At 70.0% G+C, this 57,551-nt stretch carries 48 protein-coding genes and 6 pseudogenes (1 of these 54 only partly in view); 22 read left to right on the forward strand and 32 right to left on the reverse strand.

Annotated features, from left to right (window positions below):
- From ACFIF2_RS26080 to ACFIF2_RS26105, 6 genes and pseudogenes are all read right to left on the reverse strand, one after another.
- Positions 1-150 carry the 5' end (the start) of an amino acid adenylation domain-containing protein gene (locus ACFIF2_RS26080; protein ID WP_395575671.1) on the reverse strand. Its footprint begins 2,325 nt before the window's first position, so only the first 150 of its 2,475 coding nucleotides appear in the window; it begins with the start codon at positions 148-150; the stop codon falls past the left edge of the window.
- Entirely contained in the window at positions 150-2,666 is a 2,517-nt protein-coding gene (locus tag ACFIF2_RS26085) for a Pls/PosA family non-ribosomal peptide synthetase (protein WP_395575672.1), read from the reverse strand. Before ACFIF2_RS26085 ends, ACFIF2_RS26080 begins: the two co-directional genes overlap by 1 nt.
- A 185-nt stretch (positions 2,667-2,851) precedes the next feature.
- A pseudogene (locus ACFIF2_RS26090) lies at positions 2,852-3,067 on the reverse strand (FAD-dependent oxidoreductase); the annotation flags it as partial.
- Between the two features lie 87 nt (positions 3,068-3,154).
- The gene (locus ACFIF2_RS26095; protein WP_395575673.1) at positions 3,155-3,898 is read right to left on the reverse strand and encodes an anti-sigma factor domain-containing protein; all 744 of its coding nucleotides are present in this window, start codon (positions 3,896-3,898) and stop codon (positions 3,155-3,157) included.
- Complete coding sequence (gene sigK, locus ACFIF2_RS26100) at positions 3,895-4,488, reverse strand: ECF RNA polymerase sigma factor SigK (RefSeq protein WP_395575674.1); 594 nt, start codon at positions 4,486-4,488, stop codon at positions 3,895-3,897. The genes ACFIF2_RS26095 and sigK overlap by 4 nt, the downstream gene beginning before the upstream one ends.
- A 332-nt stretch (positions 4,489-4,820) precedes the next feature.
- Complete coding sequence (locus ACFIF2_RS26105) at positions 4,821-5,231, reverse strand: ATP-binding protein (protein ID WP_395575675.1); 411 nt, start codon at positions 5,229-5,231, stop codon at positions 4,821-4,823.
- Between the two features lie 366 nt (positions 5,232-5,597).
- Here ACFIF2_RS26105 and ACFIF2_RS26110 point away from each other — a divergent pair, with 366 nt between their 5' ends.
- From ACFIF2_RS26110 to ACFIF2_RS26120, 3 genes are all read left to right on the forward strand, one after another.
- Positions 5,598-5,798 (forward strand): MMPL family transporter, encoded by a 201-nt coding sequence (locus ACFIF2_RS26110; protein ID WP_395575726.1) that lies wholly within the window; start codon positions 5,598-5,600, stop codon positions 5,796-5,798.
- A complete protein-coding gene (locus ACFIF2_RS26115; protein WP_395575676.1) occupies positions 5,786-7,378 on the forward strand; it encodes a molybdopterin-dependent oxidoreductase in 1,593 nt (530 codons plus the stop codon). Before ACFIF2_RS26110 ends, ACFIF2_RS26115 begins: the two co-directional genes overlap by 13 nt.
- A gap of 91 nt (positions 7,379-7,469) precedes the next feature.
- Positions 7,470-8,117, forward strand: a complete 648-nt coding sequence (locus ACFIF2_RS26120) for a fasciclin domain-containing protein (protein WP_395575677.1) — start codon at positions 7,470-7,472, stop codon at positions 8,115-8,117.
- Between the two features lie 103 nt (positions 8,118-8,220).
- Here the strand turns inward: ACFIF2_RS26120 and ACFIF2_RS26125 are convergent, their stop codons facing one another.
- From ACFIF2_RS26125 to ACFIF2_RS26140, 4 genes are all read right to left on the reverse strand, one after another.
- Positions 8,221-9,516: an MFS transporter gene (locus tag ACFIF2_RS26125; protein ID WP_395575678.1), complete on the reverse strand. Its 1,296-nt coding sequence runs from the start codon at positions 9,514-9,516 to the stop codon at positions 8,221-8,223.
- A gap of 226 nt (positions 9,517-9,742) precedes the next feature.
- A complete protein-coding gene (locus ACFIF2_RS26130; RefSeq protein ID WP_395575679.1) occupies positions 9,743-11,509 on the reverse strand; it encodes an MFS transporter in 1,767 nt (588 codons plus the stop codon).
- Between the two features lie 4 nt (positions 11,510-11,513).
- Positions 11,514-12,782: an MFS transporter gene (locus ACFIF2_RS26135; RefSeq protein ID WP_395575680.1), complete on the reverse strand. Its 1,269-nt coding sequence runs from the start codon at positions 12,780-12,782 to the stop codon at positions 11,514-11,516.
- Positions 12,783-13,182: 400 nt separating this feature from the next.
- Positions 13,183-15,582, reverse strand: coding sequence for a beta-L-arabinofuranosidase domain-containing protein (locus tag ACFIF2_RS26140; protein ID WP_395575681.1), 2,400 nt, complete (start codon positions 15,580-15,582; stop codon positions 13,183-13,185).
- Positions 15,583-15,942: 360 nt separating this feature from the next.
- Here ACFIF2_RS26140 and ACFIF2_RS26145 point away from each other — a divergent pair, with 360 nt between their 5' ends.
- Positions 15,943-16,680, forward strand: a complete 738-nt coding sequence (locus ACFIF2_RS26145) for a nitroreductase family protein (protein ID WP_395575682.1) — start codon at positions 15,943-15,945, stop codon at positions 16,678-16,680.
- 264 nt (positions 16,681-16,944) lie between these two features.
- On the opposite strand, the gene ACFIF2_RS26150 is transcribed toward ACFIF2_RS26145, so the two are convergent.
- Both ACFIF2_RS26150 and ACFIF2_RS26155 read right to left on the reverse strand, forming a co-directional pair.
- Entirely contained in the window at positions 16,945-18,618 is a 1,674-nt protein-coding gene (locus ACFIF2_RS26150) for a glycoside hydrolase family 10 protein (protein WP_395575683.1), read from the reverse strand.
- Between the two features lie 459 nt (positions 18,619-19,077).
- Positions 19,078-22,170: a helix-turn-helix domain-containing protein gene (locus ACFIF2_RS26155; RefSeq protein WP_395575684.1), complete on the reverse strand. Its 3,093-nt coding sequence runs from the start codon at positions 22,168-22,170 to the stop codon at positions 19,078-19,080.
- Between ACFIF2_RS26155 and ACFIF2_RS26160 the strand changes: the two genes are divergently transcribed.
- The 5 genes from ACFIF2_RS26160 to ACFIF2_RS26180 all read left to right on the forward strand — a co-directional run bounded on the left by ACFIF2_RS26160 (position 22,142) and on the right by ACFIF2_RS26180 (position 27,043).
- Positions 22,142-22,648 (forward strand): peptidase inhibitor family I36 protein, encoded by a 507-nt coding sequence (locus ACFIF2_RS26160; RefSeq protein WP_395575685.1) that lies wholly within the window; start codon positions 22,142-22,144, stop codon positions 22,646-22,648. The genes ACFIF2_RS26155 and ACFIF2_RS26160 overlap by 29 nt on opposite strands.
- A 191-nt stretch (positions 22,649-22,839) precedes the next feature.
- Positions 22,840-23,967 carry a DUF4185 domain-containing protein gene (locus tag ACFIF2_RS26165; RefSeq protein WP_395575686.1) on the forward strand — a complete coding sequence of 376 codons (1,128 nt, stop codon included), beginning with the start codon at positions 22,840-22,842 and terminating at the stop codon, positions 23,965-23,967.
- Between the two features lie 82 nt (positions 23,968-24,049).
- On the forward strand, positions 24,050-24,241 hold the full coding sequence (locus tag ACFIF2_RS26170) for a hypothetical protein (protein WP_395575687.1): 192 nt from the start codon (positions 24,050-24,052) through the stop codon (positions 24,239-24,241).
- A gap of 137 nt (positions 24,242-24,378) precedes the next feature.
- Positions 24,379-25,734, forward strand: a complete 1,356-nt coding sequence (locus ACFIF2_RS26175; protein ID WP_395575688.1) for an alpha/beta hydrolase family protein — start codon at positions 24,379-24,381, stop codon at positions 25,732-25,734.
- A 169-nt stretch (positions 25,735-25,903) separates the two neighbouring features.
- Positions 25,904-27,043 (forward strand): GDSL-type esterase/lipase family protein, encoded by a 1,140-nt coding sequence (locus tag ACFIF2_RS26180; protein WP_395575689.1) that lies wholly within the window; start codon positions 25,904-25,906, stop codon positions 27,041-27,043.
- On the opposite strand, the pseudogene ACFIF2_RS26185 reads toward ACFIF2_RS26180, so the two are convergent.
- The 4 genes and pseudogenes from ACFIF2_RS26185 to ACFIF2_RS26200 all read right to left on the reverse strand — a co-directional run.
- A pseudogene (locus ACFIF2_RS26185) lies at positions 26,980-27,159 on the reverse strand (hypothetical protein); the annotation flags it as partial. The gene ACFIF2_RS26180 and the pseudogene ACFIF2_RS26185 overlap by 64 nt on opposite strands.
- A gap of 78 nt (positions 27,160-27,237) precedes the next feature.
- Positions 27,238-27,462: pseudogene (locus ACFIF2_RS26190) on the reverse strand (HAD family hydrolase); the annotation flags it as partial.
- A gap of 89 nt (positions 27,463-27,551) precedes the next feature.
- A pseudogene (locus ACFIF2_RS26195) lies at positions 27,552-27,686 on the reverse strand (IS5/IS1182 family transposase); the annotation flags it as partial.
- Positions 27,687-27,729: 43 nt separating this feature from the next.
- Positions 27,730-28,074, reverse strand: a complete 345-nt coding sequence (locus ACFIF2_RS26200; RefSeq protein ID WP_395575690.1) for a DoxX family protein — start codon at positions 28,072-28,074, stop codon at positions 27,730-27,732.
- A gap of 216 nt (positions 28,075-28,290) precedes the next feature.
- Between ACFIF2_RS26200 and ACFIF2_RS26205 the strand changes: the two genes are divergently transcribed.
- Positions 28,291-28,935, forward strand: coding sequence for a LysE family translocator (locus ACFIF2_RS26205; protein WP_395575691.1), 645 nt, complete (start codon positions 28,291-28,293; stop codon positions 28,933-28,935).
- A gap of 158 nt (positions 28,936-29,093) precedes the next feature.
- Here the strand turns inward: ACFIF2_RS26205 and ACFIF2_RS26210 are convergent, their stop codons facing one another.
- From ACFIF2_RS26210 to ACFIF2_RS26235, 6 genes are all read right to left on the reverse strand, one after another.
- On the reverse strand, positions 29,094-30,518 hold the full coding sequence (locus ACFIF2_RS26210) for an LLM class flavin-dependent oxidoreductase (protein WP_395575692.1): 1,425 nt from the start codon (positions 30,516-30,518) through the stop codon (positions 29,094-29,096).
- Positions 30,439-31,362, reverse strand: coding sequence for a carbohydrate ABC transporter permease (locus tag ACFIF2_RS26215; protein ID WP_395575693.1), 924 nt, complete (start codon positions 31,360-31,362; stop codon positions 30,439-30,441). Before ACFIF2_RS26215 ends, ACFIF2_RS26210 begins: the two co-directional genes overlap by 80 nt.
- A gap of 2 nt (positions 31,363-31,364) precedes the next feature.
- On the reverse strand, positions 31,365-32,258 hold the full coding sequence (locus tag ACFIF2_RS26220) for a carbohydrate ABC transporter permease (protein WP_395575694.1): 894 nt from the start codon (positions 32,256-32,258) through the stop codon (positions 31,365-31,367).
- 105 nt (positions 32,259-32,363) lie between these two features.
- Positions 32,364-33,680, reverse strand: coding sequence for an ABC transporter substrate-binding protein (locus ACFIF2_RS26225; protein WP_395575695.1), 1,317 nt, complete (start codon positions 33,678-33,680; stop codon positions 32,364-32,366).
- Positions 33,681-33,723: 43 nt separating this feature from the next.
- A complete protein-coding gene (locus ACFIF2_RS26230; protein ID WP_395575696.1) occupies positions 33,724-35,460 on the reverse strand; it encodes an alpha-glucosidase in 1,737 nt (578 codons plus the stop codon).
- An 87-nt stretch (positions 35,461-35,547) separates the two neighbouring features.
- Positions 35,548-36,732, reverse strand: a complete 1,185-nt coding sequence (locus ACFIF2_RS26235; RefSeq protein ID WP_395575697.1) for an ROK family protein — start codon at positions 36,730-36,732, stop codon at positions 35,548-35,550.
- 868 nt (positions 36,733-37,600) lie between these two features.
- On the opposite strand from ACFIF2_RS26235, the gene ACFIF2_RS26240 reads away from it, so the two are divergent.
- The 3 genes from ACFIF2_RS26240 to ACFIF2_RS26250 all read left to right on the forward strand — a co-directional run bounded on the left by ACFIF2_RS26240 (position 37,601) and on the right by ACFIF2_RS26250 (position 41,238).
- A complete protein-coding gene (locus ACFIF2_RS26240; RefSeq protein WP_395575698.1) occupies positions 37,601-39,937 on the forward strand; it encodes a family 49 glycosyl hydrolase in 2,337 nt (778 codons plus the stop codon).
- A 113-nt stretch (positions 39,938-40,050) separates the two neighbouring features.
- Positions 40,051-40,497 carry a DoxX family protein gene (locus ACFIF2_RS26245; protein WP_395575699.1) on the forward strand — a complete coding sequence of 149 codons (447 nt, stop codon included), beginning with the start codon at positions 40,051-40,053 and terminating at the stop codon, positions 40,495-40,497.
- An 84-nt stretch (positions 40,498-40,581) separates the two neighbouring features.
- Positions 40,582-41,238, forward strand: coding sequence for a lytic polysaccharide monooxygenase (locus ACFIF2_RS26250; RefSeq protein WP_395575700.1), 657 nt, complete (start codon positions 40,582-40,584; stop codon positions 41,236-41,238).
- A 365-nt stretch (positions 41,239-41,603) separates the two neighbouring features.
- Here ACFIF2_RS26250 and ACFIF2_RS26255 read toward each other — a convergent pair whose 3' ends face one another.
- From ACFIF2_RS26255 to ACFIF2_RS26275, 5 genes are all read right to left on the reverse strand, one after another.
- Positions 41,604-43,316, reverse strand: a complete 1,713-nt coding sequence (locus ACFIF2_RS26255; RefSeq protein ID WP_395575701.1) for an aldehyde dehydrogenase family protein — start codon at positions 43,314-43,316, stop codon at positions 41,604-41,606.
- Between the two features lie 28 nt (positions 43,317-43,344).
- The gene (locus tag ACFIF2_RS26260; RefSeq protein WP_395575702.1) at positions 43,345-44,643 is read right to left on the reverse strand and encodes an MFS transporter; all 1,299 of its coding nucleotides are present in this window, start codon (positions 44,641-44,643) and stop codon (positions 43,345-43,347) included.
- A gap of 29 nt (positions 44,644-44,672) precedes the next feature.
- Complete coding sequence (locus tag ACFIF2_RS26265) at positions 44,673-45,608, reverse strand: TauD/TfdA dioxygenase family protein (protein ID WP_395575703.1); 936 nt, start codon at positions 45,606-45,608, stop codon at positions 44,673-44,675.
- 184 nt (positions 45,609-45,792) lie between these two features.
- Positions 45,793-46,395 (reverse strand): TetR/AcrR family transcriptional regulator, encoded by a 603-nt coding sequence (locus ACFIF2_RS26270; protein ID WP_395575704.1) that lies wholly within the window; start codon positions 46,393-46,395, stop codon positions 45,793-45,795.
- 454 nt (positions 46,396-46,849) lie between these two features.
- Complete coding sequence (locus ACFIF2_RS26275) at positions 46,850-47,116, reverse strand: hypothetical protein (protein WP_395575705.1); 267 nt, start codon at positions 47,114-47,116, stop codon at positions 46,850-46,852.
- Positions 47,117-47,730: 614 nt separating this feature from the next.
- On the opposite strand from ACFIF2_RS26275, the pseudogene ACFIF2_RS26280 reads away from it, so the two are divergent.
- From ACFIF2_RS26280 to ACFIF2_RS26300, 5 genes and pseudogenes are all read left to right on the forward strand, one after another.
- Positions 47,731-47,889: pseudogene (locus ACFIF2_RS26280) on the forward strand (helix-turn-helix domain-containing protein); the annotation flags it as partial.
- A 65-nt stretch (positions 47,890-47,954) separates the two neighbouring features.
- A complete protein-coding gene (locus ACFIF2_RS26285) occupies positions 47,955-48,629 on the forward strand; it encodes a DJ-1/PfpI family protein (protein ID WP_395575706.1) in 675 nt (224 codons plus the stop codon).
- Positions 48,630-48,938: 309 nt separating this feature from the next.
- Positions 48,939-49,181, forward strand: coding sequence for a transposase domain-containing protein (locus ACFIF2_RS26290; RefSeq protein ID WP_395575707.1), 243 nt, complete (start codon positions 48,939-48,941; stop codon positions 49,179-49,181).
- On the forward strand, positions 49,174-49,368 hold the full coding sequence (locus tag ACFIF2_RS26295; protein WP_395575708.1) for a hypothetical protein: 195 nt from the start codon (positions 49,174-49,176) through the stop codon (positions 49,366-49,368). The genes ACFIF2_RS26290 and ACFIF2_RS26295 overlap by 8 nt, the downstream gene beginning before the upstream one ends.
- A 191-nt stretch (positions 49,369-49,559) precedes the next feature.
- On the forward strand, positions 49,560-51,245 hold the full coding sequence (locus ACFIF2_RS26300; protein WP_219186089.1) for a ribonuclease J: 1,686 nt from the start codon (positions 49,560-49,562) through the stop codon (positions 51,243-51,245).
- Between the two features lie 393 nt (positions 51,246-51,638).
- Here ACFIF2_RS26300 and ACFIF2_RS26305 read toward each other — a convergent pair whose 3' ends face one another.
- Both ACFIF2_RS26305 and ACFIF2_RS26310 read right to left on the reverse strand, forming a co-directional pair.
- Complete coding sequence (locus ACFIF2_RS26305; protein ID WP_395575709.1) at positions 51,639-52,757, reverse strand: fatty acid desaturase family protein; 1,119 nt, start codon at positions 52,755-52,757, stop codon at positions 51,639-51,641.
- Positions 52,758-52,764: 7 nt separating this feature from the next.
- Positions 52,765-53,820, reverse strand: coding sequence for a ferredoxin reductase (locus tag ACFIF2_RS26310; protein ID WP_395575710.1), 1,056 nt, complete (start codon positions 53,818-53,820; stop codon positions 52,765-52,767).
- 87 nt (positions 53,821-53,907) lie between these two features.
- Between ACFIF2_RS26310 and ACFIF2_RS26315 the strand changes: the two genes are divergently transcribed.
- Positions 53,908-55,047, forward strand: a complete 1,140-nt coding sequence (locus ACFIF2_RS26315; RefSeq protein ID WP_395575711.1) for a PucR family transcriptional regulator — start codon at positions 53,908-53,910, stop codon at positions 55,045-55,047.
- Positions 55,044-55,172 carry a hypothetical protein gene (locus ACFIF2_RS26320; protein WP_395575712.1) on the forward strand — a complete coding sequence of 43 codons (129 nt, stop codon included), beginning with the start codon at positions 55,044-55,046 and terminating at the stop codon, positions 55,170-55,172. Before ACFIF2_RS26315 ends, ACFIF2_RS26320 begins: the two co-directional genes overlap by 4 nt.
- 75 nt (positions 55,173-55,247) lie before the next feature.
- Here ACFIF2_RS26320 and ACFIF2_RS26325 read toward each other — a convergent pair whose 3' ends face one another.
- The gene (locus tag ACFIF2_RS26325; protein WP_395575713.1) at positions 55,248-55,574 is read right to left on the reverse strand and encodes a hypothetical protein; all 327 of its coding nucleotides are present in this window, start codon (positions 55,572-55,574) and stop codon (positions 55,248-55,250) included.
- Between the two features lie 337 nt (positions 55,575-55,911).
- On the opposite strand from ACFIF2_RS26325, the pseudogene ACFIF2_RS26330 reads away from it, so the two are divergent.
- Positions 55,912-56,064 (forward strand): annotated as a pseudogene (locus ACFIF2_RS26330) (XdhC family protein); the annotation flags it as partial.
- A gap of 112 nt (positions 56,065-56,176) precedes the next feature.
- Complete coding sequence (locus tag ACFIF2_RS26335; RefSeq protein WP_395575714.1) at positions 56,177-56,662, forward strand: hypothetical protein; 486 nt, start codon at positions 56,177-56,179, stop codon at positions 56,660-56,662.
- A 117-nt stretch (positions 56,663-56,779) separates the two neighbouring features.
- Here ACFIF2_RS26335 and ACFIF2_RS26340 read toward each other — a convergent pair whose 3' ends face one another.
- Positions 56,780-57,076: a hypothetical protein gene (locus ACFIF2_RS26340; protein ID WP_395575715.1), complete on the reverse strand. Its 297-nt coding sequence runs from the start codon at positions 57,074-57,076 to the stop codon at positions 56,780-56,782.
- A gap of 261 nt (positions 57,077-57,337) precedes the next feature.
- Positions 57,338-57,484 carry a hypothetical protein gene (locus ACFIF2_RS26345; protein WP_395575716.1) on the reverse strand — a complete coding sequence of 49 codons (147 nt, stop codon included), beginning with the start codon at positions 57,482-57,484 and terminating at the stop codon, positions 57,338-57,340.
- Positions 57,485-57,551 lie beyond the last annotated feature (67 nt).

The raw sequence follows: 57,551 nt of genomic DNA on the forward strand, positions 1-57,551 counted from the left end.
GTTCGCGGCCACGTGGTCGGGGACGAGCACGGCGTGCTCCGCGGTGCCGGGCACGGGCGTGAGCGTCCAGCGCGGGACGGTCGTACGGCCGCCTGCGGTCTCCTGGTTCTCTCTCACCGGGGTGTGTCCGCCGGTCGCTGCCGTCGTCATCACAGCCCACTTCCGTCGCTTGCGTCGGTGTCGTCGGGCGCTGGGTGGGCTGGATTGCCCGCCCAGCGGGTGTGCGGGGGCACGGTTTCGCCCTTCATCAGGAAGACGTCCGTGGCCAGTACGGCCCCGTCGCCGACCGTCACGCCGTAGTGCACGAACGCGCCGACCCCGAGGGTGCAGCCGGCGCCGATCATGCTGCGGTCCGACTTGAACGTGCCGTCCTCCTGGGAGTGGCACTGCACGGCGCTGCCCGCGTTGAGCGTGCAGCCGTCCCCGATGGTGACCATCGGACGCTCGGTCAGGCTGCAGCCGTCGTCGAACACCCGGGCCCCGATGCGGACGCCGAGCAGGCGCCACATGAGGGGCTTGAACGGTGTGCCGTTGAGGACCTGGAGATACGTCTCCGACGGAACCTTCCAGTACCGCTCGCGGTGCCAGAAGCGGCGGTCGTAAATCGAGCAGAACAGCGGTCCCGGGGGGCGCACGGCGGTGACGGCCCGCTCCACGAGGACGAAGTAGAGGAGAGTGAAGGGCAGCAGCACCGCGTTGGCCAGGGCGAGCGCCATCGTGCCCCACTGCGGGTACAGGCTCGCGGCGCACGCGTAGAGCACGGTGACGCAGAAGAAGAACAGCCAGCCCGTGAACAGGTGGCAGACCATCGTCACCGCGTTGTGCCGGTTCTTGGCCGCCAGACGGCGGCGCAGTCCGTCCCCTTCCTTGAGTTCGTCGAAGGTGCTGTCCCGCAGTACGGATCGCGGTATCTCGAAAGAGGGGGAGCCCAGCAGTCCGACGCCGTGGCGGACGGGGCCGTCGACGGGGATCATCACCTTGGTCGCCAGGAGGCAGTCGTCGCCGGTCCTGCCGCCCGGCGGGCAGGCGATCCGGTTGCCCAGGAAGTTGTGCGCCCCGATGGCGGTGCGCGACAGGCGGAAGGAGGTGCTGGAGTACTCGGCGTTCATCATCGACAGGCCGTCCGCGACCATGGTGCCGGTGCCGACCGCGCTCATCAGAGGGCTCTCGTGCTTGACGCGGGTGCCGAAGTTCGAACCGGTCTGCTCCACGCGGGAGAGGTCGTAGCCGATCCACCGCAGGTAGTGCACGATGCAGGTGCTGTCGCCGAACAGCCTGGTCAGAGAAGCCCGGTTGCTGATCAGAAGGGTCGCCCGGTGCAGGGCGTGGTGGAGGCCGTAGAGCGGGTAGGTCCGGCCCGGGGTGACGCACCGGCCCAGCAGGCGCGGGACGGTGCCCACGACGACGAGGGCGGCGAGCAGGCCGCCGGAGAAGGCCACAGCCGTGATCACCAGTACGTCGGCGTAGAGCACCCAGCCGGCCGGCGCAGCCCGTCCGCGGCTCAGCACCGTGGAGCCTTCCAGGACCGGCGAGAGCAGCGCGTCCAGCAGGCCCACCGTCAGCGGTACGTAGCCCAGCACCGCTGTGAGCAACAGGAGGACCCCGTTGACGGCCCGCCGCAAGGTGCCGCAGCGGGCGGGCGCCAAGGGCTGGAAGTCGGCGTCAGCGGGCTGGGCCGGTGACCCGTGCCAGTGCTCGCCGTCCGGGACGGTCTGGCCGGTGTGCAGCGAGGAAGCGTGGCCGAGCTGGGAGCCGTCGCCGAGACCGGAGCCGATGTCCAGTACGGTCGCCTCACTGACGACCGCGTCGCGGCCCAGGGTGACCGGCCCGGTCTCGATCACCCCGTCGTGGGCGCGGTAGCAGCTGATGAGCGAGTCCTTGCGGACGACGGTGCCCGCGCCGATCGTCAGCAGGTCGGTGCAGACCGGCACACCGCGCGACAGGAACGTCACCCCTCGTCCCACGCGCGCGCCCAGCGCCCTGAGGTAGAGCGGGTACAGGGGCGAACCGGCGAACAGTACGAGGGGACTCGACCGGATCAGCGCCTTGACCAGCCAGAAGCGGGCGTAGGCCAGGCTCCAGACGCGGAACCGCCGTGGCGTCCACCGGCCGATCAGCAGCCACTTCGCGACCACCGGAAGGGCACACAGGACCACGAGCAGCACGGCGCCGAAGGCCACGGACCGCAGATAGGTGTCGAGCAGGCCTGTTCCGGCGGAGATCCAATCGTAGCCACGGGCGCCGACGAGAGCGAGGACGAGCGCGTAGCCGAGGTAGCCCAGGAGTTGCAGGGCTCCGCAGAGCAGGTGGTGGGGGCTGCCGGTGGGCGCGGGCGCCCGTTGCCCGGGCCTCCGCGGGCGGGCGGTCGCCCCGGGGGCGGGAGCGGGCGGGGCCGCGTCCGCGAAGGCCGCGGTCAGGTCGCGGATGGTCGGGTGCCGGTAGATGTCGCGCATCGACACCGACGGCAGGTCCGGCCGCTTCCTGACCCGGGCGCAGAAGTGCGCCATGACCAGGGAGTCCGCGCCCAGGTCGTGGAAGAAGTGACTGTCGAGCGGCACCTCGTCCACATGGGCGACGTCCGCGAGCAGCCGGGCGAGTGTCGTGCCCGTGTCGAGTACGGGACCGGTGTCCCTGGCCTCCGACACCTCTGACTGCTGAACCGTCATGAGAACCCCCTGGGCTGCTCTGGCCGAACGTCGTGCTGTCCTGCCGGGTATTCGTCACGGGGCAGCGGGGGTATGAGCGAGCTCCGGATTTTCTCGCCTGCTGAACAGCCGTCTCAACGGGTGGCCGCCGGCAGGACGGACCTGGAAAGCAGCCGGTGGGCGAGACGGTGGGCGAGCCGGTGGGCAACGGGAACCGCCCGGCCACCGGGCACGGCCGGTTCGCGGGTGTGGGCGTGGCCGCCGAGCCGTCCGTCCGCCTCGTACAGGGTGACCTGGCTTGTGGCCGCGAGGACGCAGGCGACGGTCAGTCCGGCGACCCCGGCGCCGACCACAACCACTCGCCGGTCTTCCACCACAAGCGCTCCCGCCACTCGACACGCCGCTCGGCTGCCGCGTTTCACCCGTACTTCGCAGCAGCCGGGCGGCCATCGGAATGGGCGCGATGTGAAGCGGCGGGGGAGAGATGAACAACGACCGGTGCGGGCCGGTCAAAGAGTCATCAGCAGCAGGGGGTCGGTGGTGGGCCGAGGGGAGCCTCCGGCGGGTTCGAGGGTGAGGCCGACGGCGCCGGCGTCGGCGGGGTTGCCGGACAGGACGACGGTGCCGTCGGCGTGGACGAGTCCGGCCGGACGCATGGTGCCGTCGTGGTCGAGCCACAGCTGGTAGGTCTTGCCCGTTCCGGGTGCGGGCAGGTTGGCTGCGATGAAGACGGCCTCGTTCTGCCGCTCGGAGGCGACGACGGTGGCCAAGGCTCCGTTGGCAGCCCGTCCGTGGACCGTGCGGGCGTCCGGAGCTGCCAGCACGGCGCTGACCGCGTCGAGCTGCTGCTGCGCCTGGCGGGCTTGCTGTTCGAGGTCCTGTCCGTTCCGTGTCTGCCACACCGCGACTCCGCCCAGTGCGGCCGCGGCCACGCCGGCGGCCAGCGCCAGGGGCACGGCCCGGCGGCGCACAATGCCGGCGAGTGCGGGCGCCGCGCTGCGGACGGGGACACGCGGGGGCAGCTGGCGCTCCCCGTCGATGGCCGTCATGACCTGCGCCTTGGCCGCAGAAGGCGGCGGCTGGGCGACCGCTGCCGCCAGACGTGCCGCCGTCGCGTGAAACTCGGCGGCTTCCTGCCAGCATGCCTCACATGCTCGCAGGTGGGCGTCGAAGTCCTCGCGTTCATCATCGTCGAGTGCACCCAGCGCGTAGGCGGCACCCAGGGTGTGGGCGTCGGTGGCATGGCGTTTCATGTGGTCACCCCCATGCAGTCGCGGAGCCGGATGAGCCCGTCGCGCATGCGTGTCTTGATCGTGGGAAGCGGTGTGCGCAGGGATTCGGCAACCTCGCGGTAGGTGAGCCCTCGGTAGTAGGCCAGGGTGACGGCCTGCCGCTGGAGCTCTGTCAGGCCGCGCAGGCAGCGGCGGACCTGTTCGGACTCCAGGCGGGTCTCGACCTGTTCGGTGACCTCGTCGAAGGCGGTGGTGTGCTCGCGGGCGGCCTGGGCCTTTTCGCGCTCGGCGGATGCCTGGGCGGATCGGACTCGGTCCACGGCACGCCGGTGGGCGATCGTCGCCGCCCACGCCGTCACCGCGCCGGTCTCGGGCCGGTAGCGTGCCGCCTGCCGCCACAAGTCGATCATCACCTCCTGGGTGACCTCCTCGGACTGTGCCCGGTCGCGCACCACTTTGAGCACGATGCCGAACACCAGCGGTGCGACGGCGTCGTACAGGGCGGAGAAGGCTTGCTTGTCGCCGTGCGCCACCTTGTCCATGATCTCGGCGAGGTCGCTGGGGGCGGGGTGGCCGTGGCGGCCGGCGCCGAAGGGAAGCGGTTGGTTCACCTGTGCCGCCCCGGCCGTGGTGAGAAGGCGAAGGGACGGCCTGGGCAGACCGTCGGGGGGCGGGGCGTCCATCGCATGCCGGTCCTTTGTCGTCGCTCGGTTCAGGCCGGAGCGCCCGGGGGCGGTCCGGCCACCGAAACCTGTAGGTGCGTCGTCCATTCTTCGTAGCGGACGGTCGCGTGGATTGGCGCTTCCAGCGGCCAAGCCAGAGGGCGTACGGCGGCGAAGACCGGGCGTGAGGAGAGCGAAGCGGCGTTCTCCTGCGCGCGGTGGTCTTCGGCGGTGCGTCGATGGCATCCGCCGATGCCGGTGCGCAGGGAGTGGCCGTTGGGCTACCAGGTGAGGACCGCGATGACCTGTTTGCCCCGGCCGCAAGGGCTGACGAAGAGATCCGCCCCCAGCGCCCGGACGATCTTCAGTCCCCGGCCCCCCGGCTCCTTCCGCTGCGCCTCGCGGTGATCCCCTGGCAGGTCCGCTGTGCCGTCGCTGACGGTGACACCCGCCCGCCCCCGCTCCAGGCTCAGGGTGAGCGCGTAGGGTCCGGCGGCGTGCAGTACGGCATTGCCGACCAGTTCCGAGACGATCAGCACGAGATCCTCGGCAACGTCGAGGGGACAGATGTCGGCCTCCCGCGCCAGTAGCCGAGCCGTGGCCTTACGGGCCTGGCGGGCTGCCTGTTCGCTCGCGGGGAGCGGGATGTCCAAAGTGGCCGGACATCCGCGGAGCGCGAAGGCGGTGTCCATGATGAATTCCTCGCAGGGAGCGGTCTTCGTGCCCGGAGACCGAGTGAAGGGAAACGCCGTGGGATGGTGGTGATCCGTGGACTCCGCGGCGGCTTGCAGGTCGTCACCATGTGTCGTGGCAGTTTCTGGGGGGCCAGGAATCCAGTGGCATACGCTCTGCCCGATAATCCAATGCTGCTTCCAGTATTGATTCGTGACGAATGTCGCGATGGATTGCCGGAATCCGTGAAAAGTTACGAGCAGCCATCCGGGTGATCTCCAGGCGTCCCTGCCATCTCGGTCCTGCCGCCGTGCCGAATCGGATGAGTACAGCAATCCCAGGCACCGTGCTCAGCTGCCGCATGCGCCCCCAGCGCCGCCGGACTCATCCTGGCCGCCACCTTCGCCGCCCTGACCGTGATGCCCCTGCTCTGTCTCGCCCAGATCGGCCGCATCGTCGCCGTCGGCGTCCCCATCGACACCCTCCTCGTGCGCCCGTTCCTCGCCCCGCTCTCGTTCTCGGCAGATTCCACTCTTCCGGAGCCAGGACCAATCCGCCGGGCGCTTGCTGCCGAATGCCGGGTGTGAGCAACTTCCGCAGCATCCTCTCCCGCATCGTGCTCGGCGCGCTGGCCGGACTCCTGTCCGCCTGTACGGCCTTGGCCGTGGCCGAGCTGGTCGCCGGGCTGGTGCGGCCCGCCGCCGGACCGGTGACGGTCGTCGGCGGCACGGTGATCGACCGGACGCCGGCCGAGGTGAAGGACTTCGCGATCCGCACGTTCGGCGAGAACGACAAGACGGTGCTGCAGCTGGGGATCCTCGTGATCCTCGCCGTGATCGCCATCGCCCTGGGCGTCCTCGCCCTGGCACGTCGACGGACCGGGGCCGCAGGAGTGCTGCTGTTCGGGATCGTCGGAGCCTCAGCGGCTCTCAGCCGCCCCGATTCCACCGGCCTGGGTGACGCACTGCCCTCGCTCGCCGGAGCTGTCGCGGGAGCGGTCGTGCTGTACCTGTTGGCGTCCAAGGCCGTACCGGCCCCGGCTCCGGCCGATGCGGGCGGCGAGGGCGGTACCCACGAGTGGAACAGGCGCGGCTTCCTCACCGCGGCTGGGGTGACCGCCGTAGCGGCGACCTCGGCCGGCGCGCTGGGACGGTTCTTCACAGGGCGGCAGAGCCAGGGAGCTGTCGCCTCCCGCGACGCGCTGATCCTGCCCAAGCCCGCCTCCCCGGCCCCCGCCATCCCGTCCGGCGTCCAACTGAAGGTCCCCGGCATCACCTCCTTCACCACACCCAACCGGGCTTTCTACCGCGTCGACACCGCCCTGAGCGTTCCCAAGGTCGACGCCGGCACCTGGCGGCTGCGCATCCACGGCAAGGGGGTCACCCGGCCGCGCACCTTCACCTTCGACCAGCTGCTGGCCCGGCCGCTCATCGAACGCGGCATCACCATGACTTGTGTCTCCAACGAGGTCGGCGGCCCGTACGTCGGCAACGCCCGTTGGCTCGGCGTTCCCCTCGCCGACGTCCTGGAGGAGGCCGGCGTGGTGCCTCCTTCCAGGGGAGGCAAGGCGGACCAGTTGGTGGCGCGGTCGGTGGACGGGATGACGCTCGGCTCCCCCGTCGAGGACGTCATGGACGGCCGCGACGCGATGCTCGCCGTCGGCATGAACGGCGAGCCTCTTCCCTTCGACCACGGGTTCCCGGTCCGCATGCTCGTCCCCGGTCTGTACGGCTACGTGTCGGCGTGCAAGTGGATCACCGACATCGAGCTGACGACCTTCGACGCTTACGACCCGTACTGGGTGAAACGCGAGTGGGCCCGCAAGGCACCGATCAAAACCCAGTCCCGCATCGACACCCCCAAGCCCTTCGCGCGCCCCGCCGCCGGCACCGTCACCATCGCCGGCGTCGCCTGGGCCCAGCGCCGCGGCGTCACCCGCGTCCAGGTCCGCGTCGACGACGGGCCCTGGCAGGACGCCGACCTCGCCGCCCAGGCAGGCGTCGACACCTGGCGCCAGTGGTCCTACCGCTGGACCGCCGCCCCCGGCGGACACACCATCACCGTCCGCGCCACCGACGGCACGGGCCAGGTCCAGACCGAACAGCGCACCCGGACCATCCCCGACGGAGCGAGCGGCTGGCACAGCGTTTTCGTCACTGTCGCCTAGACCACCCGGGGCGGCCCGCAGGCCGCGCCCGGGGCAGCACAACCAACCAACCCGAATCCCGTAGAGACAGCCGTTCAAGGAGCAACCCATCATGAACAGCCTGAAGTTCCGCCGCACCGCGATCGCCGTCGTCGCAGCCGCCGCGCTGCCCTTCTCCCTGGCCGCGTGCTCCGATTCCGGTGACGACGCCAAGGCAGCCCCCACCACGGCCGCCGAGGAGGCGACGACGGAGCAGAGCACCCCCTCCGAGGAGACGATGACCGGCGACCAGCCCTTCGGTCCCGCCTGCGCCGGCGTGCCGAAGGAGGGCGCGGGCTCATTCGACGGCATGGCCAAGGACCCGGTCGCCACCGCAGCGTCCAACAACCCGGCCCTGTCCACCCTGGTCACCGCCGTCAAGAAGGCCGACCTGGTCGACACCCTCAACAATGCCGAGAACATCACGGTCTTCGCCCCCACCAACGACGCTTTCGCCAAGATCCCCGAGGCCGACCTGAACAAGGTCCTCAACGACAAGGAGCAGCTGACGAAGATCCTCACCTACCACGTGGTCGGCCAGAAGCTCACCCCTCAGCAGTTGGAGGACGGTTCCTTCGAGACGCTCCAGAAGGGCATGATCAGCACCAAGGGATCCGGCGAGGACTACACCGTCAACGACACCTCCAAGGTCGTCTGCGGCAACGTGAAGACCGCCAACGCCAACGTGTACATCGTCGACACCGTCCTCATGCCCAAGTAGCGCCCGCACCCGCTGCGGCACGGGCGGCCGGTGACTCTGCTCGCTGCTGGACAGGGAGCAGAGTCACCCCGATGACCGCAGTCGCTCTGGTCGGGGGCCGGAGTCAGTCTGCGGTCTTCGTGAAGTCCAGGTCGGCGTGGCGGACGGCGTGGGAGGCGGTGGAGACTGTGGCGCCGAGCATGCTGATGCAGCCGAAGAGGAGGAAGGTGGGGCCGGCGCCCCACCCCTCCACCAGGAGGCCGAAGAGCGGGAACATCACCGGGGTGATGCCGACTGCGCTGAGCGCCTGGACGGAGGCGACCCGGCCCTGGAAGGCGAGGGCGGTGTTGGCCTGCATCAGGGCCAGGGACAGACCGCCGCAGAGGCCGGAGACCAGGCCTGACAGGAGCGCCACGGCGACCGCGAGGGCGAGGTTCGGCATGACGCCGATCAGGCCGATGCCGGCGGAGGCGACGAGCAGGGTGATGTTGTGCCAGTGGCCGGCCCGGGGGAAGCGGCCGCGCACGACCAGCAGGAGCGAGGTCGTGCAGACGCCGGCGCTGAGGGCGGCGTTCACCCAGGCACCGCCGGAGGGGCCCCAGCCGCGTTCCTCGGCGAGCATGATGACGCCGATCGCCATCGGTGGGATGCAGCCGATCATGGAGAGCAGTCCGGAGAGGACGAGCGGGCCGACGACGGGCTGGTGGCGCAGGTAGACGATGCCGTCGACCAGGTCGCGGCGGGCGGTGGAGTCCGCGGCGGGCTGTTCCCCGGGCGGCAGTGGGGCGAGCCGGACCGCGACCAGGAGGAGCAGCGACAGGGTGAAGAGGGCGCCGGTCGCGGCGAACGCGGCGGCGGGGCCGCCGAGTCCCATGGAGAACCCGGCGAGCGGCGGACCGGCGATGTGACCGGACCGCTGCACCAGGTTGCGCAGGCTCTGCACCCGCATCAGCTGGTCGCGGCCGGTGAGCCGGGGCGGCATGGCGCCGACCGCAGGCATGAACAGGGCGTCCACGATGCCGAAGACGAGGGCGAGCGCGACGAGCAACCAGAGGCCGGGGGTGCTGAACGCGAGCGTCGCGGCCGCCGCGAGGATCACCACAGCGCGGACCGCGTCGGAGGAGATGACCACCCTGCGCGGGCCGAACCGGTCGGCGATCACGCCGCCGCCGAGCATGAGGATCGCCCGGGGTATCGCGCCGACCGCCATCACCAGGCCGACCTGGGCCGGTCCGGCCACCTTCTGTGCGGCCCAGCCGAGCGCCACGAAGTAGGCGGCGTCGCCGACCACGGAGAAGGTGTAGGCGATGAGCCAGCGCAGGATGTTGCCGTCCCGGTGCACCGGGGTGGAGGGGGCGACGGCCACGGCGGGGGCGGGCGGGGCCGCTTCGTGGCTGGTTTCATCTGCTCGCGAGGTCACGAAAGCGCATGATCCCTCACAACGTCGGGCCTGTACATCCGAATTGCTCGGCCCGAAGCATGGCGACGAATCTCCGCGGGAGCGCCGGCTTCCTGCCCGTCCTGCGCACGCTCGCCCCGCACCTCGCGGGCGCCAGCCGCCCTCGCCGCCGTGGCGCAGGTCAGACGTGGAGGCAGGTCGGGACGGCCCGCACGCGGCGGTGGGGCCCGGCCGCCGGGGAGTCGGCTCAGCGGACGGGAGGGCAGGGGGTGCCGCGGGGCAGTCCGTAGTCGGCCGCGATGCGGTAGGTGCCGGCCCGGGGCGCGACAAGTACCGTCCACGTGTCCTGGGGTTGGCCGGCACCGGCGTCCTGGACCTCTTCCTTCAGACAGCCTCGGGTGTCGACGTGCTCACCGCCGTCCTCTTCGGACCGCGCCGCCTCGATCCTGTGCCCCTGGCCGTCGACCAGGGCCAGCCAGGGGGAGTAGGGCACGCGCAACAGGACCGGCCCCGCCCTGCGCACCGTGACGGTGAGGTGGTCGTGGGCGGTGTCCGCGACGGCGGCGTCCGGTCCGGCCAGCGGCGTCGGGTCCTGGACGGCGTACAGCTTCCAGTTCGCGTCGGACCACACCTGCCTCAGATAGGGCAGTCCACGCTGGATCAGTTCCGCCTCCTGTCGGCCCGCCGAGTCCAGGGGACCTGACGGCAGGACCACGTGGTGGACCGCCCATCGGTCGAGCCAGGCGCGGTAACTGCGGGCGGTGAGCGTGCCGTCGTAGAAGACGGGATTGCGTCCGAGGTCGGCCTGGCGGTTCCAGCCGCGCGCGAGGTAGGCGTACTCGGGGAGTGCCGAGGACTCCCGGTGACTGCGGGCCGGCACGACTTCGAGCCGCCCCTCCTGGCCGGCCCGGTGGCGCTCCAACTGGGCCAGTAGCGGCTCCAGGTCCTGCGACCACGCCGGGGTCGGGGCGGTCCGCACGGCGTCGGCCACCGCGCCGGTGCCCTGCCAGACGGTGGCCGCGCAGATCGCCGCGATCAGCGCGACGCGTCGGCGCGCCGTCGTACGCATCGTGGCCGGGCGCGGCAGCCGGGCCTCGGGCAGTGCGGCGAGGAGCACGACACCGCCGAAGAGCATTCCCAGGCGGGTGATGTTGCTGCCGATCTGGGACGGGATCAGCCACGCGCCCAGCACCGCCAGCGCGTACAGCACGCCCGCCACACGCACCGTGCGCCAGTGGACCGGCGCGAAGGCCAGCGGCGCCAGACCGCACAGCAGGGACAGTGCCGCCGTCCACCCGTTCATCGGCATCTCGCCGGAGAAGGGGAAGAGCCAGGAGGTCAGGGCGACGACGGCGAGCGGCGCGCCGCCGAGGACGTACGCGGGGGCGCGCCGCTTCGTGAGCCACAGGGCCCCGGCCACCATCCCGACGAACAGTCCGGCCACCGGGCTGGCCATGGTCGCCAGGGCAGCCAGCAGCGCGCCCATGACGAGCGGCGCGGCGCGGGACGACCGCCGAAGGACCACGGGACGCGTGGTGCCGCCGCCGAGGACGACCACCAGCGCCGCGAGACCGAACATCGTGCCCAGCGCGAACGTCGCCCGGCCCGACACCGCGTTGCAGGTCAGGGCGAACGCCCCGTACAACGCGGGCCACACGGGCCGGCGCACCGCCCGGCTCCGCACCAGCAGCAGGGCGAGCAGAGCGGCCGAGACCGTACCGGACACGACCATGGTCGTGCGCACACCGAGAAGATTCATCACGTACGGCGATACGACGCTGTAGGAGGCGGGGTGCATACCGCCGAACCAGGCGAAGTTGTACGCGGAGTCCGGGTGCTCGGCGGCGAACGCCGTCCAGGCGTCCTGCGCCGCCAGGTCGCCGCCGCCGTTGGCGAGGACCAGCGCCCAGACGGTGTGCAGAGCGGCGGCGAGCAGCACGGCCGCGGGCACCGGCTGCCCGAGCCGGGTGAGAAGAGGGGCGAGTCGCTCGGTGCGCCGAGGGGGGCTGGTCACGCGATCATTCCTCGATGCTCTGACTCGGCCGTCGCGCGGACGAGTTCTGGGGATGGAGGGGAACCTCGTCCTGCGGTCCGACGCGCACCGGGGGAGAGGTGCGTGCGCGGGTACCGGCGGCCGGGGCCGCGACGACGGCCGTGGCGACGAACGCCAGCACCACCAGCATCGCCGGACGCAGCCCGTAGTGGTCGCCCAGGAAGCCGAGCGCGGGCGGCCCCACCAGGAAGGCGACGTAACCGATCGTGGCCACGAGACTGACCCGGGCGGTCTCGTCGGGCCCCGAGTCACCCGCCGCCGACAGGGCCACCGGGAAGCCCAGGGACGCGCCGAGGCCCCAGAACAGAACCGCCCCCGCGGCCACGCCGGCGTTGTCGGAGAAGATGACCAGGGACAGGCCGACGGCGCCGGAGACCGCGCTGGCCCGCACGACGGTCGCCCGGCTGTACCGGTTGAGGAAGAACGTGCCGCTGAAGCGTCCGAGGGTCATCGCCGCGGCGAACCCCACGTAGACGAGTGAGCCGGCCGTGGCGCCGAGCCCGTGGCCGTCGACCATGAGCAGCGGCAGCCAGTCGTTGGCGGCGCCCTCGGCGAGAGCCATGGCCAGCACGATGGCCCCGATCAGGAGCAGCCTGCGGTCCCGCCACACCCGCGGCCTCGAACGCCGCCCGGTGTCCGACGCGGGCGCGGCCGTACGCATGCCGATGCCGGCGGGGACGGCACGGATGCCGTACGCGAAGAGCGCGGCCGCCACCACCGCGACCGCCGCCAGGTGCCAGTGGGCGGGGAACGACGCGGCGGTGGCCGCCATGCCGGCCAGCCCTCCCACGACGGTGCCCAGACTGAAGCATCCGTGCAGGGTGGGCAGCACCGCGGTGCCGGTGATCCGTTCCACGTCGGCGCCGTCCACGTTGATCGCCACCTCGCCCGACCCGATCCCCGCGCCGAACAGGCACAGTCCGGCGGTGACCAGCGGTGCGGAGGCGAGGCCGCTGCCGGCCGCGACGACGACCACGCTCGCGATGACCAGCAGGGTCGCCACGGCCGTGACGGGCCTGGTGCCGAACCTCGACACGAAGTGCCCGGAACACAGGATGCCGGCCATCGAGCCGACCGACAGGCCGAAGAGCACCAGCCCCATCTGCGCGGTGGACACTGCCAGTTGGTCACGGATGTCCGGCGTGCGCGTGACCCAGGAGGACATCGCGATGCCGTTGAGGAAGAAGAACAGGAACAGCGCACGACGGCGTCGGTGTACGGCGCGGTCTATCAAGAAGGGGCTCCGCTGGCGTTCGACAGATGGGCAGGCTGGAACGGCAGGCAACGAGTCCGCGCACCCACCAGGAATGTACAAATGTACACACCGGCTGGAACTCTGAGAAGACGAGGCAGACAACCGCGACGACAGGCAGCGCCACGGCGCCATCAAGGTGACCTACCGAAAGATCGCCGAAGCCGCGGGTGTCCCGCTCGGTTCGCTCACCCACTACTTCGACGACATGCAGCACCTGCCGACCGACGCGTTCACCCGCCAAGCGGAGTCCGTCTCCAGTCGTCGAGATCATCTGCGGCAAGGTCTGGGTACCGACCGCAACCTCATGCTCGGCTACGGGCTCTACGCCTTCACCATCCGCCCCCCGAGGTGCGCGCCGCCGGACTTCGCCGTCACCCGGTCACAGGAACCTCCACAGGTGGTCGGCGGTGCCGTTGTCGGCGAACTGGACGACCTGGGCGCTGTTGGCCGTCGACATGCCGTCGACGCCGAGGACCTTGCCGCTGTGCTGGTTGCGGATGCGGTACCAGCCGTCCCCGTTGTCCACCAGGGTCCACAGGTGGTCGGCGGTGCCGTTGTCCTCGAACTGGACGACGCGGGCGCTGTCGGCGGTCGACATGCCGTCGACGCCGAGGACCTTGCCGCTGTTGCCGTTGCGGATCAGGTACCAGCCCTCACCACGGTCCACGAGCTGCCAGGCGTGGTCGCTGGTACCTGAGTTGTCGAACTGGACGACGCGCGCGCTGTTGTCCAGCGACATGCCGTCGACGGCGAGGACCTTGCCGCTGTGCTTGTTCTGGACCCGCCGGAAGGGAGGTTCGGGCGTCCAGGGCCGTCCGTCGGGCGAGGCTGTGGGGAAGGCGGTGATACGCAGCCGGGCGGCGCCCATGGGGATGAGGGTGACGGTCTCCACGGGGGCATCGCTGCGTGCCGGCCCCGGTTGCAGGGGCGCCACCACCCGCTCGTCGTCCGCGATCCACTCCTCGATGCGTCGGGCCTCGGTGGTGATGCGGACCGGGACCGTCTCCTGCGTGAACGGGTTGTCGGGAACGGGCCCGTCGTCCCGTGCGACGGCCGTCCGGGGGGAGGGGGTGAGGCCGTAGTTCCACGGTGAGGTCGCGTGCACCGCGTACTCGGGGAAGGTGTCGGTGCCGCCGTAGCGCTCGTACCGCTCACCGATCTTCAGGGAGTAGGTGAGCGGGCCGCGCTGGACGCTGACGGCGTCGTGCTGCTCGGGCCAGTGACGCAGGGTGGTCCGCTGGGGCAGCCGCATGGTCACCTTGTCGCCGCCCCGCCAGGTGCGCTTCACGGTGGTCCAGGCGGGGCCGTCCGGCGCGGCCACGGACCGGCCGTTGACTCGCAGTTCCGGCCCGTCGCACCAGCCGGGCACGCGCAGCCGCAGCGGGAAGTCGACCGGGCGTGGTGTGGACACGGTCAGGGTGACGGTCTCCGTGAAGGGGTAGCCGGTGTCCTCGGTGACGGTCACCGTGGTGTTCCCGGCGACCTGCGCGCGGACCTCGCTCGGGGCGTACATCGCCGCGGCCAGTCCGCCGTCCGGGGTGGCCAGCCACAGTTCCTCGGCGAAGTACGGCCAGCCCATACCGTAGTTGTGCGGGCAGCACCGGTACTGGTCGACACCCGGCTGGAAGGCCTGCATGGCGAAGCCGTTCTGGAACTGGCCCTGGGTCTTGGGCGCGTTGTCCAGGCCGATGCTGTTGGCACTGGTGATGTAGTGGATGGCCTTGCCCTGGGGGTCGAGTGAGGCGGGCAGTATGTTGAAGGCCAGGTCCTCACAGCGGTCCGCCCAGACGGGGTCGCCGGTGATGCGGGTGAGCAGTTCGTGGCTGGCCATGAACTCGACGACGCCGCAGGTCTCGAAGCCCTGCCGCGGGTCGGTGAAGCCGGGCCGGTAGTTCTCGTCGCCGGCCATGCCACCGCCCGGTAACTGCCCGTAGACGTCCATGACCTGGTCGTAGGCCCGGTAGGTGGCCCGGGTCAGCTCCGCGTCGCCGGTCACCTGCGCGTACTGGGCGGGCTCGCGGAAGCCCTGGGCGATGTTCACGTTGTGCCGGCTGGGGGTGGGGCCCGTCCAGTCGGCGCCCAGGGTGTGCATCTTGGCGGCCAGGTCCAGCAGGAACGCCTCGCCGGTACGGCGGTGGAGCCAGACGGCGATGTCGAGGCCGTCGCCCCAGCGGTAGGAGACCCAGCTGGTGTCGAAGGCCCCGGGTCCCTGGGCGTTCATGAAGCGCAGGAAGCGGGTGAGGAACGGCACGATCCGTGCGTCGCGCGTGTACTCCTCGTAGGTGCGCAGCGCCTGGAGGAGGGGCAGGAACGGCCAGAAGTCCGGCCCGCCGTTCAGCGACGTGCGCAGGGCCCGCGGTCCGAAGAAGCCGTCGCTCTGCTGGGTGGCGAGGACGGCCTCGATCCAGGCGCGGGAGCGGTCCAGCGCCCGCTTGTCCCCCGTGGCGACCGCCAGCGGTATGTATCCGCGCAGCCAGTACGGCACTTCCTCCCAGGCGCCGCGCTCGGGGTGCACCCAGCCGGTGGCCGAGAAGTCGAGGAAATGGGACAGGTCCTCGAACTGGCCGCACAGGCCGTCGAGCTGGAGCCGGAGCTGACCGGCGAGCCATCCGCGCGCGGTGACGCTGCCGGCGGGGAGCTTGCGGAAGGCTTCGGGCACGAGCGCGCCGGCCCGGCGCGACGGAACGGCGGAGGCGGAGGGGAGGAGCGGGCCGCCCAATGCTGCCGTGCCGAGGGCCAGGGCGCCGGTGCCGATAAGCGTGCGTCTGCTCACGGACATGCGGGCCTCCTGAGGTGGGAGCTCGATGCTTGTATGTCACGACGGGGCCGCCGCCGGGGCCACGGATGGCGGCGGACGACTCGGTGGAGGGGACTGCGATGCGCTTGTACATCGTTGTAAGGATGCGGCCCATGGGGATGAGAGCACACCGTGGGGCGGCCGTCCAGGGACGGGACTCGGGTGAGCCGAACCGGCGCGCGCTTTCCGGCCAGGCTCACCGGGTGCCGCGGACGGCGAGGCGTGGCGCCGTAGGTGACGCACCGTGGATTCGCCGCCGGACGCCCGCCACCCGCGGGCCGTCCGCTCCGGGGGCGCGCAACTCCCGTCTGTACAACCCATGTCGCCCCTACACTCGCGATCATGACAACCGAAGCCGCGCGAACGACCGCGCACCGGGCGATCGAGGACGGTCCCTCGCTCTTCGCCACCATGTCCACCATGCGGGCCATGCGCCGCCTGAAGCCCGACCCCGTGCCGGAGGAACTGCTGGAGCGGCTCATCCAGGCGGCGGTCTGGGGTCCCAGCGGCGGCAACATGCAGTGCTACGAGTACGTCCTCGTCACCGACCCCGCCCTCATGGCGCGGCTGGCCCCGTTGTGGCAGCGGTGTGTGGACGCCTACCTGGCGACCACCGGGAAGCACGCGCCCGAAGGCATGGACGCCGGTGCCTACGAGCGGATGGTCGACGCCATCCGGTACCAGAGGGACCACTTCGCCGAGACGCCCGCCCTCGTCGTTCCGTGCTACCGGTTCCCCGAGCCACGGGTCGACGAGGCAGGGCTGCGGGAGTCGGCGCGGGCCCTCGGCCCCGAGGCGACCGAGCGCATGGCGCGCACGCAGGAACGCTTCATGGCACTCGCCGAGGGGTCGTGCGTCTACCCCGGCGTCCAGAACCTGCTTCTGGCCGCCCGAGGTCTGGGGCTGGCCGCCAACCTCACCATCTGGCACCTGATGCTGGAGGAGGAGTGGAAGGAGGCGCTGGGCATCCCGGAGGACATGCGTACCTTCGCCGTCGTTCCCGTGGGCTGGCCGCGTGGTTCCTTCGGACCGGTGCGGCGTCGCCCGGTCGCGGACGTCGTGCACCGCAACGGGTGGTGACAGTCCCGCACTCGGGGGCACCGCGGCCGGTCCGGAGAACGTTGCCGTGCTCCGGTCGGCCGCGGTGCCGGCAGCTCAGACGCCATGTTGTTGCTGGAGTCAGGTTTCGGTGTGGTGGCCACAGGGCGTGCGCGTAGTCGCCGAGGAGTGGTTGCCGCGCGCGGTGACGTCCGTGCGTAACCGCCGTCGGCCGCCCGGACCAAGGCGGTCGCGACGAACGGGACCGTGCCGCCCACCAGAACCGCCGGCCGGACCGGTCCCGGCTCAGCCGCCGGCCTGGTCCAGCCAGCGGCCCACCATGCGCAGGTCACGGGTGACCCCTGAGGTGAAGCCGGTCTGTGCGCCGTCCCAGGCGCCGGAGTTCGCGACGATCGCCGCGACCTGGCGCCGGGCGGCGGCCAGGCCGTGATCGCCGGCCGTCTCCAGCAGCTTCTTCGCGGTCTTCAGCCGGACCGAGGCATGCTTGGCGTCGGCCCCGCTCACACAGGAGCCGGACGCGGACTCGATCCGGTTCACGACCGGGCCCAGCGCCGCCTCGGCGGCCTTCGCCGGGTCGGCGTGCGGCGCGAACGCCTTCGTCCGGTAGGCCCCGAGGTGCAGTGCCTCGACCTGCGCGTCGGTGAGCTGGTTGTAGGCGAACAGCGCGGTGCCGTCGGAGTCGGCGTCCTTGACGGCCTGCAACTGGTCGCCCATGACATCCGAGGGTGAGCCGTGGATCGGCCCGTAGGTGGCCGTGTAGAGGTAGGCGTCGCCGACGCGCTCGCGCATGACCCCGGTGTCCTCGCCCACCGAGTCCGGCGAGGTGCCGAAGGACATGCCGGTGAGCAGGTCCAGGTAGTCCTTGTCGATCCAGTCGGCCCAGTTCTGGAACTTCTTGCTCAGCCCGTCCACCGGGTCGGCGAACACCGCGCCGGACAGGGCGATCCCGGGCTTCACCTCGCGCTGCATCTCCCGGACGCTCCTGACGAAGGACGTGATGTTCTCCTCGCGCCAGGAGTCAAACACCTTCCACCGGGGGTCGGTCTCCTCGAGCGTGTACGGGTCGACGCCGTGCTCGTCGCGGAACGCCTGACGCGAGTAGTCGCTGTAGGAGAAGGACGACGCGTAGGGCAGGGAGACGGGGTAGCGGATGTAGTCCAAGTGCAGTCCGTCGAGGTCGTAGTCCGTGATCATCTCCCGGAACACGGAGCGGATGTAGTCGCGGACGCCGGGCATCGCCGGGTCGACCCAGTAGTAGCCGGGTTCCATCGTCGAGGGCTGGGGGCCCTGCTTGCCGACGTCCGAGCGCTCGACGGCGGCCCACTCGGGGTGCGCCCGCAGGATCGGGCCGGGGCCGGCCTGGCCGCCGGCGCTGTCGTCGCCGGCCCTCTCGGAGCCGACGAAGAAGGTGTGCACCCACCCGTGCAGCTCGATGCCCCGGCTGTGTGCCTCCTCGATCCACACCTTCAGCGGGTCGAAGCCCCGCATGTTCGGGCGCTGCGCCTCGACGCCTGCGGCCTTCGCGGCGTCCGACGGGAAGATCGTGTATCCCTGCCAGAGCGTCTCGAGGAACACCACGTTGAAGCCCGCGTGCTCGATGCGGTCCATCGTCGCGCGGATCGCCTCGGGAGTCGTCTCCTTGGGACGCACCCACACACCGCGGCCCTCGACGGGACGGGACTCGCGGGTGCGGTCAGCGGCGCCCCTCGCCGTGGTCGCGGACGTCGTGGCGAGCGCGATCGCGTCGGCCTCACGGCCGTCCTCCAGCGCGTCGCGCGCCTCGGTGATCGTCCGTGCGGACTCGTCGATGCCCCGGTCGACGTCCGCCTCGGGGAACACGGTGCAGGACTCCACGGCCCCGGTACGGCGGGCCAGTGCGTCCTCGCGCAGCAGCTCGGCCCGCACGACGTAGGCCTCGGCGTCCACCGTGATCGTGAGCCGCCCGTCCGCGATGCTCACCTTCGCGCCGATGCTGCTGTTCGCGGCGAGCCACTTGGCGGCCTTGCCGTGGCCGGACAGGACGAGACCGTTGCGGGGAATGGCGCGGTCGCTGCCTCCGATGGCGACGATGCGGCCGTCCTCGACGACGACCTCCTGGCCGACAGCCCTCAGCTGCGCCGGTCTCGACCACGTCTGTGCCCCGCCCTGGCCCGCTCTCAGGTCGTCACGGTAGCGAGCCCGCCGGTCCGGCAGGGCGATCTCCGGCAGCTCGGCCCGCCATGTGCCCCGACCTGGACGATCGCGGAGGACGCATCACCGTGGCGCACATGGACCGACAATTCAGTCCGGGCCGGGCAGCGCTGGTGACTCAGGCTCTCTGTCCCGGCGTTTCCCGTCGGCAGACACCGAGGGCGGCACCTCCGCCACGACAGGACCCCGCCGCACGTCACCGGACGTGATCCCCGCGGCCGTTCCACGTCACGTACGGCGCGGGCAGGGCGGAGCGTAGTCGAGGCGGGGAAAGTGGCGGGCCCATTGGGCGCGGCTGATGGTGCGGTGGATGTGGTCGCAGGCGTCGGCGAGGGCCCGGTCGATGTCGGTGTACCAGATCTGGACGCTGTGGTGGGCGGTCACGGTCAGGAACGTGCCGTCTGCCTCGAGGTAGCGGACTTCCTTGACCGTTCCGCGAAGGTTGGTCAGGTGGGCCAGAGGGACGGGACGCGCGCGGTCGGTCACGTCCCAGACGTTCACCACGCCGTCGATGCCGACGGTCGCCGCCGTGCGGCCGTGGGAGGCGAAGGCCACGCCGGTGACGATATCGGCGTGCCTGGCCAGCTCGCCCAGCTCACGGCTGCGGGGAAGTGCGCTGATGTCCCACAGCTTCGCCGTGCGGTCGTCGCTCCCACTCAGCAGCGTACGGCCGTCCGGGCTGTAGGCGAGGGCGTCGACGAAGTGTTCGTGCCCCTTGAGGACGGCGATGGAGGTGGCGTGGTGCGGGTCGGTCACGTCCCAGATGCGGACATGGTGGTCGTTGGAGCCTGAGGCAAGGGTCTTTCCGTCCGGGCTGAAGACCACGGGTTTGACGTCATCGTCGTGCCCGGTGAGCTTGTCCAGCAGGCGGGGGTGGGCCGGGTCGGCGATGTCCCAGAGGCGGATGGTGTCGTCATAGCTGCCGGTGGCGGCCACGAGACCGTCGTGGCGCACGGCGACGGAGTAGACGGTGCCGGTGTGCTCCGTGGGTCGCTTGGACAGCACCCTGGGGTTGAGCGGATCGGTCACGTCCCACAGCCAGAGCGTGCGGTTGCTGTCCACACCGAGCAGTGTGTTGCCGTCCCGGGTGAACTGGATCGGGCCCAGGCCAACTCCGTCGGTGGTACCGAGCCGGCGGGGCTGTCGTGGATTCTCCATGTCCCACAGGACGACCTGCGAACCGTCGGCCATGGCCAGCGTGTGGCCGTCGGCGGGAACGGCCGGTGTGTGCCCGATTGGTTTCGGGTCGGTCGTTCTGGGATCGATCGACGCAATGGACAGGGAGCTGAGCAGGGCATTGCCCGTGCGGTCCTGCTGAGTCTGCCGGTAGGCGGCCAGCGCGATCTGGACGGCCAGTGACGGGTTGTGCGGGCTCAGGCGCACGGCTTCGTCGGCGGCCCGGAGGGCCACGGCCTCATTGCGCTGCTGGGTGACGGTGTTCTGCGCCTGTACGGCGAAACCGGCGGCGGCCACGGCGCACACGAGCAGGACGACCAGGGCTCCGGCCAGCCTGCGCAGTCGGCGCAGGCGTTGGCGGCCGCGCTCTTGCGTCTGCTGTGCCGCAGCCTCGCTGGCATCGAGGAAGGCGCGTTCCCGAGCGGTCAGGGCGTGTGACGGGAGGTCCTTCACGGCGGCGAGGCGTACACCGCGGTACAGGATGTCGGGGTCGTGGTCCAGGGACTCCCAGAGGGTGGTGGCCTCGGTGAGCGCGCGTTGCAGACGTTCCTGGCCGCGGTCCTTCTCCAGCCAGTCACCCAGGCGCGGCCAGCAGCGGATCAGCGCCTCGTGTGCGATCTCCACGTGGTCGCCGTCGGCGGTCAGCAGTCTGGCCCGGGTCGCTTGTTCGAGGACGAACTCGGTATCGGGACCGCCGTCGAGTTCCTGGCGGGGCACAGGGCGTTTGGTGTCCTCGGTGCCCTCCCCAAGCGCGACGAGCCGCATGAACAGCCGCCGCGCGGCCTTCTGCCGGGGTTCGCTCAGGGCGCTGTACAGCTTCTCGGCGGTCTGGGTGAGGGCACCCTCGAAGCCGCCCGCCGCGCGGTAGCCGGCCAGGGTGAGAGCGTTGCCCCGCCTTCGCTTCCAGGTCTCCAGCAGAGCGTGCGAGAGCAGGGGCAGCGCACCCGGCCGGCCGTGGGCGTCGGCGGTGAGGGTCGTCAGCAGGGCACTTTCGACGGTGAGCCGGGAGCGGGCGGCGGGCCCTACGATCGCCGCCCTCAGTTCCTCGACCGTCATCGGGCCGACGGGATGGTGGGCGTGGGGCAGGGCGTCGACGAGACCGGGCAGCCGCGTGCAGTGTGTGTAGAAGTCGGACCGCACGGCGATGGCGACCCGGGTGCGGCTGTCGGGGACCTGTGCCGCGTGCACGAGCGCGGCGACGAACCGCTCGCGTTCCCGCGCGTCGCGGCAGAGGGTGAACACCTCTTCGAACTGGTCCACGAGCACGAGCAGTTCGTCCGCCGCGGATCCTGTCTCCTGCTGTTCGGCGAGGATCTGCCGCACCATCCGGTGGAAGGTGCGCGGCTCGGCCATGAGTCCCGCATGCACCGCGTCGGGAGCGGCCCCGACGCGGGTCGCGAGCCGGGCCGCGCATTCCGCCAGCGGATGCGAGCCAGGTGTGAAGGCCAGTGGGGAAACATCGGGAAAGGCGGGAAGCACACCTGCGCGCAGCACCGATGATTTGCCGGATCCCGACGCCCCGAACAACACGAGGAACCGCTTTTCCTTCAAATGTTCGACCAGTGTGTTGGTGAGTTTCTCACGGCCGAAGAAGACACCGGAGTCTGCCTCCCCGAACGGGAGCAGACCGACATAGGGCGGCTTGGCGCCGTTTCTCTGCCGGCCCTCCGCGCAGGTCTCCGCAGAGGTCTCCGTGCCGGTGCACGCGTCGGCCGTCCGTTGCCAGATCAGCTTCCATTCCCGCTCGTCACCGCCGCAGGCACGGACGTAGGCGAGGGTGACGGCCAGGCTGGGCAGCTGGCGGCCCGCCGCGGCCGAGGACAACGTGGCGATCCCATAGTGCGCGTTCCGTGCGAGGTCCCGGTAGGTGGGACGGCCGGCCTGTTCCCGCAGTTTCCTCAAACGCGCCGCGAATTCGAACAGAGGACCACCGTCCGGGTCCAGAGGGCTCTCTCCCCGTGGCACACGCTCACCTTTCCCCTCCCGGTCACACCGATTGTTCGGTATCCGTTTGTTCAGCATCGGCGGACCGGCCTCGAACAACAGATTAGCGGCTACAAACGGTGCATCAGGTCCCGCACCGAGGACCGGACAACGAACGGAAAAGAGGAATCCCATGAAGAAGCGTGTGCTGGGAGAAGCCATGGGCAGTGTCGAGAAGCCGCGGGAAACAGCAGTCCGTCCTGCCAGTGGCGCTGCGTGGAAGAAGCTGACCACCGGGCTCGTGGCTGTCGCTGCGGCCGCCGCGACGCTCATCATGCCCGCGACCACCGCCGCGACCGCTTCGGAGACCCGGGTCGTGGGCGCCCAGGGCGTGTACTACTACACCGGGAGCGATGTCCGGGCCAGGGCTTGGGGCGACTGCCGCGACGGCTGGACCTGCTTCTTCACCGAGTACGACGGCGGGGGAGCCATGTGGCGGGTGCCCAGCTGCGGCCGGCACGCCGTCCCCGCCGCCTTCGACGACCAGCTCACCTCCGGCTGGAACCGCACTCCCACCATCATCGACCTGTACCTGAACAGCAACCACACCGGGTTCATGGGCGGTGTACCGGCCCACTGGCAGGGCCAGCTCGCCCCGTCCGACAACGACCGGACCAGCTCCGTCGACGCCCGCTGCTGAAGCAGGAGCACGGAACATGAGGTGTACGGGTCCGGGATCGAATCCCGGACCCGTACACCCGCCTCGGAGCAGCCCGGCGCCCAGGCGCGGCGGCGCGTGGGTGAGCAGTTCCCGCCGGCATGCCCTCACGGCCGTCGTGGTCACGCCGCCCGCTGCTCCTCCCTCTTGATTCCCTCCACCAAGGAGCGCTCATGCACGACAGCACACCGCGCCGCGCCCCACGTCCGCCCCAGGCCCCCATCCGTCCGGTCCACCTCAGCCGGGCCGGTTTCCTCGGAGCGGGCGCTGCGGCGGTCGTCGCGGGCGTTCCCCAGCTCCCCACCCCGGCCCACGCGGCGACAGGCCCCCTCCGCGTCTCCAAGATCGCCGACCTCACCGGTCCCGGTCTCACCACCCGGTTCCGGATGGAGGCCACCGACCTGGGCGTGCCTGTACGGACACCCGACGGCCGGCTCCTGTTCGTCTTCGGCGACACCTTCGAGGAAGCCAGGGTCGGCGGTGGGTGGTGGCGCTCGCCCGTGGCGCTCTACGGGCGCTTCGACGGGTCCGGCCGACCGGTCGTATGGACCGGCGCGGTGGGTGGACGGCACGCCCGGCAACTGTGCCCGTACGACCACGACAACCCCGAGTACTCCACCGTGCTGCCCTCCGACGTGATCACCCTCGGTGACACCATGTATCTGCATGTCATGATGAACAAAGGGCCTGGCAACGTGGTACGCACCGAGATCTGGCGGTCGGACGACTCGGGCGCGACCTGGAGCCCCACCGGTGCCGTGTTCGCCCCGAACCTGCACGACGGCATGTTCCAGCTGCTCACCTGGGCCCTCGGCGACGACGGCTACGTCTACGTCCTGTCCACCGGGTTCCAGCGGGACAAGCCGGTCATCCTGCACCGGGTCCGCCTCGACCGGCTGACAGACCCCGGAGCCTACGAGCCGTGGGGACGGGCCCTCGACGGCCGCTGGGCCTGGGGCAACGCGCCCACACCCGTCCTGGACGGCACGTTCGGCGAGCTGTGCCTGCGGCTACTCGGCGGCCGGTGGATCCTGACCTGGTTCAACCAGGGCGACTACCGGATCGAGGGCCTCGTCGCGGACCACCTCACCGCGGACCTGCGCACCGCCCACCGCCGCACCCTGCTGTGGGGCACGTCCTGGGGCAACGAAGACGACACCCACGTCGCGCAGTTGTACGGCGGCTACGTCATTCCCGGGTCAACGCTCAACGACCTGCACCTGTCCGTCAGCCAATGGAACACCCAGGCGGGATGGCCCTACCGAGTCATGCAATTCCGCGTTCGCGGGCTTGCCCTGTGACCCGGGATCCCCGCAGAGGTCCATCCGTCCCCGGGGCCCAACAGAGGTCCTTCCGTCGCGACTCACAGCAGCGTGATGGGACGTGGGACGTGAGGCGTGGAACCGGCAGTTCGACGCGGAGTACGGGGCGGCCCTGATCCTGGCCGAACTCGACTTCGTCGCAGAGCTGCGCGGGCACGCTGTCGCCGCTCTGTCCCTGCATCTGGAGGGCCTGGCCGCGGCCCGCGACACCGGCGACCCGCGGGCCGTCGCGCCGGCGGCGGAAGCGCGGTGACGTGGACCGGGTGGCGGCCGTGGTACGCGCGGTACTTGGCGAGGCGTACTTCACGGCGGCGTTCGATGGGCGCCGCCTCGGACCCGGGCAAGGAGGAGGAGTCGCTGCGGGCCTGACGCGTCAAGGCGCAATGGGGCATGGCCCCGGGCACCGGCGCCGCGCGCCCGCGGAGGGGGCGCGGCCGGCAGCACGGTGCGCGGAGGATCTCAGCCCCGCACCTGAGTTACCGGCACAACGACAAGCCGACCCCGTCGAAGCGGAAGCAGGCTCGTACCGCCTCGCATACCGGGGCGCTGTCCGATCCGCGCAAGCACGGCCTGGTGGAGAACGGCGGGCAGCTCCCGGGCGGGGACAGGCTGCGCAACCTGACGCCGATGGGAGTGAAGGCCGCCGCTCGCGAGCTGGGGCGGCAGGTGGGGGAGATGGGCGACCCGGCCCGCGTCGCGGGCCGCGCCGGGGCAGGGGGCGGCGCCCAGGCGGACATTGTCATCACCGCGCCCGGGGACGGGGCCAGGAGACTGGGGGTCATGGAAAACATGAGAGTGCGGGACGTCTCGTTCAGCAACGGGACGGTAGAGCTGGCTGGTTCACTGAGTGTGCCGGCTGGGGCCGACCTGGTCGTTGCGGGCGTGGTGCTGGTGGGCGGGTCCGGACCGACAGACAGGGACAACGGAACGTACTTCCCGCCGTTCCAGCAGCATCTCGTGAAGGCTGGCTTTGCCGTGCTGGCATATGACAAGCGTGGCGTTGGCCAGTCAACCGGTGATTGGCGCACAGCAACCATGGACGATCTGGCGGCTGATGCGGTCACCGCGCTGAGCTTTCTGCGTGCTCAGCCTGAGGTTCATCCGCAGACTGCGGGACTCTTCGGGCATAGCGAGGGTGGCTGGGTCGCCCTGCGCGCTTCTGCGGCACAGGATGATCTGCCGTGGGTGGTGACCAATAGCTGCCCGGGAACGAGTCCAGCTGAGCAGGAGCGCTACGCCCTGGCCAACCACCTGCGGGGCCTGCACGGTGATGGGCACCCCGAGATCCACAGCACTCTGACCCTCTACGACCAGCTGACAGAAGCAGGCCGGCGCAACGCCGACTTCACGACGGCGCAGCAGCTCGTCGACGATGCGGGAGCGCCGCTGGGACTGGCCTACTACTGGGGCGACGTGGACGAACGCCTCTGGGAGTTTCTGAAGCGGAAACAGGACCACGACCCGATTCCGGACCTGCTTCAGCTGCGCTGCCCGCATCTGGCGCTATTCGGTGGCGCGGACGAAACGGTGCCGGTCGCTGACAGCATCCGCATCTTCGCCGAATCCGCGTGCGCTTCGGCCCGCCCTCCGAGGGCAACCCTGACTGTGGAGGTCTTCCCGGGCGGTGACCATCGTTTACAGGTACAGGGCTCAACCGACCCTACCCCCGGGTACCTCGACAAGGTAAGTCGGTGGCTCGCGCACCATGCCACCCCTGCGCATGGCCAACTGGGCGCGGCACGGTGACGGCGAGGACGCCGACGGCCTGACGGCCGGCACCACCGAAGCACCGAGCAGTGCCCCCCCATCTCCCCAGGAAACAAGGAGTGTTTGTGTGTCAGGGTGGCGGTTGGAGAACTCGCGGGTGCGTACACGCATCCGGGGTTGAGAGCGTTGGGGAGCGGTGACGGTGGGGATGCGGACGTTTCCGCTGGTGGATGGGCCGGTGGAGTTGCGGGGGGCGCTGGACTTGGAGAGGACGCAGGCGGGGGTGATGCCTCGCCGGTTGCCTGGGTGGACCAAGGAGCAGTACCAGGACCCGTCGGTCTACGGGGTGACGGTGATGCCTTCGGGGGTGCGGCTGGTGTTCCGTACCGATGCGCGTGAGCTGGAGTTCGAGGTCCTCACCTCCACAGGGCAGTTCGACACCGACCCCCAGCCCCGCCCGACCGGGATGCTGGAACTGCTGGTGGACGGTGCCCACGCCGGGCGTCGGCAGGCACCAGTGGGCAATGTGGTGCGGATGGCGGGCCCCGGGGCCGTCCAGCGAGTGGTCCCGGGGGAGCCGGGCACCGTACGGTTCACCGGGCTGCCGAGCGGCATGAAGAACGTCGAGCTGTGGCTGCCGCAGCAGACCCCCACGGAACTGGTGGCACTACGCGCTGACGGCGAGGTGCTGGCACCGCTGCCGGACGGTCGGCGCCGCTGGGTGCACTACGGCAGTTCCATCAGCCACTGTCTCGAAGCCGATGGCCCCACCGGCACCTGGCCGGTGGTGGCGGGTTCGCTCGGGGGAGTGGAGGTGATCAACCTCAGCCAGGCGGGCAACGCCGTGCTGGACCCCTATGTCGCCCGGACGATCCGCGACATGCCCGCCGATCTGATCAGCCTCAAGGTGGGCATCAACATCGTGGGCCTGGCCGCCTTCCGGTTGCGGACGTTCGGCCCGGCGGTGCACGGATTCCTCGACACGATCCGGGAGGGCCACCCGGACAGCCCGCTGCTGCTGATGTCCCCGGTGTACTGCCCGGCATTTGAAGAGACGCCCGGCCCGACCGCGATGGGCCCGGACGGGAAAATCACAGCCCTGGGCGACCCGGCCGACGTGGCCCGGGGGGCATTGTCACTGAAGGTGGTCCGCGACGAACTCTCCCGAATCGTGGCGGCCCGACGAGCGCACGATCCCCACCTGCACTACCTCGACGGACGCGAACTGCTCGGCCCGGACGAGGTGGACGACCTTGCCGACGGCCTGCACCCCACCGCCGCCGCCTACCGCCGGATGGGTGAACGCTTCGCCGCGCATGCCTTCGCCAACAGCGGCCCGTTCCGGTGAGAGGGTGTTTCTGAACCGTTCACGACGTGCCGGAGACGCTCCAGGGTGGCGTCAGTGACGCCTCGCTCGCCCCGTTCGATCTTCCGAATGGTTCCTAGGGCGACGCAGGCGGCGTCGGCGAGTTGCTGTTACGTCTTCGGGCGGACCACACTGCGGTAGTAGGCAATCCGGCGGCCAACGCCGCTGTCCGTAAGCGCAGGCATACTGACTCCAGTTCGGCGCGTCCACTCCGATGCGCGAGTCGTCTGGTTGCCCGCGACGATCACGCGTATGCCTAGGTTCCGCAAGGCGACCAGTGCAGGACGTACGTCGCTGTAGAGGTCGCCCTCGTCCAGGGTCTCGCCGCGGCCGGCGGCCTCGCGGGCGCGGTACTCGGCAGCAACGTCGGTGCCCTGCCGCACGGGACGCAGGGCCTCGGCCATTGTTGTTCAGCGAGGAGCAGTACCGCCCGGGGACTCTGAGCCCAGGAGCGTGAGCAGCCCGGGGAATCCCTTCTCGATGTCCGTTGCCATGGCCGTCCCCTGCCAGGGGCGTCGGCGCCCTCACGCCGCAGCTGCGCCACCAACTTTGCGAAGGCGCGCGTGCTCAGCCCGATGAACGGGGCCATCCAGGACGGCTCCGACGCCGTGATCACACCAGCCACATCAAGATCATCGCACTCACGGTAGGCAACCCCGCGGAGGACCTTAGCCGGCAGAGCTCAACGCCAAAGTGGTGCCGGCCAGCAGGAAGAACGGGTACTGCAGGCCGAAGGAGTAATCGCGCACTCGCAAGTGGATCACGATGGCGGCGCCGAAGAAGAGGACCAGACCAGCCGCTGCCGCCACGGCAACTACCGGCACCCAGAAGCCAACGACGAGCCCCAGTGCAGCTGCCGCCTTGGGCACTCCCAACCACGGCATCCAGGATCGCGGTACCCCGACCCTGTCCATGGCGACGCCGACGCGTTCCCAGCGTGCGAAATCGGCACCGGCCGAGAACAAGCAGTAGGCGATGGTCAGGACGGCTGCGATGACATAGGCAACGGCCACGGGGCTCAGCTCCCAGGAGACTTGGCGAACGAGGTGCTTCCGCCTCTCTGACGGAGGAACCGTTTCGGTTGTGACACGACCGAGCCGGACGCTCTTTCGCCGACTCCCACGGCTACGTACGGGACAGCCCTTGGTACTGCAACGGTGCTTGCCGTTGCAGTACTAGGTCTAAAGTCGGTCTGGAGATGCCCGGCCACGGGAGCGAAAATCTCGTCCATGGTCGATGCCCATCAGTTGCTCGCTTTCTGCGCCATGTCGCTACTTCTGTCAGCGGTCCCAGGGCCGAGCGTGCTCTTCGTCATCGGACGAGCTCTCGCCCACGGGCGCAGAACGGCGTTGTCTTCTGTCCTCGGCAACGCGCTCGGCGGCTACGTGCTTGTCATCGCGGTGGCCATGGGGGTTGGGAGTGTAGTCGAGCGTTCGGTCTTGCTCTTCAACGTGATCAAGCTGGCCGGAGCCGCCTACCTCGTCTTTCTCGGCGCGAAGGCGCTGCGGGCGAGTTGGAGGGACCGGGCGATCATGAGGACCGCCTGGGGTGCCGCGCCCGGCGGTGGCGGCGACTCGGTCCGGGCGGGGTTCGTCGTCGGGGTGACCAACCCGAAGAGCATCGTCTTCCTCACCGCGGTCCTGCCTCAGTTCGTCGACCCGGAATCCGGCCACGCCAGCCTTCAGATGCTCCTCCTGGGGTTGGCCGGGGCCCTGCTGCAACTGGTCTCCGACGGCATTTGGGGGCTGACCGCCTCCACTGCGCGTGCCTGGCTGGGGCGTTCTCCCCGCCGCATGTCGCTGATCGGTGGCACGGGAGGGCTGGCCATGATCGGTCTTGGAGCGTCCGTCGCCGTCACCGGCCGGGCAGATTAGTACTTATGGGCTGTGGTCTCGTCGTTTGTAGTGGCAGGTGAAGGCCTGATGCTGGTGTCGTCGGCGCCAGCTCGACCAGTGCAGGATCTGTTCGACGGGGACGAAGTGGCGTTTGGTGAGCCGGTGGGTGAGGCGGCGTATCTCGGCAAGGCCCAGGGCTATGAGCTGGGAGGATCCGCTTCTGCTTTCCCGGTGTCGAGTGCGCGGGTCCGCGTTTGCCGAGGCGGCGGTGCCGCCTGGCGTCCCCGGCCCGTATGACGGGAGTGCCCGGCACCGTGTGGTAGCGGTTTCACCCGGATATGCGCGGAACTCTGAGCAGTCGCGCCAGGGAGTCCAGCGCGGCGAGTGGATCGGGCCCGGCAGGGCTCAGAACAACCTGCGTGGCGCAACCGCGGCGCAGTGCCGCGAGGTGCGCTCCGGCGTGCTGCGGGGTGCCGGCGACGGCGAGCCGCTCCACCCACGCGTCGGGGAGCCGTGCCGCGAACTCCTAGGGGGAGCCGGCCGCGGCTCGTAGCGCGCTCCCTCGCCGTGGCGAGGTACTCAGGCGTCACCGGCTCGGCCAGGAGGACGCCGTCGACGGCCCGCCCGGCCACCCGCAGCGACCTCAGCCTGGTGAGCGTCGCGACCTCCATCGCGGCGAACGCCGGGTTCCGTGCGTCCGCGGGCAGGAGACCGAGCCCAACCGTGAGCCGCCGGGTGATGGCCAGCACGGTGGCGGCCTGCGCGATCCCGCCGTTCAGGAAGCAGTCCTCCACCACCCACAGCGCGTCGAAGCCGAGGTCGTCGGCGCGGCGGGCGAACGCCGTCAGCTCGGAGCTCGAGAGGTCAGGCGGGAGCACGATGCCGGTGCCGGTCGCGGGCGTCACTGCGGGGCCCCGGCGAATGCGGCGGCTGCCAGGCTCTTCTCCCGCGCCAGGCCGGGCGTGTCGATCAGCTTTTCGTGGGCGCCGTGGGCGCCGTGGGCGTCGCACGCGCACGCCTCGGAGACGGCTCCGGCCGCGGTTGATGATCCGGTCGGTGACCTCCGCCTCTCTGCCGTGGATCAGCTCCCCGCTGAGGGGGACGAGGTCAGCCCCGTAGGCGTAGTGCGTTGCGCCGGGGTGCTCGCAGTCTGAAGTGTGGAGGTCGGTGGAGTCGGTTCTGGCGGCGGTCCGCGCCACCGGGAAGAGGTACCTGCAGGCAGGCCGGTGTAGACCAGCCCCGCCTCGCGGTACCGTTCGGGTCTCAGCCGACCCTGCTCGACGTCGCTTGCCGCCCGCATCACCGATCCGTCCGGTATCAGGGCTGGGACCAGCACCGACGATAAGCCTCGCAATTTCATGAGGCGGGTTGCACGACAGGCGGTCGGGTAAGCGCAAAGTACCTCTGACCAGCGACAACCAGGATTGTTGAGGTCCCAGTTCTCGCAACGCCGATGCGTGCCGGGTGTGATGGCTGTACCCCGGATCCGGTTGCGGGGCGGTGGATGGTTCCGGATCCGGGGTGGCTGGTGGCCGGGCCGGCCTACTTGACGGCGCCGGCGGTGACGCCGCGGGTGAGGGAGCGCTGGAAGATGAGGAAGAAGACGACCATGGGGATGACACCGAGGAGGGCGGCGGCGCTCATGGCGGTGGGGTCGCTGGTGTACTGGCCCTGCATGACGGACAGGCCGAGGGGGACGGTCTGGTTGTCGTTGGAGACCAGCAGGACGAGAGGGTAGAGGAACTCGTTCCAGCTCCAGACGAAGAAGAACACGAACATCACCGACAGTGTCGGCCAGCTCATGGGCAGGATGATGCGCCACAGGATGGTCCAGCGGCCGGCGCCGTCGAGGGAAGCGGCTTCGATGAGTTCGCGGGGGAAACTGCTGAAGACCGAGGACAGCAGGTAAGTGCCGAAGGCGCTGTAGGTGATACCGACGAGGATCGTGTAACCGAGTTTGCCGTCGTACAGACCCATCTCCTTGAACAGGTAGTAGACGGGGTAGACCAGGCCCTCCTGCGGCAGAACGTTGACGCCGAGGAAGAAGACGAGGAAGGCGGTGCGCCAGCGGATGCGGCCGATGCCGATGGCGTAGGCGTTGAAGAGGGCGAGGACGACGGCGATGAGGACGACGCCGAGGCTGATCTGGATGCTGTTGACGAGTTTCTGGGTGAAGTCGACGCGTTCCCAGACGTCGGCGACGATGTCCCAGTTCCAGGTTTCGGGCCAGGACAGGGAGCCGTTGGCGCGGTAGTCGGCACTGGTCTTGAAGGAGTTGAGCAGGATGATCGCGAACGGGGCGAGGAAGGCCAGGACGAAGACGGTGACCGCGGCCACGACGGCGTAGGAGCCTGCACCGCGCTTACCGGGCGTTCCCTTCTTCCGGTCTCGTCTGGTGGAGGTACGGCCGGGAGTCGCCGTCTTCTGGACGCGCGGCGCGCTGGGGGCGGTGGTGTCGGTGGTCATGGTCATCCGTCCTCGCGAGCCTGGCGGGTGAGCATCGTTCCGGCGATGATCAGGACGAGAAGGGTGATCGTGCTGGAGATCGCGGATCCGTAGCCGACGTCGGCGCGTTCGAAGAAGTTCTGGTAGGCGAAGTAAGCGGGGACGAGGGTGGAGTTGCCGGGGCCGCCACCGGTGAGGACGAAGACCTGGGCGAAGACCTTCAGGCCGGCGATGGTGGTGGTGACTAGGACGACATAGACCTCGGGCCGCAGGATGGGCACGGTGATGCGGGTGAAGCGCTGCCACCAGGAGGCGCCGTCGAGGGCGGCGGCCTCGTAGAGTTCGGGGTCGATGCGCTGCAGGCCGGACATGAACAGGACCAGTGGGTAGCCGAGCTGCATCCAGACCAGGACGCCGAGGACGGCCCACAGGGCGAGGTCGGGGTCGCCGAGCCAGTTCTGGGAGAGCGAGGACAGGCCGATGGTGTCGAGGACGGAGTTGACGGCGCCTTCGGGGGCCAGGACCCATCCCCACATCAGGCCGGTGACGGCGACGGGGATGACCTGCGGCAGGTAGAGGCCGGAGCGGAAGATGCCGACGATGCCGTCGCCGTGCTTCTTGCCGATGTAGTCGAACAGCAGCGCGGCCAGGAACAGCCCGAGCAAGGTGGGCACGACGGCGATGCCGATGATGACGAAGGCGATGTTGCGGAAGGAGGCCCAGAAGTCGGCGTCCTGGAAGAGCCGCGTGTAGTTGTCCAGGCCGATGAAGGTGGGATCGCCGATGCCTTGCCACTGAGTGAGGCTGTAGTAGAAGGTCATCACCAGCGGGACGACGAGGAAGAGCAGACTCAGCAGCAGGCCCGGCGCGAGGAAGACGGCATAGCCCGTGGACCGCGGGTGACGTTTGGTTTTCACTGTTGCTCCTGGTTGGACGGGACGGCGGCCATGGCAGGGCCCGGGCCGCCGTCCCCGGAACGCGTGGTGTGCGGCCGCCTGGAGAAGGCGGCCGCAGTGGTGACGTCAGGGCCGGGTCGCGAGGTACTTCTCGTAGGGGCCGGCCAGTTCGTCGAGGACGGTGTCGGGCTTGCCGCCGTTCATGAGGTTCTGGGTTGCGGCGACCCAGGTGTCGTAGTAGCCGGCGACCGGCCAGTCGGGGTAGAAGGACAGGCCGCCGTTCTCCTGGCTCTGGGTGAAGGCGTTGATGAGCTGGCGGGACTTCGGGTTGGTGATGTCGTCGGGCTTGGCGGCGAGCGGGACGTTGCCCTCTTCGCCGATCAGCTTCTGGATCTTGTCCGACATGGTGATGGCGATGAAGTCCTCGGCGAGCTTCTTGTTCTTGGCCTTGGTGGGGATGACCCAGTGGTTGCCGCCGGAGCCCAGGGTGTCGTCGCTGCCGGGGTAGGGGGCGGTGGACCACTGGAAGTCGGTGATGTCGGTGGACAGGCCGCCGAACCACCAGTTGCCGCCGACCATGATGGGCCGCTTCTGGGCGACGAACTGCTCGGTCATGTCGTTGCCCTTGAGGCCGACGTCCTTCTTGTCGAAGTAGCCCTTGTCGAGCCACTCCTGGTACTTGTCGACGGCGTAGGTCATCTCGGGGCCGTGGAAGTCGACCTTGCCCTGGTACAGCTGGTAGTTGTCGACCCAGGTGGCGTTGGCCTTGGACAGGGCGAGCAGGTACAGCCAGTGGCCGGCGGGGTGGTCGTTGCCGGCGTTGGCCAGCGGAGTGACGCCGGCGGCCTTGAACTTTGCCAGTGCCGCCTCGAAGCTCGCGAAGTCGGTGGGCTTGTCGACACCGTGCTTCTTGAAGAGGTCGTCGTTGTAGTAGGTGAGGACGAACTCACCGTAGTTGGGTATGCCGTACCACTTCTCGCCGCCCATCTCGCCGTCCGCGTTGTAGCGGGCGGTGACGGAGGCATCCTCGCTGATCTTCCTGTCCCAGCCGTTGTCCTTCACGAGGGGGGTGAGGTCGGTCAGCAGGCCCTGCTTGGCGAGCAGGCCGGTGGTGGCGTTGCCCTTGTTGTACTCCATGACGTCCGGCGCCTTGTCGGAGTTGAGGATCATGCCCGCGTTCTGCTGGATCTGCTCGAACGTCTTGCGCTCGAAGACGACCTTCACGTCGGGGTGGGTCTTCTTGAACTCGGCGATGGCCGCGTCCCACGCCTTGCCCAGGGCGCCGTCCTTGTCCTCGTAGTGCCACAGACGAAGGGTCTTGCCGTCGCCGGCGGCGGTGTCGGAGCCGCCGCAGGCGGTCAGCGGTGCCAGCAGGGCCAGGGCGGAAGCCGCGAGGAGCAGCGGCCTTCTGCGCAGGGCGGGGCGGATGCGCGGGTTGTTCATGGCAGTTTCCTTGGTGTGCGTCGTTGCGGCAAGGGCGGTGGTGTCAGCTGGTGCGGCGGCGGTGGACGCGGGCTTCCCACGGCTGCAGGGTGTGCTGGGCCGCGAGCGGTGCGGTGGCGGGGACGTTGGCGATGAGGGTCTCGCTGTGTTCCCAGCCGTCGGGCAGGTCGACGGTGAGGTCGGTGCCGCTGAAGTTGGCCAGGACGAGCAGTTCGGTGCCCCGGTCCGCGTCGTGGCGGGTGAAGGCGTAGAGCTGTTCGTGGTCGGGATGGAGCATGTGGAAGTCGCCGTGCGTGAGGGCGGACTCGGTGTGGCGCAGGGCGATCAGGCGCCGGTAGTAGTGGAAGACCGATTCCGGGTCGGCGAGCTGGGCCTTGGCGTTGACGTCCGTGTGATCGGGGTTGACGGCGATCCACGGGACCCCGGTGGTAAAGCCTGCGTGTTCGGTGGCGTCCCACTGCATCGGGGTGCGGGCGTTGTCCCGGCTGCGGTGCCGCAGCCCCCGCATGACGGCGTCGGCATCGGTTCCGCGCGCGGTCTGCTCGCGGTAGTGGTTGAGGGACTCGATGTCCCGCAGGTCGTCGACGGAGGTGAACGGGGCGTTGGCCATGCCCAGTTCCTCGCCCTGGTAGACGAAGGGCGTGCCTCGGTGCAGGTGCAGGACGGTGGCCAGCAGCTTGGCGGAGCGGCCCCGGTATGCGGGGGTGTCGTCGCCGAAGCGGGAGACCACCCGGGGCTGGTCGTGGTTGTTCCAGTACAGGCTGTTCCAGCCGGTGTCGCCCAGGCCGGTCTGCCAGCGGCCGAGGCTGGCCTTGAGGTCGGTCAGTTTCAGGGGCCGGACGTCGAACTTGCCGCCGGGGCCCTGATCGAGCCCGACGTGCTCGAACTGGAAGACCATGTCGAGCTCGCGGCGGGCGGGGTCGGTGAAGAGCTTGGCCTCCTCCACCGTGACGCCGGGCATCTCGCCGACGGTGAGCAGCCGGCGAGGATGGCGGTCGAAGACCTCGCGGTGCATCTCGGCGATGTAGTCGTGGATGCGAGGGCCGCACACGTAGTAGGGGTGGCCGAAACCGTAGCGGGCGCCCTCGGGGACGATCCCGTCGGGCAGGGCCGGGTCCTTGGAGATCAGATTGATGACGTCCATGCGGAAGCCGTCGACCCCGCGCTCCAGCCACCAGCGCATCATCGCGTACACGGCCTGCCGGACTTCGGGGTTGTCCCAGTTCAGGTCGGGCTGCTTGCGGGAGAAGGTGTGCAGGTAGTACTCGCCGCTGGCGACGTCGTACGTCCATGCGGGACCGGAGAACCACGACTCCCAGTTGTTCGGTTCCGCTCCCGGCGCTCCGGGCTCCATGCCCTCACGGGGCGGGCGCCAGATGTACCAGTCGCGCCGCGGTCCGCCTGGTCCGCCGTCGCGGGAGGCGGTGAACCAGGGGTGCTCGTCGCTGGTGTGATTGACGACCAGGTCCATCACCAGCTTCATGCCACGTTCGTGCACCGAGGTCAGCAGCCGGTCGAAGTCGGCCAGCGTGCCGAAGAGCGGGTCGATGTCCTGGTAGTCGCTGATGTCGTAGCCGTTGTCGTCGTGCGGCGAGGGATAGACGGGGGAGAGCCACAGCACGTCCACGCCGAGCTCGGACAGGTAGTCCAGGCGCTCGATGATGCCTTGGAGGTCGCCTACGCCGTCCGCGTCGGAGTCGGCGAAGGAGCGCGGGTAGATCTGGTAGACCACCGCGTTGCTCCACCAGGAGTCGGCAGGGCTGGCTACGTTTTCCGGCACGTCAAACCTCATCGTGTGTGATCGACTACTCAAAGTGAAGAGGGAGGGGAAGGGAGGGCCGTGGTGACGGTCGGCGGCGGCAGTGGGTCAGGAGATGGCCGCGCCCACCGCGTCACGGATGACGAGGCAGGCCGCGCCTCGGGCCCACAGGTCGTGGCGGACAGGGTCGACGTGGACGTCGCAGTCGCGGGCAGCCGTGGAGAACGCGTGCGCCTCCAGTGCCTGTGACGCCGCTGGGCCGAAGAGGTCGTGAGCGACCGCTCCTTCTCCGGCGATGATGATCTTTTGCAGGTTCAGCAGGTTGCACATGCCGGCCAGTCCGCGCCCCAGGGCGGCTCCTGCTTCGGCGAACGCGGAGCGGGCGACCACCTGGGCGGACCCGCCTGCGGGCGAGCGGGCGATCTCAATGGCTTCGGAGATCGTGGTACAGGGGATACCGGCATCCTGCATATGGCGCAGGACAGCCCGGTCCCCGGCGAGAGCCTCCAGGCAGCCGCGGCGGCCGCAGCTGCACATCGGGCCCGCGGGGTCGAGCGGCAGATGCCCGAGTTCGCCGGCCAGGCCGGTGGCGCCGGAGAACAGGGTTCCATCGAGGAGGAGGCCGCAGCCGATTCCGGGGCCGACGGTGACGACGGCGAAGGAGTCGACGTCACGGCCCTGCCCGAACCAGCGTTCGGCGACGACCAGGGTGTTGACGTCGTTGTTCACGACGACCGGCAGACCGGTCGCCTCGCGCAGCGGGCCGGCCACGTCGACCTTGTCCCAGCCGAGCAGGGCCGAGTAGCGGCAGATGCCAGCGCCCGAGTCGACGTGGCCGCTGACCCCGACTCCCATCCCCAGTACCCTGTCCGCCGCTTCGGGCGCCTCGGAGAGGAGCCTGCTGGTCAGGGCTGCGGCGGCGGACAGGGCGGTCTCGGGTGTGCAATCCGCGATCGGTTCCTCAGCGCGGGCCAGGACGTTGGCCGCCATGTCGGTGACCACTCCGGAGACCTGCGCGGGACCGATCTTCGTGCCGACGACGATGTGCTTGTCCGGATTGACGTGGAGCATCTTCTGCGGCCGGCCGCGCCCCTGGGGAGCGGCGTCCGATTCGCGCAGGTAGTCGTGCTCCAGGAGCGGGGGAAGCATCCGGGTCACGCTCGAGGGGACGAGGCCCAGGCGCTGGGCGAGCTGGGTACGCGAGATGGGACCCGCGGTGAGGACGGTCGCGAAGATCTCCGCCCGGGTCTGCTCACCGACAAGCTCCGAGAAACGGATCTTGGACGGGCTCATCACGCGCGCCTCCAAAGGTGTAGTCGGTCAAGGGCTGGTCTGTCCGGTCCGCTTCCATCGAACCCGATGCGGCGCGTGCCGTCGTCCATGACGCCGAAACCGTGGCACGAGCAGGGACAGGGAGATCATCACGCTCTCCTTCCGCCTCGCTCCCGGGGCCGGTCGGGTGCCCCGGGCCGGCTGGACATGACGGGAGTCTGTCCCCGCAGTTTTCGTGCGTCAAGAAAGAAAACAGCGTGTTACGCAACCGTAATCGCCTCCGGTGCTCCTGCTGCCTGGGTAAGAAGTCCTGGTCTGAGGCCTCGGTTCGGTCGCAGGGGGACTGAGTGGTGAGGAATCCTGTTCATTTCGTTGACACGGGGAAGAAATGACGGGACGTTATCCGGCGACCGCACAGCGCTGGGCGCAACATCCGGCGCTCGGGCGGCACCCCAGGGACCCGTTGTCTGCGCCGTTGGCGCGCTCAGCGGCGTGCGTGCTGCGTCGACCGGCCCGGGCGGGGTGGAGGGCCGGAGTGTCCCGGCCCCCTCGGATGAACCCCGGCGCACGCGCCACTCGCTCTTGCCTGCCGAAGGGAGGACTCCTGCACTGACCCGGTCACCGGCCCGCGACGAGGCCGTGGCCAGCCGATCCGCCGGGCATCCGGCCATCCGGCCTTCCACGTGCACGTAGCCCGGACCGGCCGGGGGCACGCAGTTTCCGCCCCCGGCACACCAGTAGGAACCCACCGGTAGCCGCCTCGGCCGCGCTTCCCCCTGATGCGTGTCGTCTTGCCGGCGTGCGCGGTGATGGAGCCGCCCGAACGAACGGCTCGGGACGGTGCAGAGACGCCGGTGGACCCCCTGTCGCCAAGGAGAAGGACATCAGCATGCCCGCAGCAGCACTGAGACGACTGGCGGCGATCGCCGTCGGTCTGGCGCTGGCACTGGCCTCGGTCATCGTGCCCGTCAGCACGGCCGTGGCCGGAACACCCCCGAGCCGCCCCGCCCCTGACGCCCGGGCCGCATCGGCGGCAGAGCCGGCACCCGCGGACACCACCGCCCTGAAGACGTGGTGGCACGACAACTACGAGTTCAACACCACCAGCCCGGTGGGCAACGACAAGGTCCGGCGGTCGTCGTTCTACGACGTGAAGGTCGCCACCGCGGCGGCGCCGACGACGAAGTACGACTCGTTCGCGTACATGAGCATCCCGCGCAGCGGCAAGGGCAAGATCGGCTACACCAAGGAGGACGGGGCCGAGTTCTCCTCGTCCGCGAACCTCACCATGAGCTGGTCGTCCTTCCAGTACACGACCGACGTGTGGGTCGACGTGACCCTGCGCACCGGTCAGACGATCTCCTCGGCCGACCAGGTCAAGATCAAGCCGAGCAGCCTGGACTTCGCCAAGGAACTGGTCGACAGCAAGACCGTACGCGTCAAGGTGCCCTACAGCTCGGCCGGCTACCGGTTCTCCGTCGAGTTCGACCCGCAGCTGTACACGGCGTACAACGACATGTCCGGCCCCGCGACCGACGCCGGCAAGCTGACCACCCAGGGCGGCGGCGGCAACCGGGCCATCCACACCGAGCCCCGCAACTCCATGATGATCTTCGCGGAGCCGGCGCCGACGGGCGCGGAGGCCGAGCGGCTGATCCCGACGGCGTCCTCGGGCAGCACCTACTACCCGCCTCAGGGCCAGGTCACCAACCTGAACACGATCAGCGAGGAGATCGTGTACTTCCGCCCCGGCACCTACTACATGACGTCCAAGTACCACGCGCTGCTGCCCAAGCAGGTCAAGTGGGTCTACCTGGCTCCCGGCGCATATGTGAAGGGCGCCATCCGGTTCCCTGACGACAGCCAGGGCCTGTACAAGGTGACCGGCCAGGGCGTGCTCTCCGGTGAGCAGTACGTCTACGAGGCAGACACCAGCAACAACTACGATCACCTCTCCGGCGCGTCCAACTGCCACACCAGCTGCGTGAAGATGCTTCAGTTCGCCTCCGCGCAGGGCCGGCAGCAACACCTGGACCTGCAGGGCGTGACCATCAACGAGCCGCCCTACCACTCCTTCGTCGTCTACGGCGACGAGCAGACCTTCAGCATGCGGGTCGACAACTACAAGCAGGTCGGGTCCTGGTACTGGCAGACCGACGGCATCGAGCTCTACCGCGGCAGCACCATGAAGAACACGTTCTTCAACGCCAACGACGACGTACTGAAGATGTACCACAGCGACGTCAGCATCGATAACACCGTCATCTGGAAGAACGAGAACGGCCCCGTCATCCAGTGGGGCTGGACCCCGCGCAACATCGACAACGTCCGGGTGAACAACACCCACGTCATCCACAACCGCATGTACTGGAAGGACGTCAAGTACAACACCTGCATCCTCAACTCCTCCTCGCACTGGGAGAACACCGGCTCGACCACCACGGCCGACCCGGGCGCATGGGTGAAGAACATGACCTTCGAGAACATCACCGTCGAAGGCATGACCAACTGCGCGATCCGCGTCTTCGCCCTGTCCAGCACCGAGAACATCCACGTCAAGAACCTCAAGATCGGCGCATGGAACCAGCTCGACCCGTCCTCCCAGGTCAGCCTCCTCAAGCGGTACTCCAACAGCGCCGGACAGAAGGTGACTCTCGGCAACGAGACGCGTGACAGCCGCGGCCTGAAGCTGGAGAACTACACCGTCGGCGGCACCGTCATCCAGAAGTCCGGCAACAACTGGGCAGCCGACCAGCCCGGCCGGATCGGCTTCGACGCCGAGACCTGGGACAACTGGAACGCCTGGGGCCCCGGCGGCAGCAACCCCGACCCCGGCCCGGTCACCGGCGGCAAGATCCTCAACGGTGCGACGAACAAGTGCATCGACCGCGCCGGCGGCTCCACCGCCAACGGCACCGCCGTCCAGCAGTGGACCTGCGCCGACGTGCCCTCGATGAGCTGGGCGCTCGACGGTCGGCAGCTGAAGTCCGGCGGCAAGTGCCTGGACGTCGAAGGCGGCGCCACCGCCAACGGCACCAAGGCGCACCTGTGGGACTGCGGCAGCTGGGACAGCCAGAAGTGGACCTTCCAGTCCAACGGCACCCTGAAGAACGTCAAGTCCGGACGCTGCCTCGACCTCGAAGGCCAGAGCACCGCCGACGGCGCCCGCCTGCACCTGTGGGACTGCGGCACCTGGGCCAGCCAGAAGTGGACCCTCGCCTCCTGACCCACCCCGGTGGCCGCCGGCGACCCACCGCCGCCGACGGCCACCGACCCCCGCACCACGCTCCTCTCTCGAGGAAGCGTCACCCCCGCTCGCCGCTGAGAAAGGGCATCACCGTGGAGACACCCACCAGGTACCAGGGACCGGTGCTCGGCCTGTTCCGGATCGTGCTCGGACTGCTGTTCGCCTGCCACGGGGCGGCAACGCTCTTCGACGTGCTCGGCGGACCGCACGGGCAGCCCCCCAGCACCGGCCAGTGGCCCGGATGGTGGGCGGCAGTGATCCAGCTGCTCGGCGGCGCCCTCGTCCTGCTCGGCCTGGGCACCCGGCCGGCCGCCACCGTGTGCTCGGGCTCCATGGCGTACGCCTACTTCGTCCACCACCAGAGCGACGGTCTGTTCCCGCTGGAGAACGGCGGCGAGCAGGCGGCCCTGTTCTGCTGGGCCTTCCTGCTGGTCGCAGTCCTCGGCCCCGGCCGATGGTCCGCGACCGAGCTGCTCGCCCTCTCCACCCACCGCAAGCAGCACCCGCGAAGGGAGGTGACTGACAGGCGCAGCAGCTGACCCCACCCAACAGCCTGTCATGAGCACGTAAATCACTGGTCGTATCGGCCTGTGATTCCCCGAAGGACACGGAGGAAGAGCACCATGAACCGCGTACCCGCGACCGCGGCCGGCCGCACCGCCCTGGGCGCCGCCGTACTGGCCACCAGCCTGCTCGGCGTGCTCGCCCAAGCGCCGACGGCCGCCGCACACGGCACGGTCATCACCCCGGAGACCCGCAACTACGGCTGCCTGCAGCGCTGGGGCTACACCGAGCCCAACGAGTCCCAGGACCCCATGTGCTACCGCACCTACCACGAGAACGCCAACGCCATCGGAGCGTGGAAGGCCGTCTACGCCAACAACACCGGCGACAACTACAAGCAGGTCATCCCCGACGGCCAGATCTGCAGCGCCGGCGGCCAGGGCGAGACGAACTACCGGCCGCTCGACCGCCCCGGTCCGTGGAAGATGACCGACATCGGCTCCGACTTCACCGTCGACCTCTACGACGAGGCCCGGCACGGCGCCGACTGGCTCGAGGTCTACGTCACCAAGCAGGGCTTCAACCCCGAGTACGAGCTCATCGGGTGGGACGACCTCGAACTGGTGAAGAAGACCGGCCGCTACCCCTACCAGGCGCACTACGTCACCGACGTCAGCACTTCCGGCTACAGCGGACGTCACGTCGTGGTGACCGTCTGGAAGGCGTCCCACATGGACCAGAAGTACTTCCTGTGCAGCGACGTCAACTTCAGCTGAAACCGGCGAGACCCAGCTGAACCACACCACGGCACACCGGCCTCGCGAGGCGCACACCTCGCGGGGCCTTCCCCCCTCCCTCTCACCGGTCGACTGCCGCGGCCGGACCGGTCGTCTCACGGAGGACCCATGCTCCTGACCGGGAGACCGCGGCCGCCGCCATGACGAAGCTCGCCGGTGGCCCGCTGCCCACAACCGTGGCCATGCCGCTGCTGGGCACCGCGGAGACCTTGATCGGAATCGCTCCACCACAGGCGAATGCCAGCTACACCAGGAGCCTGCCAACGACGTGCCGCCCAGGGCACGCTATGCCGCTCTGGTCTCTTAGGGCTTAACGCTCTACCCCACCATGACCGGTGATCGGCTCAGCCGCGAAGGGCCGACGCGAAGATGCCCGGCAGCCGGGCCGGTCGCGGGTCCGTGGCGTAGGCCGTGAGGCGTGCCATCGTCGTGAGTCCGGTGCGGTTGGTGACGTAGTAGGGCGGCCGGGGGGACAGTGATGGGGAGCCGGTGAACAGGCCGCGCGGCGCGGGTGCGAACGGGGCCCGCAGCACGGTCTTCTCCACGTCCTCCAGCAGGAAGGCGTTGTGCACGAATCCGATGCCGCTGCCGATGTCCTGGCGGGAGTGGCCGGGGAAGGCGCCCCATGGTGTGTAGCCGAGCAGGAAGCCGAACGCCGACCAGCAGTTGACGCCGAGGGTGCCGTAGCGCAGTGCGGCGACGGTCTCGTCCACGGTGACGCGGTGGGCGCGTTCGGTACGGGGGTGGACGAGGAGCGTGGCGCCGAGGGTGCCGGGCAGCCGGTCGTTGGCGAACTCGGTTGCCGCGCGCAGGAAGCCGGGCACGTCGTCGCCCGGGAGGCGGACCACGCCCAAGGCGCTCGCGAAGACCTCGTCGGTGAGCATCATGTCGTCGGCGTCGGCAATGTCCGGGACCAGGAGGCGGCAGGTGTCGTCGCCGTGGGTTTCGGCCTCGGGATGGGCGCGGGTCACCGCGGCGAGGCGGTCGGCCGCGCCGGGGTAGTAGTCGTCTCGCTGTGGGAGTTCGCCGAGGACGCGGCGGATCTCGGTGAGCAGCCTCTCGGTGCCGTCCCAGTGGCGGGGCACGAGCAGGACCTGGGTGGCGACGCAGTTGTGGCCGGAGTTGTTCAGTTTGCTGGTGACGATGTGCTCGGCCTGGAAGCGGAAGTCCGCCGCGCTCCACGGCCCCGGCGTCACGATGCAGGGGCTGACGCCGCCCAGCTCGCTGGTGAACGGCTTGTCGTTGAGCGGGGTGTCCGCGTGCCGGCGCTCCTCGCCCTGCTCGCCGGTGCCCCACACGATGGCGTCGTGGGTGCGCTCGCTGCCGGTGACGTGGATGGTGTCGACGTCGTCGTGGACGGTGAGGTACGCGCCCTCGGCGGCGCCTCCGTCGACGAAGCGGACCCAGCCGCGTTCCACGAACTCGGTGAACACCTTCTCGAAGTGCGGGCGCAGGTAGGCGTTGACCGGGTTCATCTTGGCGAGGACGACCTGGCCCTCCGCGTACAGCTTGTGCAGAATGTCGAGCGGGGTGATGGCCGGGACGTTCCCGGCGCCGAGGACCAGGGCGACGGCCGCGTCGCCGGGCCGGCCGCGGTACTCGCCCGCGGCGCGGGCCAGGACCTGCTCGCGGGTCGTGCCCGGCAGGGTCCACACCTCGGCGGTGAAGCCGTTGAGCAGGAGGCGGTCGGCGGGCGTGGCGGGGAAGACGTCGACGACGGTGCGGTCGTCGCGGGTGCGGACGGCCTTGGCGGGCACCGGGTCGTGCCCGGCGGCCAGTCGGCGCAGCACGTGCAGGTAGGCGCCCACGGTCTGGGCCAGTGCCCAGGGCGCGGTGACCCAGTCCTCGGCGGCCCAGTCGGACCGGGCGTCGTAGCCCTTGGCCCGGGCCGAGTCGGCGACCATGGCGGGCGCTCCGTCGCCGATGTGGGGGAGCATCCGCTCCAGCAGGCCGATCCGCTCGGTGAGCGGCGTCGCGGTCCAGGAGGCCGCGCGCTCGCGCAGGTCGGTGATGGCGCGGTCGAGGGGCGCGGTGTCGAGTGGGGGTGCGGTGGTCATAGGGGACCAGCTCCTCAAATGGGGGGCGTCAGCCGGGCAGGCGGGTGATGTCCCGTGCCGGGTCTATGAGCAGGAAGGACGCGGCGGCGCCCGCGGCGAGGAGCACTCCGGACAGCAGTACGGAGCTCTGGTAGCCGTCGGTGCCCTGGGCGTCGACGAGTGCCCCGACGAGAGCCGGCGCGGCGAGGCCGGCCGCTGTCACCACGGCGTTCATGGTGCCGAGGGCGCCGCCTTCGCGGGACGGCGGGGCGAGTTCGGCGACGGTGGTCGCGGCGATGGTGGCGTACGAGCCGCCGAAGCCGAAACCGAGGGCGATCAGCACGGTCTTCGCCGTCGTACCGTCGGCGAGCGGCAGTGCCAGGCAGCAGACGGCGCCGAGGACAAGGATCCAGCCGCCGACCCAGCCCCGGGCGCGGCGGCTGTCGACGCCGCGCCGCATCAGCCGGCCGGTGATGCCCGCCTGCGCGAGGAGGACGAAGGCGCCGATCGTCCACGGTGCGATGACGACGGTGCCGGCCTCGTGGGCCGAGTAGCCGAGGCCGTTGCGCAGGTAGGACGGCAGCCAGGCCAGCATCAGGGCCACGGTCCAGTAGCTGGTGAAGTAGGCGAGGGTGGCGCCGATCCAGGTGCGGCTGGCGAAGATCCTCCGGTACGGGACCGCCGCCCGCGTCTTCTCCGGGCGGTCACCGGCGGCCGTGGCGGGCCGGTGCCGGCCGTCCGCGCCGAGGGCGGCCCAGGCCGCGGCCCAAATGGCACCGATGGCCACGAGCACCCACAGGGCGGCGCGCCATCCGTGGTGCTGGATCACCCAGGACAGGCCGGGCGCCGAGATGATCACGCCGAGGGTGACGCCGAGGGTGATGAGGGCGCCGGGGAGGTTGCGCCGGTGGTCGGGGAACCAGGCCAGTGTGGCCTGCTGGGCGACGGGGAAGGCCGGACCCTCCGCCGCGCCCAGGAGGAGCCGGGAGGCGACCAGGACGGCGAAGCCGCCGCCGATCGCCGCGGGTACCTGGGCCACGGACCACAGCGCGGCCATCACCAGGAGCAGCCGCTTCGGTGACATCTGGTCGGCGGCGAGCCCGACCACGACCGCGGCCACGGAGAACAGGAGGAAGAACGCGCTGTTGACGAGGCCGAACTGGGTGGCGCTCAGATGGAGGTCCGCGCGGATCTCGTCGGCGGCGAGGCCGAGGACGGACTTGTCCGCGAAGTTGACCATCATGAAGACCACGAGCAACACGGTCACCGTCCAGGCGCGCCGACGGTCTCTGCCGGTGGCCTCGGTGGTCCCCGTGGGGTGCTGGGGCACGGTGGGTACCGCGGTCATGGGTGCTCCTCGGGAGAGGGGAGAGCGGGTCAGGACAGCGGGACACCGGCGATGGCGATGCGCTCCATCACCCGGCGCTGCGGGAAGTAGTCGTTGACCGCGTAGTGCTGGGTGGCGATGTTGTCCCAGATCGCGATGGAGTCGGACTCCCAGTGGAAGCGGATCTGGAACTCGGGGATGCGGGCCTGGAGCACCAGGATGTCGAGCAGTTCGCGGTTCTCCTCGTCCGAGAGGCCCTTGATGTGGCGGGTGAACGGCTCGTTCACGTAGAGGGTCTTGCGGCCACTGCGCGGGTGGCACACGACGACGGGGTGCTCGACCTGTGGCCAGGTCTCGCGGAAGGCGGCCTTCTGCTCGTCGTTCATCAGGGCGCCCCAGCTGGGCTCCCAGTCGTGGACGGCGGTGAGGTCCTCGATCCGCTCCTTGAGGTCGGCGGGCAGGTTGTCGTAGGCGGCAGCCATGTCCGCCCACATCGTGTCGCCGCCGGCGGCGGGCACGTCCACGGCGCGCAGGACGGCGCCGAGCGACGGATTGGCCATGAACGAGTGGTCGCTGTGCCAGATGTTCTTGTTGCCCGCGGCCTTGGCGTCCTTGGCGAGCCGGGAGATGCCCGGCGTGCCGGTCCGCGCGAAGAACGGGTTCGCCTCCGGCGGTCCCCAAACACCGGACAGGGCGAGCTGGTGCTCGGCGGTGAAGCCGGTCTGGCCGCGGAAGAAGATCACCTTCCACTCGAGCAACGCCTGGCGCAGCTCCGCGGCGAGTTCGTCGGTGATCGGCCGGGTCAGGTCGACGCCGCCGAGCACGGCGCCGAAGTGCGGGGTGAGCGGGGCGATGTCCAACAGTCGGTACGCGAACTGCTCGGCGCCGGGGGCGAGTCGATTTAGCACCCGGCTGCCGTAGTGCATCAAGGGCTTGTCGAGCACGGGCTTGGGATTGGCCACAGGGGTCGAGGCGACGGCCTGCATGGGGTACCTCCCGACAGCGGACTGATTACGTAACCGGCAGTATCGATATTGGTTCGTGGCGATGCAAGGGGTCGGGACGACTTGCTTCGACGAATGGCCAGGGAAGGCGGAGTGACCGATTCCGGGCATGGCGAAGCGGCGCACCCGGCCACGGCCCAACTTGCGCGCCAGGAAGGGCGGGGGATTACGGCCGGGTGCCGACCGCCCTGCCGATCAGATCCACCACCGAGTCGACGAGCGCCTCGTCCGGCATCCGCTGCTCACCGACCATGCGGAAGACCAGGGACGCCGCCACGAGCGTCGCGGCGTCGGCCACGTCGACGTCCGGCCGGACGTCACCGCGCGCCACCCCGCGCTCCAGCAGGTGACGTGTCTCGCTCATCACGCGGGACGTGTAGGCGCGGTAGGCGCCGGGCTCGGCACCCGCCTCGGCGGCGGCGCCGATCACCCCGGCAAGCAGCCGGTCGACGCCGGGCTGCCGGTACGCCTCCATGCGTGCGGTCAGCACGGCGCGCAGTTCCGCCCGGAAATCACCCATGTCGGGCACGGTCAACGGTCCGATCCGGGACTCCGCGGCGGCGATGACGAGGTCCTGCTTGGTGGACCAGCGCCGGTACATGGCGGGTTTGCTCACTCCGGCGCGGGCCGCCACGGCGTCCATGGTCAGGGCGTTCATGCCGCTCTCCGCCACCAGGTCGACGACGGCGTCCAGGACGGCCCGGGTGACGTGCGCCTGGCGGGGGCGCCCCGGCCCCCTTCGTGTGCTCTGTCCCTGATCGTCGGCCATGCCAAGACCCTATGCGGGCTCCGGCCGCCACCGCACCAGGGTTGGGGTTCAGCCACTCACGGCAGGCGCGTTCTCGGTTAGCAGGTCCTGCGGCACATGTCCCGTGCGTCCCCGAAGGGAAAGTCTGGATCTGGGTCGCCTGACCCGTACGGGTCAGAGTCAGCGACGACGTGGATACGGACGGCGGACGCGGATACGCGGTAGCAGTCCATGTCACTCGACGTGTTGCGCGTGAAGCGCTCCGGAATCGGTGGAGCCTCTATGCGTTGACTGCAGCCGTCGGTTGGGGCCGGGTGTTGAGCGTAGTGGTTGGTCTCGTGTTCGTGGGGCGGGATGTCCCCGATGGCGGTATGGAGGCGCTGGTTGTCGAACCAGTCGACCCATTCCGCGGTGCCGAGCTCCACGTCGGCCAGTCCGTGCCAGGGCCGGCGGGGCTTGATCAGCTCCGTCTTGTTTAGAGGCCGATCTGGCGGTCCATGAGCGCGTTGTCCAGTGCGTCGCCGACGGCGCCGATCGAGGCGTCGATGCCGGCCTCGAGCAGATGGGCGGTGAACGCGAAAGTCGTGTACTGACTGCCCGCGTCCGAGCGATGAACGAACCCGGGACCTGCGGGAATGCCAGCCCGGTCGCGGCGCCACCAGGCAATGTCAAAGGCGTCTAGGACGAGCTTGGCCCGCTTGCTGGTGGCGGCCGACCAGCCGTCGATCGCGCGGGAGAACACGTCTGCTCCGGGCAGTCGCCCGCTGCGTCCTGCGGGGCTGCCGCTTCGGTCTCGTCCGCGCTCAGGTGCCAGCGCAGCTTCGTGGCCACCCACTCGGCGATGTACCGGCAGGGCACCTCGGCGGCCGGCGGCAGCCACTGGGCCGGGTCCGGGCGCGACGCGCGCCTCCGCTGCGCTCCCTCGCGCGGCGGCCCTGCGCTACGCGCGGCCGGACCGCCGGGGCCGGCGCCCTGCGGGCGCACCCACCGGCCCGCAGCGGGCGGGTCCGCACGGCGGGTAAGGCGGATCCGCATGGCAGAAATGGTGGGGTACTCGTCATTGCCGCCATCGCCCAACCTGGCCACGATGGTCACCATGCAGCCACGCACCGTGCTCTTCATCCTCTACGACGGCGCCCAGAGCCTCGACGTCAGCGGACCTCTCGAGGTCTTCGCCGGCGCCGCCCGCCACCCCAGGGCTCGTACGAGGTGCGCACGGCGAGCGTCGGCGGCCGCCCCCCGCCCGCTGCTTCAGCGGACTGCGGCTGCCACCGGACGCAGGCCTGGCCGACGGGACCGCGCCGCACACGCTCGTGGTACCCGGCGGCGAGGGCGCCTTCCAGCCCGATCCGCGCCGCGCGCCGGCTGTTAGAGGACACGTCCGACGGCGTCGAGGAGATCTCACGCGCCTGCGGTTACGGCACCCCGGAGGCGATGCGCCGCGCTTTCGTGCGCACCCTGGGCACAGCCCCGGCCGAGTACCGCCGCCGCTTCAACCCCGTACCGGCGCGCTGAGCTTCAGCCGCCCGTCCGTCACACCGCAGAACAATGACCTGCGGCCCGCCGAATCGAGGAGCCCCATGCAGATTGCGATAGCCCTCTTCCCCCGCTTCACCTCGCTCGACGCTGTCGGGCCGTACGAGGTGCTGACCCGACTATCCCGGACCGACGTCGTCTTCGCGGCCGAGCGTCGCGGCCCCGTGCCGAACGAGTCCGGCGAGCTGTCCCTCGTCGCCGAGGCCACCCTCGACGAGGTGACGCGCCCGGACATCCTGCTGATGCCCGGCGGCCCGGGCGTCCTGGACCAGCTGTCGGAGGACGGCGCCCAACCGCTGGTGGAGTGGGTGCGCGCCGTCGACCCGCACACCACCTGGACCACCTCGGTCTGCGCCGGCTCCCTGATCCTCGGGGCGGCCGGACTGCTCAAGGGCCGCAGGGCCACGTCCCACTGGCTCGCTCTCGAGCAGCTCCCCGCCTACGGGGCGCAGCCCACCCTGGAGCGGGTGGTGGTCGACGGCAAGTACGTCACCGCCGCCGGCGTCTCCTCGGGCCTCGACATGGCGCTCACCCTCGCGGGCCGGATTGCGGGCGGGACGGAGGCTCAGGCCATCCAGCTCGCGATCGAGTACGACCCGCAGCCGCCGTATGACTCCGGCTCCCCGACGAAGGCTCCGGCGGAGGTGCACAAGGCCTTCCAAGCCCGGGTGGGCCAGCTGGTCCTGGGCGAGCCGGACCGACCGGGACTGACCAGGTGAAGCGCGTCTCCTTGCGCTCCAGAAACGCAGCGACGCCCTCCGCGCGGCCGCCTCTTCTTCAAACCCCTGCGGGATCTCCGGTGACATCACTGGTCGCAGAGGGCTCGGTCTGGTGGTTGGCCATACGCAGACCGGAGGCTCCGCTGTCGGGCCAGTGCGTCATCACCCGCGAGATCGCGGTAGCCGAAGGCCCCTTCGCCCCGGGCCAGCTGGGGAGTTGACGCAGCTCGTGCCGTTCGAGATGGTCGACGCGCTGCTCGACCGTGCGGGATCGTCCAGCAGCGACTGCGTAAACTGCCCGCTCGGGTAGTGGTCTACCTGTTGCTGGCGGCCGCGCTGTTCGAGGAGTGCGGCTACCTGACCGTGTGGTCCAAACTCACCAGCGCGCTGCGCGGCCTGCCCATACCGAAGATCACCGCGACTGGGCTGTGGCACGCCCGGGCCCGGGCCCGGCTGGGTAAGGGGGCCAACCGGACTCCCCGGCCCAGCGCCTCACCCCCGGTCAACCATCCAACCGGAACCCGCTACGTCATCGTCGCATCGAGTGTCTGAGCGAGCACCGGACGGCCTGGGCATCCGCGCCGGCGAGATCCGCTCGGACTCCTCCGCGGGGCCGGTCTACTTCGTACCGCACGACGTGGCAGCCGAGAGCCGGGCCCGCGAACTCGCATCTGCTTCACACGCCACCCTGTACGGAAACCTGACGCCGCTCGACCGCGCGATGCCTACCGCATCCTGACCAGCCGCCTTCAGGGCTCCAAGATCATCTCGTGGCAGCCTTGCGCTCACCTTGGCTGGACCCCGCCTTGACCCCTCCCTGTCCGGCCGCCGGCGTCATCGGAGCGTCCCCGGACACCCGATGTGGTGCCCCGACCCTGTCGGGAGGAGGGAGTGGATCATCCTGTCCCGTTCTCCGGGTACCGTCAGGGTATGAGTCATCCACACCCCGAACTGAAAGCCGCCCCTCCCCTTCCCGAAGGAGGTCTGCGGGTCATCGCCCTGGGCGGCCTGGGTGAGATCGGCCGCAACATGACCGTCTTCGAGCACGCGGGCAAGCTGCTCATCGTCGACTGCGGGGTGCTGTTCCCCGAGGAGACCCAGCCCGGCGTGGACGTGATCCTGCCGGACTTCACCTCGATCCGGGACCGGCTGGACGACATCGTGGCGGTGGTACTCACCCACGGTCACGAGGACCACATCGGCGGCGTGCCGTACCTGCTGCGCGAGCGGCGGGACATCCCGGTCGTCGGCTCCAAGCTGACGCTGGCGTTCCTGGAGGCCAAGCTCAAGGAGCACGGCATCCGGCCGCGCTCGGTGCGGGTGCGGGAGGGCGACCGGCGTGGCTTCGGGCCCTTCGACTGCGAGTTCGTGGCGGTCAACCACTCCATCCCGGACAGCCTCGCGGTCGCGATCCGCACCCGGGCCGGGATGGTGCTGCACACCGGCGACTTCAAGATGGACCAGTTCCCTCTCGACGACCGCATCACCGATCTGCGTGCCTTCGCCCGCCTCGGCGAGGAGGGCGTGGACCTGTTCCTCACCGACTCCACCAACGCCGAAGTACCCGGCTTCACCACCTCCGAGCGGGAGTTGAACCCGGCGATCGAGCAGGTGATGCGCACCGCGCCGCGCCGGGTCATCGTCTCCAGTTTCGCCAGCCATGTGCACCGCATCCAGCAGGTCCTGGACGCTGCCCACCAGCACGGCCGCAAGGTCGCCTTCGTCGGCCGGTCAATGGTCCGCAACATGGGCATCGCCCGGGACCTGGGCTATCTGAAGGTCCCCTCCGGTCTGGTCGTGAGCACGAAGGAGCTGGAGAAGCTCCCGGATCACAAGATCGCTCTGGTGTGCACCGGCTCCCAGGGCGAACCGATGGCCGCGCTGTCACGGATGGCCAACCGGGACCACATGATCCGCATCGGCAAGGACGACACCGTCCTGCTCGCCAGCTCTCTCATCCCCGGCAACGAGAACGCCATCTACCGGGTGATCAACGGTCTCACCCGGTGGGGTGCCCACGTGGTCCACAAGGGCAACGCCAAGGTGCACGTCTCCGGGCATGCCAGCGCCGGCGAACTCGTCTACTGCTACAACATCGTCAAGCCCCGCAATGTCATGCCCGTGCACGGCGAATGGCGCCACCTGCGGGCCAACGGCGACCTCGCCATCCGCACCGGTGTGGACCCCGACCGGGTGGTCATCGCCGAGGACGGCGTCGTCGTCGACCTGGTCGACGGGCGGGCGTCCGTCACCGGCAAGGTTCCCGCAGGCAACGTCTACGTGGACGGCATGGAGGTCGGCGGTGCCACCGAGGCGTCCCTCAAGGACCGTCTCACCCTCGCCGCCGAAGGCGTGGTCACGGTGGTGGCGATCGTAGACGCGGACACCGGCGCCCTCGCCGAGGCCCCCGACTTCCTGGCCCGGGGCTTCGTCCACGACGACGCCACCTTCGAGCCGGTCATCCCCGTCATCGAGAAGACGCTGGCCACCGCTGCCGAGGAAGGCGTCGGGGACGCCCGCCAGCTCGAACAGCTCGTGGCCCGCGCCGTGGCGAACTGGGCGTTCCGCACCCACCGCCGCAAGCCCCTGATCATCCCCGTGATCATCGACGCCTGAGCAATACCCGGGCAGGCGTCCGGGGCGGACGCCGATGTGCGAGAGGTGAAACCCGGCGACGAGTCGGTCTGGATGTCCAGCCTCGTCACCGGCCCACCGGGTTCGCCCGGGCGGCCCGGTGACGAGCGCTGCGCCGGGCATCCCGCAGCACCTCCAGCAGCTGACCTGCCGCCCGAGCAGCAACGTGACGGCCACGGGCATCAGAAACGCGGACAGCCCCGTGCACCGGCCAAAGGAGGAGGGAAAGTCCGTCGGACATGACGCTCATTTGACGCTCCGGCCGCCTCACAGCCGACGTGTCCCGATGACGCATCACGTGGAATGCGTGGCGATTCTGGAGCCCGCGGACAAGGGCGCCTGACCTCGGGTTCGTGAGCCAGGCGCTTGCAACAATCAGGCGGCGACGAGCTCCTGCTCGCCGTCCGGCGTTCCGACCTCGGGCTTCTTGTTCGGCAGCGAGAGCCGGATGACCTTGCGCCACGCGGAGAACACCTGCTTGGGCAGTGGCCCTGTGACGTACTCCAGCTCGTACTTCTCGAACAGGGCGCGCACCTTCACCGCGACCTCGGCGTACCGGTTGCTCGGCAGATCGGGGAACAGGTGGTGTTCGATCTGGTGCGACAGATTGCCGGTCATGAAGTGCATGGCCTTGCTGCCGCTGATGTTTGCCGAGCCCATCATCTGGCGCAGGTACCACTGGCCGCGCGTCTCGTCCTTGATCGACCGGCGCTCGAAGACCTGCACGCCCTCGGGGAAGTGTCCGCACATGATCACCGAGTGGGACCAGAGGTTGCGGACGAGGTTGGCCGTGAACGTGGCGGCGAGCGTGGGGAGGAACGATGGGCCCGACAGCAGCGGGTGGATCACGTAGTCCTTGAGAACCTGTTTGCGGATCTTGCGGCCCACGGCCTTGGCCCGCGCGCGGAACTCCGGGTTCTTGCGGCGGCGCTTGTCCAGGTTCTTGCCGAGCTCCAGGTCGTACGCTGCGATGCCGTACTCGAAGAAGCAGGCGTTGATGAAGTTCCACAGCGGCTGGCCGAGGTGGAACGGGTGCCACTTCTGGTCCTCGTCGACGCGCATGATGCCGTAGCCGAGGTCGTTGTCCTTGCCGATCACGTTGGTGTACGTGTGGTGCAGCTCGTTGTGCGAGTGCTTCCACTGGTCGGCCGGCGAGACGTGGTCCCACTCCCAGGTGGTGGAGTGGATCTTCGGGTCCCGCATCCAGTCCCACTGGCCGTGCAGGATGTTGTGGCCGATCTCCATGTTGTCCATGATCTTCGCCACGGACAGACCGGCGGTGCCGATCAGCCATGCGGGCGGGAACATCGAGAACAGCAGCACGCCCCTGCTGACCAGCTCCAGCTTGCGCTGGGCGGCGATGACCTTACGGATGTAGGCGGCGTCCTTCTCGCCTCGGCTGCTGATCACCTCGTCGCGGATCGCGTCCAGCTCGCGGCCGAGCTCCTCGATCTGCTCCGCGGTCAGGTGGGCGGTGGGGTCGATGGCGGTCAATGTGCTCCTACCGTTCGATGTCGCAGGGGCCCGCCGCGGCGGACACGCAGGTCTGGATGAGGACGCCCGGCTCGGCCTCGGTGAGCTCGCCGGTACGCAGGTCGCGGACGGCGCCCGCCTTGAGTGGGGTGACGCAGCCGAAGCAGATGCCCATGCGGCACCCGGAGGGCATGAGCACGCCGGCCTCCTCGCCGACGTCCAGCAACGGCGTGACGCCGTCCGCGTCGACGGTCTTGCCGGTGGCGCTGAACGTGACCTCGCCGCCGTCACCGGCGACGACGATGCTGGGGCGGAAACGCTCGGTGTGCAGGCGTTCTTGTACGCCGTGCTCCGTCCAGTGCTCTTCGACGGCGTCGAGCAGACCTGCGGGCCCGCAGGCCCAGGTCTCCCGCTCGGCCCAGTCGGGTACGAGTTCACCGAGACGGGCGATGTCGAGTATGCCGTCGGTGTCGGTGTGCACCTCGGTGAGCCGCAGCTTCTTGTCCGCGGCCAGGTCGTGCAGCTCGTCGCGGAAGATGACGTCCTGCGGCTGTGGCGCGCAGTGGACCATGACGACGTCGTCGAACTCGGTGTCGCGCAGCATGCCCATCACGGGTGTGATGCCGCTGCCGGCCGTCAGGTAGAGCACCTTGGCGGGCTTGGTCTGCGGCAGCACGAAGTCACCGGTCGGCTGGTCGAGCTGGATCAGCGTGCCCGGTTTCGCCCTGTGGACCAGGTGGTTGCTGACCTTGCCGTCCGGGATCGCCTTCACGGTGATCGTGACGCGGCCGTCCTGCCGGTTCGTCGGTGAGGTGAGGGAGTAGGCACGCCACAGGCGCACCCCGTCGACGTCGACCCCGATCCGCAGGTACTGACCGGCTGTGTGGCCGCGCCAGCCCCGTCCCGGCCTGATCACGACGGTCGCGGCGTCATCCGTCTCGGGGTGCACGGCTTCGATGCGCCCCCGCAGCTCAGCGCCCGCACGCAGTGGGCTGACCAGGTCGAGGTAGTCCGACGGCAACAGCGGCGTCGTGACCATCTCCAGTAGTTTCCACGCCCTGCTGCGAAGGGCTGCACTCGTCATGACTCCAGCTTGCTGTGTCTCAGGGCGTAAAGTCCTGACCGTAGGACGTGAATCTGGTGGGTGGAATTGTTCGCAGGGAATAAAAACGTGAGTCGTGTAACCCAGTGGGCCAGCGAGCTGGCCCTGGACGAGGCGACGGTCACCGCACTTCGGGCCGCGCTGAAGGCCACCGCCGACGAGGTCGTCCAGGCGATCATCGACGAGGTGCCTCCCTACGCCAACGCCCTCTCGGGCAGCATGGGCGGCACCATCCGCCGAGCCGTGCGCACCGCCCTCGGCCACTACCTGGACCTCGCGAGCGGGAACGCCACGGGCGGCGACGGCGGTGACGCGGCCTACGAGCTGGGCCGCGGCGAGGTGCGCGACGGCCGTTCGATGGACGCTCTGCTCAGCGCCTACCGCGTCGGCGCCCGCGTGGCCTGGCGATGCCTGGCAGCGGGCGCCGTGTCCGCAGGTCTGCCCGCCGCCGAGGTCGCCAAGTTCGCCGAGCTGACCTTCGCCTACATCGACGAGCTCTCCGCCGCGAGCGCCGCGGGCCACGCCGACGAACTGGCCGCCCGGGGCAGGGCCCACGAGCGCCACCTGGAACACCTGGTCCGCGACCTCCTCGCCGGCGCGAGCCCGGACGTGTTGCTGGCCTCTGCTCAACGGGCCGGATGGCAGCCTCCGGTTACGCTGACCGCGGTCCTGCTGCCCGCCGCCCAGACCCGGCCCGCCTACCGCGCGCTCGACCCGAGCACCCTCGTCCTCGACGATCTGCCGGACGCCACCGGTGTCCTGCTCGTCCCGGATGCCGACCGATCACATCTGTTGCGGCAGCTGACCGACCGCACCGCCGTGGTCGGCCCGGCCCGGCCATGGACTCGTGCGTCCGCCTCGTACGCACGAGCCGCACGCGCGCGCTCCCTCTCCCCTGATATCCGCGACACCGAGGACCACCTGCCCGAGCTGGTGCTGAGCGCCGATGTGGACGCGTTCGCAGACCTGCGTACCCGAGCCCTCGCACCGTTGCGCACCTTGCCTGTCGCGACCGCACAGCGGCTGGAGGAGACGCTGCGGGCGTGGCTGCTGCACCAGGGCAGGCGGGACGAGGTGGCGGCGGCGCTGTTCGTCCATCCCCAGACAGTCCGGTACCGGATGTCGCAGCTGCGGGAGCTGTTTCCGGACCTCGCATCGCCCCACCGGGTCCTTGAACTGACGCTGGCGGTCGGTCTTCGGGCCAGTTGACACGTACTTCGACCGTCCACGAACTCTCGGCTGATCCCGGCATCGTGCTCGGTGTCTGCCTGGACGTCCTTGCGGCCGGGACGGTTCGGGTGAGCGACGCGATCAAGGTGCAGCAGGTCGGCTGACAGGGAGCGCTCCACCACGAGTCGCCCACCTGTCGTTCCGTCAGGCCCGCGTCTCGTACGACCAGCCACACCCGGTCACGACTGAGCGGGAATCGGCCGAGAAGGACGCCGGTCGCGTCGAGCAGGGTGTTGGCGAAGGCCGGAGCGACCGGTGGCGTTGATGTCGAAGAAGTCCGCGTTGATCGCGGCGACGGTACGCCGTCCCGCGCCCGGATCGTGCCGCTTCGCCATCTCGCTGACGGTCTGCGGCTTCGACGTCCTGCCGCTGTCGAGGTAGTCGACCTCCGTCCCCCTGGTGAGGTCCAAGCTCAGGGCGTCGGCGCGGAGCCACTTGTCCCGCTCCAGGCGGGAGAACGAGGTGAGCCGGGCGCCGGGGACGACCGGGCGGGTCTCCCGGGTCACGTCCAGCCCGTCCGGGCCCGCGGGGGCGGCCTTCGTCGGGCCCAGGCCAGCGGCCGCCGGGGAGGGGCGTTGTCGCTTTCGTACGACAGGGGTCTTTCGTCACCACGTCCCCGACACGTGGGGCGGACAGGCGCGCGTCCAGCGGCAGAGAGCGGCAGGACCGGCCCGCCCGGACCAGTGGGACGGGAGAACAGGCGGGGAAGGTTGTGCGAATCCCTCCGGCAACACGTTCGTCACGTGCCCGCCTGTTCAGCGGCTTCCGCTGCGGCGCCGCACGCCGGTGGGCACCTTGACCATCCTGCCGTCGATCGATCCGCCTCCGTACGACGACGCCTAGTTCGACGTACCGCTGCTGAAGCCGGCGCTGCGCCTGCCGGTGGCCTACGCGGGCGCGATGGGCTCCCGCCGCACCCACCTGGACCGCAACGCGCGCCTGCGCGAGGTCGGCGTGGGCGACCTGGAGCTGTCCCGCCTCAGGTCGCCCATCGGTGAAGTGCCGACCGGATCCTGCGGTTGTGTGGCGTGATTGCCGCCGTTGACCGCCTTGTCCGCACCGTGTCACCTTCGGGCGTCGAAGCAGTCAGCCACGGAAGGGACACACGGTGACCACAGGCAGCGGGCACAGACGAGGCGGCGGCACCAGGATCGCCGTCACGCTCACGGCGATCCTGGTCGCGACGGCCGTGGCGGGACCGGCCACGGCAGCCGTCGGGGGTCCGCCGCCCGGCGCACAGGTGGCCGCGCAGTCGCGCGCGGTGAGCGACCCCACCCCCGACGAGCAGGAACAGTTGCGGGCCATCGCCGGGGCCATCTGGACGCCGGAGCTGGCGGCCGGCTGGAACATGAACGCGGAGGTGGCCAACGTACTGTCCACGGCCACTGGCGAGATCCTCAAGTGCAGCGAGGCGTTCGCCCTCGTGCCGCGTCCGGCCGGATTCGTGCCCGGACTCGGCTATCTGGTCAACTACTGGAAGAATCTTCGCGATTACTTCCTGGCCGTGAAGAGCGATCGGACGTACCGCGCCTGTGTGGTCACCGCCGCGGCCAACTACCGCTCACCCATCGAAATGGCCTCCATGGGCATCTGACCCGCCCGGCCGACGGACCGCGCGCCGCCCGTGGTTCTCGGCGCGCGCTCCTGTCGGCCGGTCCCCTGGCCCTCCGGCGAGGGCCGGCAGCGTCCGTCCGGGGACGGACCGGTGGCCTCAGCGCAGGACGTCTCGCAGCAGCCTGGGGTGCTCGACCGTCTGGCTCGACCCGGTGCGCCCGGCGACCGTCCCTACCTCGGGGATACCGCCCTTGGCCGCGCAGCGCGATGCGCACTCGACCGCGAGCGCGATGAACGCCCCGGCTTCCCGGACCGGTGTGCCGCGCAGCAGCGCGGGCAGGGCGGCCTCCAGTGCGGACCAGACCGAGGCGTACGCGCCGGTCTCGGCCGCCGCCCGCAGTGCGTCGATGACGGGCTTGGGTGAGCTCGACCGGTTGCGTATCAACGCCTGCAACTGCCCTCCTGTCGAGGACCAGGCGCACCGGTGTGTTGATGTCGACGTTGATGGTTCCGACGTCGTCACCGTCGAGGCCGGGGGAGAGGACGTCGAGGCGCGCGTGGACGCCACAGCAGGCGGAGAAGGACTCCAGCCGCAGCTGGTCGCCGCCGGCCGTGACGACCGGATCCAGGAAGGCCGACGGCCGCGGCCGGTAGTAGCGGCTGTCGGCTACGACGGCGACCGCGAGCAGCGCCGTCGCGGCGGCGGCCGGTGCGGTCAGGACCCGTCGAAGAACCGGGCGTTGGCCGCCTCGCCGTCCGGCGTGGCACCACTCGAGGTCTCCAGGGCGAGGGAGCGGCCGGCCGGGGTCTCGCGCACGGCGGACGCGTGCACGTAGGCGTAGGACTGGGTCGCTGAACTCACCCGCGAAGACCAGGTGTTGGCACTGACATCGCCCACTGGGACGCCGCCAGGAGGCGTACGGAAGCGG

It is taken from the genome of Streptomyces sp. BK79, from assembly GCF_044142145.1.
Classification (GTDB): Bacteria; Actinomycetota; Actinomycetes; order Streptomycetales; family Streptomycetaceae; genus Streptomyces.

What these genes read in the sequence shown, in the direction of transcription:
- ACFIF2_RS26240 (WP_395575698.1), top strand. Translation starts at nt 37,601, where the DNA reads ATGCCCGCAGCAGCACTGAGACGACTGGCGGCGATCGCCGTCGGTCTG.
- ACFIF2_RS26145 (WP_395575682.1), top strand. Translation starts at nt 15,943, where the DNA reads ATGACAACCGAAGCCGCGCGAACGACCGCGCACCGGGCGATCGAGGAC.
- ACFIF2_RS26155 (WP_395575684.1), bottom strand. Translation starts at nt 22,170, where the DNA reads ATGGCTTCTCCCAGCACACGCTTCTTCATGGGATTCCTCTTTTCCGTT.
- ACFIF2_RS26115 (WP_395575676.1), top strand. Translation starts at nt 5,786, where the DNA reads ATGCCGGGTGTGAGCAACTTCCGCAGCATCCTCTCCCGCATCGTGCTC.
- ACFIF2_RS26105 (WP_395575675.1), bottom strand. Translation starts at nt 5,231, where the DNA reads ATGGACACCGCCTTCGCGCTCCGCGGATGTCCGGCCACTTTGGACATC.
- ACFIF2_RS26120 (WP_395575677.1), top strand. Translation starts at nt 7,470, where the DNA reads ATGAACAGCCTGAAGTTCCGCCGCACCGCGATCGCCGTCGTCGCAGCC.
- ACFIF2_RS26265 (WP_395575703.1), bottom strand. Translation starts at nt 45,608, where the DNA reads ATGCAGGCCGTCGCCTCGACCCCTGTGGCCAATCCCAAGCCCGTGCTC.
- ACFIF2_RS26260 (WP_395575702.1), bottom strand. Translation starts at nt 44,643, where the DNA reads ATGACCGCGGTACCCACCGTGCCCCAGCACCCCACGGGGACCACCGAG.
- ACFIF2_RS26255 (WP_395575701.1), bottom strand. Translation starts at nt 43,316, where the DNA reads ATGACCACCGCACCCCCACTCGACACCGCGCCCCTCGACCGCGCCATC.
- ACFIF2_RS26235 (WP_395575697.1), bottom strand. Translation starts at nt 36,732, where the DNA reads ATGAGCCCGTCCAAGATCCGTTTCTCGGAGCTTGTCGGTGAGCAGACC.
- ACFIF2_RS26285 (WP_395575706.1), top strand. Translation starts at nt 47,955, where the DNA reads ATGCAGATTGCGATAGCCCTCTTCCCCCGCTTCACCTCGCTCGACGCT.
- ACFIF2_RS26310 (WP_395575710.1), bottom strand. Translation starts at nt 53,820, where the DNA reads ATGACGAGTGCAGCCCTTCGCAGCAGGGCGTGGAAACTACTGGAGATG.
- ACFIF2_RS26160 (WP_395575685.1), top strand. Translation starts at nt 22,142, where the DNA reads ATGAAGAAGCGTGTGCTGGGAGAAGCCATGGGCAGTGTCGAGAAGCCG.
- ACFIF2_RS26165 (WP_395575686.1), top strand. Translation starts at nt 22,840, where the DNA reads ATGCACGACAGCACACCGCGCCGCGCCCCACGTCCGCCCCAGGCCCCC.
- ACFIF2_RS26140 (WP_395575681.1), bottom strand. Translation starts at nt 15,582, where the DNA reads ATGTCCGTGAGCAGACGCACGCTTATCGGCACCGGCGCCCTGGCCCTC.
- ACFIF2_RS26180 (WP_395575689.1), top strand. Translation starts at nt 25,904, where the DNA reads ATGCGGACGTTTCCGCTGGTGGATGGGCCGGTGGAGTTGCGGGGGGCG.
- ACFIF2_RS26225 (WP_395575695.1), bottom strand. Translation starts at nt 33,680, where the DNA reads ATGAACAACCCGCGCATCCGCCCCGCCCTGCGCAGAAGGCCGCTGCTC.
- ACFIF2_RS26215 (WP_395575693.1), bottom strand. Translation starts at nt 31,362, where the DNA reads ATGACCACCGACACCACCGCCCCCAGCGCGCCGCGCGTCCAGAAGACG.
- ACFIF2_RS26300 (WP_219186089.1), top strand. Translation starts at nt 49,560, where the DNA reads ATGAGTCATCCACACCCCGAACTGAAAGCCGCCCCTCCCCTTCCCGAA.
- ACFIF2_RS26085 (WP_395575672.1), bottom strand. Translation starts at nt 2,666, where the DNA reads ATGACGGTTCAGCAGTCAGAGGTGTCGGAGGCCAGGGACACCGGTCCC.
- ACFIF2_RS26095 (WP_395575673.1), bottom strand. Translation starts at nt 3,898, where the DNA reads ATGAAACGCCATGCCACCGACGCCCACACCCTGGGTGCCGCCTACGCG.
- ACFIF2_RS26205 (WP_395575691.1), top strand. Translation starts at nt 28,291, where the DNA reads ATGGTCGATGCCCATCAGTTGCTCGCTTTCTGCGCCATGTCGCTACTT.
- ACFIF2_RS26250 (WP_395575700.1), top strand. Translation starts at nt 40,582, where the DNA reads ATGAACCGCGTACCCGCGACCGCGGCCGGCCGCACCGCCCTGGGCGCC.
- ACFIF2_RS26270 (WP_395575704.1), bottom strand. Translation starts at nt 46,395, where the DNA reads ATGGCCGACGATCAGGGACAGAGCACACGAAGGGGGCCGGGGCGCCCC.
- ACFIF2_RS26175 (WP_395575688.1), top strand. Translation starts at nt 24,379, where the DNA reads ATGGCCCCGGGCACCGGCGCCGCGCGCCCGCGGAGGGGGCGCGGCCGG.